Annotated in this window: 40 protein-coding genes (1 of these 40 cut by a window edge); 27 read left to right on the top strand and 13 right to left on the bottom strand. The window is 56.9% G+C overall.

All coding sequences use genetic code 11. The annotated features are described in order from the left end of the window. The 8 genes from ACW14G_RS06340 to phnP form a co-directional block, all read left to right on the top strand. Positions 1–947 (top strand): carbon-phosphorus lyase complex subunit PhnI (locus ACW14G_RS06340; RefSeq protein ID WP_455648544.1); only part of this gene is annotated, 947 nt, incomplete at its 5' end. Then, complete coding sequence (gene phnJ, locus ACW14G_RS06335; protein WP_249022448.1) at positions 940–1,785, top strand: alpha-D-ribose 1-methylphosphonate 5-phosphate C-P-lyase PhnJ; 846 nt, start codon at positions 940–942, stop codon at positions 1,783–1,785. The genes ACW14G_RS06340 and phnJ, both read left to right, overlap by 8 nt. Further along, on the top strand, positions 1,782–2,540 hold the full coding sequence (gene phnK, locus ACW14G_RS06330) for a phosphonate C-P lyase system protein PhnK (RefSeq protein WP_167577093.1): 759 nt from the start codon (positions 1,782–1,784) through the stop codon (positions 2,538–2,540). Before phnJ ends, phnK begins: the two co-directional genes overlap by 4 nt. A 143-nt stretch (positions 2,541–2,683) precedes the next feature. Further along, positions 2,684–3,370, top strand: coding sequence for a phosphonate C-P lyase system protein PhnL (phnL, locus tag ACW14G_RS06325; protein ID WP_249022449.1), 687 nt, complete (start codon positions 2,684–2,686; stop codon positions 3,368–3,370). After that, entirely contained in the window at positions 3,367–4,503 is a 1,137-nt protein-coding gene (gene phnM / locus ACW14G_RS06320; protein WP_419057374.1) for an alpha-D-ribose 1-methylphosphonate 5-triphosphate diphosphatase, read from the top strand. Before phnL ends, phnM begins: the two co-directional genes overlap by 4 nt. Continuing rightward, positions 4,503–5,060: a ribose 1,5-bisphosphokinase gene (gene phnN / locus ACW14G_RS06315; RefSeq protein ID WP_249022451.1), complete on the top strand. Its 558-nt coding sequence runs from the start codon at positions 4,503–4,505 to the stop codon at positions 5,058–5,060. The genes phnM and phnN overlap by 1 nt, the downstream gene beginning before the upstream one ends. Beyond that, a complete protein-coding gene (gene phnO, locus ACW14G_RS06310; RefSeq protein ID WP_249022452.1) occupies positions 5,047–5,481 on the top strand; it encodes an aminoalkylphosphonate N-acetyltransferase in 435 nt (144 codons plus the stop codon). The genes phnN and phnO overlap by 14 nt, the downstream gene beginning before the upstream one ends. A gap of 9 nt (positions 5,482–5,490) precedes the next feature. Then, positions 5,491–6,249 carry a phosphonate metabolism protein PhnP gene (gene phnP, locus ACW14G_RS06305; protein WP_249022453.1) on the top strand — a complete coding sequence of 253 codons (759 nt, stop codon included), beginning with the start codon at positions 5,491–5,493 and terminating at the stop codon, positions 6,247–6,249. On the opposite strand, the gene yjdP is transcribed toward phnP, so the two are convergent. Continuing rightward, positions 6,246–6,581, bottom strand: coding sequence for a DDRRRQL repeat protein YjdP (gene yjdP / locus ACW14G_RS06300; RefSeq protein ID WP_249022454.1), 336 nt, complete (start codon positions 6,579–6,581; stop codon positions 6,246–6,248). The two genes, phnP and yjdP, sit on opposite strands and share 4 nt — an antisense overlap. A gap of 297 nt (positions 6,582–6,878) precedes the next feature. Here yjdP and ACW14G_RS06295 point away from each other — a divergent pair, with 297 nt between their 5' ends. From ACW14G_RS06295 to ACW14G_RS06265, 7 genes are all read left to right on the top strand, one after another. After that, positions 6,879–8,864 (top strand): alkyl/aryl-sulfatase, encoded by a 1,986-nt coding sequence (locus ACW14G_RS06295; RefSeq protein WP_167577099.1) that lies wholly within the window; start codon positions 6,879–6,881, stop codon positions 8,862–8,864. A 212-nt stretch (positions 8,865–9,076) separates the two neighbouring features. Continuing rightward, positions 9,077–9,355, top strand: coding sequence for a YtcA family lipoprotein (locus ACW14G_RS06290; protein WP_163447516.1), 279 nt, complete (start codon positions 9,077–9,079; stop codon positions 9,353–9,355). A 19-nt stretch (positions 9,356–9,374) separates the two neighbouring features. Then, on the top strand, positions 9,375–10,406 hold the full coding sequence (gene mdtN, locus ACW14G_RS06285) for a multidrug transporter subunit MdtN (RefSeq protein ID WP_163447517.1): 1,032 nt from the start codon (positions 9,375–9,377) through the stop codon (positions 10,404–10,406). After that, a complete protein-coding gene (mdtO, locus tag ACW14G_RS06280; protein WP_249022456.1) occupies positions 10,406–12,391 on the top strand; it encodes a multidrug efflux transporter permease subunit MdtO in 1,986 nt (661 codons plus the stop codon). The genes mdtN and mdtO overlap by 1 nt, the downstream gene beginning before the upstream one ends. Continuing rightward, positions 12,388–13,848, top strand: a complete 1,461-nt coding sequence (locus tag ACW14G_RS06275) for an MdtP family multidrug efflux transporter outer membrane subunit (protein WP_163447519.1) — start codon at positions 12,388–12,390, stop codon at positions 13,846–13,848. Before mdtO ends, ACW14G_RS06275 begins: the two co-directional genes overlap by 4 nt. A gap of 210 nt (positions 13,849–14,058) precedes the next feature. Beyond that, positions 14,059–16,206 (top strand): formate dehydrogenase subunit alpha, encoded by a 2,148-nt coding sequence (gene fdhF, locus ACW14G_RS06270; RefSeq protein WP_163447520.1) that lies wholly within the window; start codon positions 14,059–14,061, stop codon positions 16,204–16,206. A gap of 92 nt (positions 16,207–16,298) precedes the next feature. Then, entirely contained in the window at positions 16,299–16,982 is a 684-nt protein-coding gene (locus ACW14G_RS06265; RefSeq protein ID WP_065356585.1) for a tetratricopeptide repeat protein, read from the top strand. Positions 16,983–17,181: 199 nt separating this feature from the next. Here ACW14G_RS06265 and gltP read toward each other — a convergent pair whose 3' ends face one another. Next, positions 17,182–18,495: a glutamate/aspartate:proton symporter GltP gene (gltP, locus tag ACW14G_RS06260; RefSeq protein ID WP_064546709.1), complete on the bottom strand. Its 1,314-nt coding sequence runs from the start codon at positions 18,493–18,495 to the stop codon at positions 17,182–17,184. A 414-nt stretch (positions 18,496–18,909) separates the two neighbouring features. Here gltP and acs point away from each other — a divergent pair, with 414 nt between their 5' ends. From acs to ACW14G_RS06240, 4 genes are all read left to right on the top strand, one after another. Continuing rightward, positions 18,910–20,868, top strand: a complete 1,959-nt coding sequence (gene acs / locus ACW14G_RS06255) for an acetate--CoA ligase (protein ID WP_167577102.1) — start codon at positions 18,910–18,912, stop codon at positions 20,866–20,868. Positions 20,869–21,033: 165 nt separating this feature from the next. Next, entirely contained in the window at positions 21,034–21,348 is a 315-nt protein-coding gene (locus ACW14G_RS06250; protein WP_064546705.1) for a DUF485 domain-containing protein, read from the top strand. Continuing rightward, a complete protein-coding gene (gene actP, locus ACW14G_RS06245; RefSeq protein WP_163447523.1) occupies positions 21,345–22,994 on the top strand; it encodes a cation/acetate symporter ActP in 1,650 nt (549 codons plus the stop codon). The genes ACW14G_RS06250 and actP overlap by 4 nt, the downstream gene beginning before the upstream one ends. A 287-nt stretch (positions 22,995–23,281) precedes the next feature. Then, positions 23,282–24,577 carry an ABC transporter substrate-binding protein gene (locus ACW14G_RS06240; RefSeq protein WP_249022457.1) on the top strand — a complete coding sequence of 432 codons (1,296 nt, stop codon included), beginning with the start codon at positions 23,282–23,284 and terminating at the stop codon, positions 24,575–24,577. A 109-nt stretch (positions 24,578–24,686) separates the two neighbouring features. Here ACW14G_RS06240 and ACW14G_RS06235 read toward each other — a convergent pair whose 3' ends face one another. Further along, a complete protein-coding gene (locus tag ACW14G_RS06235) occupies positions 24,687–27,647 on the bottom strand; it encodes an alpha-mannosidase (RefSeq protein ID WP_249022458.1) in 2,961 nt (986 codons plus the stop codon). A 378-nt stretch (positions 27,648–28,025) separates the two neighbouring features. On the opposite strand from ACW14G_RS06235, the gene ACW14G_RS06230 reads away from it, so the two are divergent. Further along, the gene (locus tag ACW14G_RS06230; protein ID WP_419057146.1) at positions 28,026–29,315 is read left to right on the top strand and encodes an ABC transporter substrate-binding protein; all 1,290 of its coding nucleotides are present in this window, start codon (positions 28,026–28,028) and stop codon (positions 29,313–29,315) included. Between the two features lie 170 nt (positions 29,316–29,485). Here ACW14G_RS06230 and ACW14G_RS06225 read toward each other — a convergent pair whose 3' ends face one another. Then, positions 29,486–31,081, bottom strand: a complete 1,596-nt coding sequence (locus ACW14G_RS06225; RefSeq protein ID WP_249022460.1) for a hypothetical protein — start codon at positions 31,079–31,081, stop codon at positions 29,486–29,488. 47 nt (positions 31,082–31,128) lie between these two features. Between ACW14G_RS06225 and ACW14G_RS06220 the strand changes: the two genes are divergently transcribed. Both ACW14G_RS06220 and ACW14G_RS06215 read left to right on the top strand, forming a co-directional pair. After that, positions 31,129–32,424 (top strand): Gfo/Idh/MocA family protein, encoded by a 1,296-nt coding sequence (locus ACW14G_RS06220; RefSeq protein ID WP_167577107.1) that lies wholly within the window; start codon positions 31,129–31,131, stop codon positions 32,422–32,424. 103 nt (positions 32,425–32,527) lie between these two features. Then, complete coding sequence (locus ACW14G_RS06215) at positions 32,528–33,811, top strand: ABC transporter substrate-binding protein (protein ID WP_419057147.1); 1,284 nt, start codon at positions 32,528–32,530, stop codon at positions 33,809–33,811. Positions 33,812–33,814: 3 nt separating this feature from the next. Here the strand turns inward: ACW14G_RS06215 and ACW14G_RS06210 are convergent, their stop codons facing one another. Both ACW14G_RS06210 and ACW14G_RS06205 read right to left on the bottom strand, forming a co-directional pair. Continuing rightward, positions 33,815–34,504, bottom strand: coding sequence for an LrgB family protein (locus tag ACW14G_RS06210; protein ID WP_065356578.1), 690 nt, complete (start codon positions 34,502–34,504; stop codon positions 33,815–33,817). After that, positions 34,497–34,907 (bottom strand): CidA/LrgA family protein, encoded by a 411-nt coding sequence (locus ACW14G_RS06205; protein ID WP_163447530.1) that lies wholly within the window; start codon positions 34,905–34,907, stop codon positions 34,497–34,499. Before ACW14G_RS06205 ends, ACW14G_RS06210 begins: the two co-directional genes overlap by 8 nt. Positions 34,908–35,009: 102 nt before the next feature. On the opposite strand from ACW14G_RS06205, the gene ACW14G_RS06200 reads away from it, so the two are divergent. Continuing rightward, the gene (locus ACW14G_RS06200) at positions 35,010–35,894 is read left to right on the top strand and encodes a LysR family transcriptional regulator (RefSeq protein ID WP_064546692.1); all 885 of its coding nucleotides are present in this window, start codon (positions 35,010–35,012) and stop codon (positions 35,892–35,894) included. Positions 35,895–35,966: 72 nt separating this feature from the next. On the opposite strand, the gene ACW14G_RS06195 is transcribed toward ACW14G_RS06200, so the two are convergent. The 3 genes from ACW14G_RS06195 to soxR all read right to left on the bottom strand — a co-directional run bounded on the left by ACW14G_RS06195 (position 35,967) and on the right by soxR (position 40,025). Then, positions 35,967–37,613: a Na+/H+ antiporter gene (locus tag ACW14G_RS06195; RefSeq protein ID WP_064546690.1), complete on the bottom strand. Its 1,647-nt coding sequence runs from the start codon at positions 37,611–37,613 to the stop codon at positions 35,967–35,969. Positions 37,614–37,809: 196 nt separating this feature from the next. Then, the gene (locus tag ACW14G_RS06190) at positions 37,810–39,159 is read right to left on the bottom strand and encodes an NCS2 family permease (RefSeq protein ID WP_065357798.1); all 1,350 of its coding nucleotides are present in this window, start codon (positions 39,157–39,159) and stop codon (positions 37,810–37,812) included. A gap of 407 nt (positions 39,160–39,566) precedes the next feature. After that, positions 39,567–40,025 carry a redox-sensitive transcriptional activator SoxR gene (gene soxR / locus ACW14G_RS06185; protein WP_064546686.1) on the bottom strand — a complete coding sequence of 153 codons (459 nt, stop codon included), beginning with the start codon at positions 40,023–40,025 and terminating at the stop codon, positions 39,567–39,569. A gap of 87 nt (positions 40,026–40,112) precedes the next feature. Here soxR and soxS point away from each other — a divergent pair, with 87 nt between their 5' ends. The 3 genes from soxS to ACW14G_RS06170 all read left to right on the top strand — a co-directional run bounded on the left by soxS (position 40,113) and on the right by ACW14G_RS06170 (position 42,600). After that, positions 40,113–40,442 (top strand): superoxide response transcriptional regulator SoxS, encoded by a 330-nt coding sequence (gene soxS / locus ACW14G_RS06180; protein ID WP_064546684.1) that lies wholly within the window; start codon positions 40,113–40,115, stop codon positions 40,440–40,442. A gap of 223 nt (positions 40,443–40,665) precedes the next feature. Continuing rightward, positions 40,666–40,947 (top strand): YjcB family protein, encoded by a 282-nt coding sequence (locus ACW14G_RS06175; RefSeq protein ID WP_064546682.1) that lies wholly within the window; start codon positions 40,666–40,668, stop codon positions 40,945–40,947. A gap of 141 nt (positions 40,948–41,088) precedes the next feature. Further along, the gene (locus tag ACW14G_RS06170) at positions 41,089–42,600 is read left to right on the top strand and encodes a transglycosylase SLT domain-containing protein (protein WP_455648543.1); all 1,512 of its coding nucleotides are present in this window, start codon (positions 41,089–41,091) and stop codon (positions 42,598–42,600) included. A 6-nt stretch (positions 42,601–42,606) separates the two neighbouring features. Here the strand turns inward: ACW14G_RS06170 and ACW14G_RS06165 are convergent, their stop codons facing one another. The 4 genes from ACW14G_RS06165 to ssb1 all read right to left on the bottom strand — a co-directional run bounded on the left by ACW14G_RS06165 (position 42,607) and on the right by ssb1 (position 47,060). Next, positions 42,607–43,311: a GntR family transcriptional regulator gene (locus ACW14G_RS06165; RefSeq protein WP_249022463.1), complete on the bottom strand. Its 705-nt coding sequence runs from the start codon at positions 43,309–43,311 to the stop codon at positions 42,607–42,609. A gap of 14 nt (positions 43,312–43,325) precedes the next feature. Continuing rightward, positions 43,326–44,645 (bottom strand): oxalate/formate MFS antiporter, encoded by a 1,320-nt coding sequence (oxlT, locus tag ACW14G_RS06160; RefSeq protein WP_419057145.1) that lies wholly within the window; start codon positions 44,643–44,645, stop codon positions 43,326–43,328. Between the two features lie 31 nt (positions 44,646–44,676). Further along, positions 44,677–46,284, bottom strand: a complete 1,608-nt coding sequence (locus ACW14G_RS06155) for a gamma-glutamyltransferase family protein (protein ID WP_249022465.1) — start codon at positions 46,282–46,284, stop codon at positions 44,677–44,679. A 239-nt stretch (positions 46,285–46,523) separates the two neighbouring features. After that, on the bottom strand, positions 46,524–47,060 hold the full coding sequence (ssb1, locus tag ACW14G_RS06150) for a single-stranded DNA-binding protein SSB1 (protein WP_064546676.1): 537 nt from the start codon (positions 47,058–47,060) through the stop codon (positions 46,524–46,526). Between the two features lie 252 nt (positions 47,061–47,312). On the opposite strand from ssb1, the gene uvrA reads away from it, so the two are divergent. Continuing rightward, positions 47,313–49,643, top strand: the 5' portion of a protein-coding gene (gene uvrA, locus ACW14G_RS06145; protein WP_163447534.1) for an excinuclease ABC subunit UvrA. The gene runs 495 nt beyond the window's last position; only the first 2,331 of its 2,826 coding nucleotides appear in the window; it begins with the start codon at positions 47,313–47,315; the stop codon falls past the right edge of the window.

Here is a 49,643-nt window from a genome sequence, read left to right as displayed (position 1 = left end):
AGCTTAACCTGGCGGTAGACCGGGTGATGACCGAAGGCGGCATCGCCGACCGCGAGCTGGCGGCGCTGGCGCTGAAGCAGGCCAGCGGCGACAACGTTGAAGCCATTTTTTTACTGCGCGCCTATCGCACCACGCTGGCGAAACTGGCGGTGAGCGAGCCGCTGGAGACGGGCAATATGCTCCTGGAACGCCGTATTTCCGCCGTCTATAAAGACGTGCCGGGCGGCCAGCTGCTCGGTCCGACTTACGACTACACCCACCGTCTGCTGGACTTTACCCTGCTGGCAAACGGCGAAGCCCCGCCCCTGCAAACCGATGATGGCGAGCCGACGCCCGCCCCGCATGTCTTCAGCCTGCTGGCAAGCCAGGGACTGGCAAAGACGGAAGAGGACAGCGGCGCAACGCCCGACGATATCACCCGCACGCCGCCGGTCTACCCGTGCTCGCGCTCCTCACGTCTCCAGCAGCTCATGCGCGGCGACGAAGGCTACCTGCTGGCGCTGGCCTACTCCACCCAACGCGGCTACGGGCGCAACCACCCGTTTGCTGGCGAGATCCGCAGCGGCTATATCGACGTTTCAATCGTGCCCGAAGAGTTGGGTTTTGCGGTGAACGTCGGCGAACTGTTGATGACGGAATGCGAAATGGTCAACGGCTTCGTCGACCCGGCTGACGAACCGCCGCACTTCACCCGCGGCTATGGCCTGGTGTTTGGCATGAGCGAGCGCAAAGCGATGGCGATGGCGCTGGTCGACCGCGCATTGCAGGCTCCGGAGTATGACGAGCACGCCGTCGGCCCGGCGCAGGATGAAGAGTTTGTCCTCGCCCACGCCGATAACGTTGAAGCCGCCGGTTTCGTCTCGCACCTCAAACTCCCCCACTACGTCGATTTCCAGGCCGAACTGGAACTGTTGAAACGCCTGCAACGGGAGCAGAAAAATGGCTAATCTCAGCGGCTATAACTTTGCCTACCTTGATGAACAGACCAAGCGCATGATCCGCCGCGCTATCCTCAAAGCGGTGGCGATCCCCGGCTATCAGGTGCCGTTCGGCGGCCGCGAAATGCCGATGCCATACGGCTGGGGCACCGGCGGCATTCAGATCACCGCCAGCGTGATTGGTGAAGCGGATGTGCTGAAAGTGATTGACCAGGGCGCGGATGACACCACCAACGCCGTCTCCATCCGCCAGTTTTTCCAGCGTGTGACCGGGGTGAACACCACCGAGCGCACCGAAGACGCCACCTTGATCCAGACGCGCCACCGGATCCCGGAAACGCCGCTGGCGGAGGATCAGATCCTGATCTTCCAGGTGCCGATCCCCGAACCGCTACGCTTTATCGAACCGCGCGAAACCGAGACCCGCACCATGCACGCGCTGGAAGAGTACGGCGTGATGCAGGTGAAGCTGTATGAAGATATCGCCCGCTTCGGCCATATCGCGACCACCTATGCCTACCCGGTGAAGGTCAATGGCCGCTACGTCATGGACCCATCGCCAATCCCCAAATTCGATAACCCGAAGATGGACATGATGCCTGCGCTACAGCTGTTTGGCGCCGGGCGCGAGAAGCGTATCTACGCCGTGCCGCCGTTTACCCGCGTTGAAAGCCTCGATTTTGACGACCATCCGTTCACCATCCAGCGCTGGGACGAGCCGTGCGCCATCTGCGGTTCGCAGCACAGCTATCTCGATGAAGTGGTGCTCGACGACAGCGGCAAGCGCATGTTTGTCTGCTCCGACACCGACTACTGCCGCCAACAGAGCGAGGCGAAAAACGCATGACGCAACCATTACTCTCCGTTGACCGCCTGACCCATCTCTACGCGCCGGGCAAGGGCTTCAGCAACGTCTCCTTTGATCTGTGGCCGGGCGAAGTGCTGGGCATCGTCGGCGAATCCGGCTCCGGTAAAACCACGCTGCTGAAATCCATTTCGGCGCGTCTGACGCCGCAGGAAGGGGAAATTCGCTACCGGGACCGTTCGCTGTACGCGATGACCGAGGCCGACCGCCGCCGTCTGCTGCGCACCGAATGGGGCGTGGTGCACCAGCACGCAATGGACGGCCTGCGTCGTCAGGTGTCGGCGGGCGGCAATATCGGCGAACGGCTGATGGCCACCGGCGCGCGCCATTACGGCGATATCCGCGCCACCGCCCAGCGCTGGCTGGAGGAAGTGGAGATCCCGGCGTCGCGCATCGACGACCTGCCCACCACGTTTTCCGGCGGGATGCAGCAGCGTTTGCAGATTGCCCGCAACCTCGTCACCCACCCAAAGCTGGTGTTTATGGATGAACCCACCGGTGGGCTGGACGTGTCGGTGCAGGCGCGCCTGCTCGACCTGCTGCGCGGCCTGGTGGTAGAGCTGAACCTGGCGGTGGTGATTGTCACCCATGATTTGGGCGTCGCGAGGCTGCTCGCCGACCGTTTGCTGGTGATGAAGCAGGGCCAGGTAGTGGAAAGTGGGCTTACCGACCGGGTGCTCGACGATCCGCATCATCCGTACACCCAGCTGTTGGTGTCGTCGGTGTTGCAGAATTAACCATCGCGCGGCGGATTTTCTCCCTCTCCCCAAAGGGGCGAGGGGACTGTCCGTGCTCTTTTTTAAGTTTGTCAGCATCCTAAAACGGTTGTAGGCCTGATCCATCAGGCAATCGAACGTACAAATGCTTAAAGAGGCTAAAAATGAACGCGATTCGCGTCGAAAACGTCAGTAAAACCTTTGTTCTGCACCAGCAAAACGGTGTCCAGCTTCCGGTGCTGTGCAACGCCTCGCTCACCGTCAACGCCGGCGAGTGCGTGGTGCTACACGGCCACTCCGGCAGCGGCAAATCCACCCTACTGCGCTCGCTGTATGCCAACTATCTGCCGGATGAAGGCCATATTCATATTAAACACGGCGACGAATGGGTCGACCTGGTGAGCGCTCCGGCGCGCAAGGTGGTGGAAGTGCGCAAAACCACTGTCGGCTGGGTCAGCCAGTTTCTGCGGGTGATCCCGCGAATTTCCACGCTGGAAGTAGTGATGCAACCGCTGCTCAATACTGGCGTGCCGCGCGAAACCTGTGCCGCCAAAGCCGCCCAGTTGCTAAGCCGCCTGAACGTACCAGAGCGTCTGTGGCATCTCGCGCCGTCGACCTTCTCCGGCGGCGAGCAGCAGCGCGTCAACATCGCCCGCGGTTTTATCGTCGACTACCCGATTCTGCTGCTCGACGAACCTACTGCCTCGCTGGACGCCAAAAATAGCGCCGCGGTGGTGAGCCTTATCGAAGAAGCCAAATCGCGCGGTGCGGCCATCGTCGGTATTTTCCATGACGAAACCGTCCGCAATCAGGTCGCTGACCGCCTCCACCCAATGGGTACACCTGCATGATTATCAATAACGTAAAACTGGTGCTTGAGAATGATGTGGTCCACGGTTCGCTGGAGGTACATGACGGGGAAATCCGCGCCTTCGCCGAAACCCAGAGCCGTCTACCGGAAGCCTTCGACGGTGAAAGCGGCTGGCTGCTGCCGGGGCTGATCGAGCTGCATACCGATAATCTGGATAAATTCTTCACCCCACGCCCGAAGGTGGACTGGCCCGCCCATTCCGCCATGAGCAGCCACGACGCGCTGATGGTCGCCAGCGGCATCACCACCGTGCTGGACGCGGTAGCCATTGGCGATGTGCGCGACGGCGGTGATCGTCTGGAGAACCTCGAGAAGATGATTAACGCGGTGGAAGAGACGCAGAAACGCGGTCTCAACCGTGCCGAGCATCGTCTGCATTTGCGCTGCGAACTGCCGCACCACACCACGCTGCCGCTGTTTGAAAAACTGGTCGGTCGCGAGCCGGTGACGCTGGTGTCGTTAATGGACCACTCTCCCGGCCAGCGCCAGTTCGCCAATCGTGAGAAGTACCGGGAATACTATCAAGGTAAGTACTCACTGACTGACCAGCAGATGCGTCAGTACGAAGAAGAACAGCTGCAGCTTGCCGCACGTTGGTCGCAGCCTAACCGTGCCGCCATTGCCGGCATGTGCCGTGACCGCAACATCGCGCTGGCCAGCCATGACGATGCGACTCATGAACACGTGGTGGAATCGCATCAGCTAGGCAGCGTTATCGCCGAATTCCCCACCACCTTTGAAGCCGCCGAGTCATCACGCCGCCACGGCCTGAACGTGCTGATGGGCGCGCCAAATATCGTGCGCGGCGGTTCGCACTCCGGCAATGTCGCGGCCAGCCAACTCGCGCAACGGGGCCTGCTGGATATTCTCTCCTCCGATTACTATCCGGCGAGCCTGCTGGACGCTGCCTTCCGCGTTGCCGATGACCAACAAAACGCCTTTACCCTGTCGCAGGCCATCAATCTGGTGACGCAAAACCCGGCGCGCGCGCTGAACCTGCACGACCGCGGTGTGATTGGCGAAGGTAAACGCGCCGATCTGGTGTTGGCGCATCGCAAAGGCGAGCACATCCATATCGACCACGTCTGGCGTCAGGGTAAAAGGGTATTCTGATGAAAGGAAAACTGATCTGGTTAATGGGGCCCTCCGGCTCCGGCAAAGATAGCCTGCTGGAAGTGCTTCGTCAGCAGGAACATGCGCAGCTATTGGTTGCCCATCGCTACATAACCCGTCCGGCCAACGCCGGCTGCGAAAACCACATCGCATTGAGTGAGCAGGAATTTTTTACCCGTGCCGGACACAACCTGCTGGCCCTAAGCTGGCACGCTAACGGCCTGTATTACGGCGTGGGCGTGGAGATCGATCTGTGGCTGCACGCCGGGTTCGATGTCATCGTCAACGGCTCGCGCGCGCATCTGGCGCAGGCCAAAGCGCGCTACGGCAACGCACTGCTGCCAGTGTGCTTGCAGGTTTCGCCGCCGATTCTGCGCGAACGTCTTCAGGCCCGTGGGCGCGAGAACGGTATGGAGATTGCCGCCCGGCTGGAGCGTGCCGCCCGCTATGCGCCAGAAAACTGCCATACGCTCAATAACGACGGAAGTTTGCTACAGTCAGTGGATATTTTACTGACCCTGATGGGACGCAAGGAGAAATACCATGCCTGTCTGTGAGCTGCGCCATACCACGTTCGAGGATATTGATGACGTTTACGCGCTGATGTGCGAACTAAAGCAAGCCGAATTCGACAAAGACGCCTTTTACACCGGTTTCGCCGCCAATCTTCAGGATCCGCATCTGCACTATCAGTTGGCTCTGCTGTGCGGCGAGGTTGTCGGCATCATCAGCCTGCATTTGCAGTTTCATCTGCATCATGCCAACTGGATAGGCGAGATTCAGGAGCTGGTCGTCATGCCATGCGCGCGCGGTTCAGGCGTCGGCAGCCAACTGCTGAGCTGGGCTGAGGAGACTGCACGTGAGGCCGGCGCGGAGATGACCGAGTTGTCCACCAGTACCAGGCGACTCGACGCCCATCGTTTTTATCAGCGTGAGGGTTATGCCCCCAGCCACATTCGATTCACCAAAGCGCTATGAGGATGTTGTATGAGTTTAACCCTCACCCTCAGCGGTACCGGCGGCGCGCAGGGTGTGCCCGCCTGGGGCTGCCATTGTCCGGCCTGCGTGCGCGCCCATCGCGCGCCGCAGTATCGCCGTAAAGCCTGCAGCGGCGTTGTCCGCTTCAACGATGCGGTCACGTTAATTGATGCCGGCCTGCCCGACCTCGCCGAACGTTGGCCCGCCGGCTCTTTCCAGCAGTTTTTACTCACCCACTATCATATGGATCACGTTCAGGGGTTGTTTCCGCTGCGCTGGGGCGTAGGCGAGACGGTGCCGGTGTACGGCCCGCCGGATGAGCTGGGCTGTGACGATCTGTTCAAACATCCCGGCCTGCTGGATTTCAGCCATACCGTGGAGCCCTTCGTGGTGTTTGACTTGCAGGGATTGCAAATTACGCCAGTACCGCTGGAACACTCGAAGCTGACCTTCGGCTATCTGCTGGAGACGCCACACAGCCGTGTCGCCTGGCTTTCAGATAGCGCCGGGCTGCCCGATAAGACGCTCACTTTCTTAAGCAATAACCAGCCGCAGGTGATGGTCATTGATTGCAGCCATGCGCCCCGCGAGCAGACGCCGCGTAACCACAGCGATTTAGCGACGATCGTGGCGTTAAATGAATCGATCCGCTGCCCGCGCGTGGTACTCACCCATATCAGCCACCAGTTTGATGAATGGATGATGACGCACCTGCTGCCGCCCGGCATTGAAGCAGGCTACGACGGCATGGAAATTCGCCTCGCCTAGCGATCGTAATCGTCATCAAGACGCCGCTCATCGTCTGACAGCTGACGACGCTCCTGATCGAGCTGTCGCTGACGGTCATCTAACTGACGCCGACGATCGTCCAGCTGGCGGCGACGATCGTTATATTGCTGGCTGCTTTGGGAACGACTGCCGCGATCGTCATAAGATCGGTCATCGTCGTCATCACGGCTTGAGCGATCGCTGCTGGGGTTGTACGCATCGTTGATCGCCTGCTGAATATTGCCAATGGCATCGTCGATAATATCCGCGCGCGCCAGCTGGCTGGCCAGCGAGAGCGAACAAAGCATCACTGCGGTTAGATAACGTTTCATAGGGACGGTCTCATCGGGGGAGCTGCCTGTAGAGTAGGCAAGCCGCGGCTGGCGGAGTAGCGGAGGAATCTCAATTCTACAGCGTGCGTAACGATAACAATTAAATATTAAATTCCATAAAATATATGGGTATTTTATTCATTCAGTTTTAAGCACAAATACCTTATAAAAATAACGATCATCCTCACAAACAAACCTCTCAAATTATCAAAATAGCCACTAGTATAGATCGCCATATCTCAGGCGCTGGTTGTTTGCCGAATAATTCATAACATTAATAATGAAAGGGAGTTTTATATGAATAACTCTAGGTTATTCCGTTTCAGCAACGTGTTTATTGCCGTTGGTGTCGCCAGTGGCCTATTGATAAATAACGCCTTCGCAGCCGAAATGCCGAAAGAAGCCACGCAATATACCCATGAAATTAATCAGCAGTATGCTAAATCCTTACCCTTTAGCAATCGTCAGGATTTTGAAGATGCCCAGCGCGGGTTTATCGCGCCGCTGTTGAATGAAGGGGTGCTAAAAAACGACGAGGGTAAAACCTACTACCGCGCCTATGATTATAAATTCGATATCAATGCGCCAGCGCCGGATACCATTAACCCGAGCCTGTGGCGTCAAACGCAAATAAACGGTATTTCCGGGCTGTTTAAAGTGACCGACCGCATGTACCAGGTGCGCAGTCAGGACATCTCGAATATCACCTTTATCGAAGGTGATACGGGGATTATTGTTATCGACCCGCTGGTCTCCGCGCCAGCCGCTAAAGCCAGCCTCGACCTCTACTTCCAACACCGTCCGCACAAGCCGATTGTCGCCATCATTTATACCCATAGCCACGTTGACCATTATGGCGGCGTAAAAGGGCTCGTCTCGGAAGATGACGTGAAATCCGGTAAGGTGCAGATCATCGCCCCCGCGGGCTTTATGGAGGAAGCGATCAGCGAGAACGTGATGGCAGGCAACATCATGGGTCGACGCGCCACATACTCCTACGGCCTGCTGCTGCCTAAGAACGCCAGCGGTAATATTGGCAATGGTCTCGGTGTTGCCGTAACGGGCGGCTATCCAACGATTATCGCGCCGACAAAAAGCATCACCAAAACGGGCGAAAAGCTGACCATCGACGGTCTGGAGTTTGATTTCCTGATGGCGCCAGGCAGCGAAGCCCCGGCGGAGATGCACTTCTATATTCCGGCGCTGAAAGCGCTGTGCACGGCGGAAAACACCACCCACACGCTGCACAACTTCTATACCCTGCGTGGCGCGAAAACTCGCGATACCGCGAAGTGGTCCGAGTATTTAAATCAGACGCTGGATATGTGGGGCAGTCAGGCCGACGTACTGTTTATGCCGCACACCTGGCCGGTGTGGGGAAATAAACAGATTAACGACTATATTGGCAAATATCGCGACACCATTAAGTATATTCACGACCAGACGCTGCACCTGGCAAATCAGGGCTATACGATGAATGAGATCGGCAACATGATTAAGTTGCCGAAAAACCTGGAAGATAACTGGGCCAGCCGCGGCTATTACGGCTCGGTTAGCCATAACGCTCGTGCGGTCTATAACTACTATCTCGGCTACTTCGACGGTAACCCCGCCAACCTGAACCCTTACGGCCAGGTTGAGATGGGCAAACGCTATGTGAAAGCGCTGGGCGGCGAGGAGCACGCGATTCAGCTGGCGCGTGAAGCCTTCGACCAGGGCGACTATCGCTGGACCTCAGAGCTGTTAAAACAGGTCATCGCCGCCGATCCAACCAATAAAACCGCCAGAAACCTGCAGGCTGACGCCTTCGAACAGCTGGGCTATCAGGCGGAATCCGCCACCTGGCGCGGCTTCTATCTGACCGGTGCAAAAGAGTTGCGCGACGGCGTCGCTAAACTGCCGGTGGGCGCTACCGCGTCGCCGGATACCCTGAAGGGGATGACCGTCGAAATGCTGATGGACTATCTTGCTGTTAGCCTCGACAGCCACAAAGCCGACGGGAAAAACATTAATATCAACTTTAACCTCGACAACAACGATAATCTGAACCTCGCATTAAACGATAGCGTACTTAACTATCGTAAAACGCTGCGCAGCAATGCCGATGCGTCGTTCTATATGAGCCGGAACGATCTGCATGCCGTGCTGCTGGGTCAGGTGAAAATGAGTGATTTAATCAAACAGAAAAAAGTCAACGTGATTGGCAACGCCAAAAAGCTCGACGAGATTCTGTCCTGTATGGACAAATTTGATTTCTGGGTCAATATCGTGACGCCGAATTAATCGAGGAATAGTCCAGGGGCCTTGCCCCCTGGACATGTTGGATTCACAAAATAAATATATATAAAGCTCATCTTTAATTTGTGAATAAGTTATTAATGCGGTTCAGTGACAAATCACTGCCGTCTTAATAAACAAATCGCCATACTAAGATTTATTTATTCATAAACATTCACTCAAAATATTATTCGATATACACAGGATCGTATTTCATTATGCAAACAGCAAAGTCCCGCGTCGTGACGAGGCTAAAAGGAATAAGTGGTCTCGGTTCAGCTCTCTTATTAACAGGGTGTTCATTGTCACCATCCATTCCCGTTATTGGCGCTTATTACCCTGACTGGCTGTTCTGTATTTTAGCCGGCGTTATTCTCACGCTAATCACCCGGCGAGTTATCGTCAGCAAAACAGGTTCAACGCTGGCATTTCCTGCGGTTATCTACACCGCCCTTTTTGTCCTCTACTCCATGCTGTTCTGGCTGGTTTTTTTCTAATTTACGTTGAGATGCGCTCATGGAAAGCTCGCTGAAAAAAGCTCCACGCAATAAACTTCCGGCCCTGCTGTTAGCCCTGCTTGCACTGGTCGTCCTGATTTTCGTCATCTGGCGGGTCGATAGCAAACCGGCTACCGACGATGCCTACGTTTCCGCCGACACGATCGACGTAGTTCCGGAAGTCAGCGGACGTATTGTGGAACTGGCGGTGGTTGATAACCAACAGGTGAAACAGGGCGACCTGCTGTTCCGCATCGACCCTCGCCCTTATGAAGCCAGCCTGGCCAAAGCGGAAGCCTCGCTAGCGGCGCTGGATAAACAGATCATGCTGACTCAACGCAGCGTGGATGCGCAGAAATTTGCCGCCAGCTCCGTCGAGGCGACGGTGAGTAAAGCCCGCGCTGCCGCCAAACAGGCCAGTGATACACTTAAGCGCACCGAACCGCTGTTAGCGCAGGGTTTTGTCTCCGCCGAAGATGTTGACCGCGCCAGAACGGCGCAGCGTGCCAGCGAAGCTGACCTCAATGCGGTGTTGCTACAGGCACAGCAAGCCGCCAGCGCGGTCAGCGGCGTGGATGCGCTGGTCGCCCAGCGCGTTGCCGTCCAGGCCGATATTGCGTTAACCAAACTGCATCTTGAAATGGCGACGGTACGCGCGCCGTTTGATGGCCGCGTGGTGTCGCTGAAAACGTCCATCGGCCAGTTCGCCTCCGCAATGAAGCCCATTTTCACCCTGATCGACACGCGCCACTGGTACGTAATCGCTAACTTCCGCGAAACCGAGCTGAAAAACATTCACGCCGGTACGCCAGCAACGCTACGCCTGATGAGCGACAGCGGTAAAACCTTCAGCGGCAAAGTCGACTCCATTGGCTTCGGCGTGCTGCCGGACGACGGCGGCATCGTGCTGGGCGGGCTGCCTCGCGTCTCCCGTTCAATCAACTGGGTGCGCGTAGCCCAGCGTTTTCCGGTCAAAATCATGGTCGATAAACCGGATGCGGAGCTGTTTCGCATCGGCGCATCGGCGGTTGCCAGCCTTGAGCCGCAATAATGAATATATTCCATTATCTGCCTCTGCCGCTGGTCAGGCTGCTGGCATTTTTCCATGAAGAGCTCAGCGAGCGGCGGCCAGGGCGGTTGCCGCAAACGATCCAGCTGTGGACAGGCTGCCTGCTGGTCGTGCTGATCTCAATGACCTTCCAGATCCCATTTCTGGCGATCTCACTGGCGGTGCTGTTTTACGGCGTGCAGTCCAACGCGTTTTACACCAAATTTGTGGCGATCCTGTTCGTCGTGGCTACCGTCATGGAAATCGCCAGCCTATTTTTGATCTACAAATGGGCCTACAGCTACCCGTTGATCCGCATGATCGTCGCCAGTCTGGTGGTGCTGGGCAGCATGTTTATGATGCGCACCCACAAGTTGGGGCTGCTATTTTTCGCCGTCGCCATTATCGCGGTATATGGCCAGACTTTCCCCGGCATGCTTGACTATCCTGAGATCGTCGTGCGGCTGACGCTATGGTGCATTGTGGTCGGTCTCTATCCCACGTTGCTGATGGTTCTGCTGGGAGTCCTCTGGTTTCCGAGCCGCGCCGGAAACCAGATGCGCGAAGCGCTGCATGCCAGGCTTGCCGATGCGCTCCGTCATCTGACGGCGGGCGCAGCGCCGCTGGCAGAAAAGTACGTTGAGCGAGAAGCGCTGGCGCTGCAAAAGCTCAACGTGTTCTGTATGGCCGATGACGCTGAATGGCGAAAACGTAGCGCCTGGTGGCAAAGCTGCGTCGCGACTGTGACCTATCTGTACAGCACGCTCAACCGCTTTCACGGTGATGCGGCGGAACAGCATCCAGCGCTAATGCAAAAACTGAGCGGCGAAATCACTGCGCTGCAGCAGGCCATCTCGCAGGGTGAAGTCTGGCAAAGTCGCTGGGTATTAAGCGCAGAAGAACGCAAAGCCGCGCGCGAGTGTGGGCTGGAAAACGTTTGTCACCAGCTTCTTGAACTGGGTCGTCTGGATCCTGACACGCCAGCGACCCCCTCGGCTAAAGAGCCGTCAATGGCGGCTGACGCATTCAGCAACCCCGCCTACATTCGCTATGCGCTGAAAACGTTATTGGCCTGTATGATTTGCTATGTCTTCTATTCCGGCGTCGATTGGGAAGGCATCCATACCTGCATGCTCACCTGCATTATTGTCGCCAACCCCAGCATCGGTTCGTCATATCAGAAAATGGCGCTGCGCTTTGGCGGGGCGCTGTGCGGCGCGGTGCTGGCACTGCTGGTGACGATATTCATCATGCCGTGGCTGGACAATATCGTAGAACTGCTGTGCCTGTTGGCGCCAATACTGCTGATTGCCTCGTGGATTGCCACCGGCTCCGAACGGTCGTCCTACATCGGCACCCAGATAATCGTCACCTTCGCCTTAGCCACCCTCGAGAACGTTTTTGGCCCGGTTTACGATCTGGTCGAGATCCGCGATCGCGCGGTCGGTATTCTGGTCGGCACCGCCGTTTCGGCGGTGATCTACACCTTTATCTGGCCGGAAAGCGAAGCTGGCGCGCTACCCAAAAAACTGTCGACGGCATTAGGTATGCTCAGCAAAATGCTGCGCGTCCCACAGCAGGATCCCACCACTCAGCGCAGTTGGCTACAGTTGCGCATTGGCTGCCATGCGGCTCTCAATAGCTGTGAGGAAATGTGCGATCGCGTGGCGCTGGAACGTCAATTGCCCGACGAAACGCGTCTGCAGTTGCTAAACCATAGCCGAAGCGTTATTCGCCAGGGACGTAAAATTCTCTATGCCTGGGACAACGCGCCGGCTCCAGACCCGCGTCTGGCGGACGCGCTGGAGCACTATGCGGCGAGCCTGGCTACGGGCACCAGTACGCCACCGTCTTCCGACATCGATACATCATCTACCTCATCCGAACAGGCGCAACGCGTGATGCAGCAGATAGCCCGTTTACCCGACTGGACTCGTCCGGCACCAACGCTCGCCGGGAAACAGGCGCAAGGAGCCCTATCACAATGACCCGTCACTTTTCTCGTTTATTGCTATGCGGCCTGCTTACCGGCGCCACGGCGCTCTCCGGCTGCGCTTTAATCCGTAAAGATTCCGCCCCGCATGCGCAGCTTCAGCCAGAGCAAATCAAGCTGGCCGATGATATCCATCTGGCGAGCCAGGGCTGGCCACAGGCGCAGTGGTGGCGGCAGTTTAACGATCCGCAGCTCACAGCGCTGATTGATAAGACGCTCGCCGGTTCGCATACGCTGGCCGAGGCAAAGCTGCGTGAAGACAAAGCGCAAGCGCAGGCCGACCTGCTGGAAGCCGGTTCACAGCTGCAAATGGCAGCCTTAGGCATGATTAACCGCCAGCGCGCCTCCGCCAATGGCTTCCTTGGCCCCTACGCGCTGGACGCCCCGCGGCTGGGGATGGATGGTCCGTACTACACGGAAGCCACCGTCGGCTTAGTTGCCGGGTTTGATCCCGACCTGTGGGGCGCGCACCGCTCCGCCGTTTCAGCGGCCATTGGCGCGCAGAACGCCAGCCTCGCAGAAACCGCGGCGGTAGAACTGTCGCTCTCCGTCGCCGTCGCGCAGCTGTATTACAGCATTCAGGCCAGCTATCAGATGCTCGACCTGCTGGAGCAAACCCGCAGCGTCATTGACTACGCGGTGCAGGCGCATCAGAGCAAAGTCGCGCAGGGCCTGGAAGCCAAAGTGCCGTACCACGGCGCACGGGCGCAGATCCTGGCGGTAGAGAAACAAATTGCGGCCACCAAAGGGCAAATCAAAGAAACTCGCGAATCGCTGCGCGCGTTGATGGGCGCGGGTGCCGACGGGTTACCGGAGATTAAGCCCGTAGCACTGCCGCAGGTGCAAGCGGGCGTTCCCGCTACGCTCTCCTACGATCTGCTCGCCCGTCGCCCGGACCTTCAGGCCATGCGCTGGTACGTGCAGGCCTCGCTCGACCAGGTCGACGCGGCGCGAGCGCTGTTCTATCCGAGCTTCGATATCAAAATGTTCTTTGGCCTCGACGCCATTCATATTGACGATCTGTTCAAGGGGACCAGTCGGCAAATTAACTTCATCCCCGGCCTGCGCCTGCCGCTGTTCGACGGCGGTCGCCTGAACGCCAACCTGCAAAACACGCGCGCCAGCAGCAACATGCTGATTGAGCGCTACAACCAGTCGGTGCTCAACGCGGTGCGCGACGTAGCGATCGGCGGTACGCGCCTGCAAACGCTGAGCGATGAACGGCAGATGCAAGCAGAGCGCGTCGAGGCGATGCGCTATGGTCAAAGCGCCGCCGAAGCCGCCTTTAACCGCGGTCTTGGCAGTCGGTTACAGGCTACCGAAGCGCGCCTGCCGGTACTCGCCGAGCAAATGTCGCTGCTGATGCTCGACACCCAGCGGGTGATTCAGAGCCTCCAGCTGATTAAATCCCTCGGCGGCGGCTATCAAAGCAGCCCGGCCAAGCCGCAGTAGCGTCGACGCCACGCCAGCTCGCCGCGTGATGAACGTCACGCGGCTTTTTCTTTCGACACGTCAAATATGACGACAGCCTGTTTTTCGTCAGGGTTTTGACCAAAAATCACCCGTAATATCAGGGAATGCCCACAATAAAAAAGTGGCATAAAAGATGCATACTGAGGGCGACAGCGCGTATGCGCGATTTGATTAACTGGAGCGAGACCGATGAAAAAAGTCGTCACGGTTTGCCCGTATTGCGCATCAGGTTGCAAAATCAACCTGGTGGTCGATAACGGAAAAATCGTCCGGGCGGAGGCGGCTCAGGGGAAAACCAACCAGGGTACCCTGTGTCTGAAAGGCTATTACGGCTGGGATTTTATTAACGATACCCAGATCCTGACGCCACGTCTGAAAACCCCAATGATTCGTCGCCAGCGTGGCGGCAAGCTGGAATCCGTCTCCTGGGACGAAGCGCTGAATTACGTGGCCGATCGCCTGAGCGCGATCAAAGCGAAATACGGCCCGGATGCCATTCAGACTACCGGTTCCTCACGCGGGACGGGTAACGAAACTAACTACGTCATGCAAAAATTCGCGCGCGCCGTTATTGGTACCAATAACGTCGACTGCTGCGCTCGCGTCTGACACGGCCCTTCGGTTGCAGGTCTGCACCAATCGGTCGGTAACGGCGCAATGAGTAACGGCATCAACGAAATTGATGACACTGACTTAGTCTTTATCTTCGGGTACAACCCGGCAGATTCCCACCCTATCGTGGCGAATCACGTGATTAACGCCAAACGTAAAGGGGCGAAAATCATCGTTTGCGATCCGCGCAAAATTGAAACCGCGCGCATTGCTGACATGCATATCGCGTTGAAAAACGGCTCGAATATCGCGCTGCTCAACGCTATGGGCCATGTCATTATTGAAGAAAACCTGTACGACCAGGCGTTTGTCGCCAGCCGTACTGAAGGTTTTGAAGAGTACCGTAAGATTGTTGAAGGCTACACGCCAGAGTCTGTCGAAGACATCACCGGCGTCAGCGCGCAGGAAATTCGTCAGTGCGCGCGCATGTATGCCACTGCGAAAAGCGCGGCCATCCTGTGGGGTATGGGTGTGACCCAGTTCTATCAGGGCGTGGAAACCGTACGTTCACTGACCAGCCTCGCGATGCTAACCGGCAACCTCGGTAAGCCTAGCGTGGGCGTTAACCCGGTTCGCGGCCAGAACAACGTTCAGGGTGCCTGCGACATGGGCGCGCTGCCGGATACCTATCCGGGCTATCAGTACGTGAAAGATCCGGCTAACCGTGAGAAATTCGCCAAGGCCTGGGGCGTGGACAGCCTGCCTGCGCACACCGGCTATCGCATCAGCGAGCTGCCGCACCGTGCGGCGCATGGCGAAGTGCGCGCGGCGTACATCATGGGTGAAGACCCGTTACAGACCGATGCTGAACTCTCTGCGGTGCGCAAAGGGTTCGAAGATCTGGAACTGGTTATCGTCCAGGATATCTTTATGACCAAAACCGCGGCGGCGGCGGATGTGATTTTACCGTCTACGTCATGGGGCGAGCATGAAGGCGTCTTTACCGCGGCGGACCGTGGCTTCCAGCGCTTCTTTAAAGCCGTTGAGCCGAAGTGGGATCTGAAAACGGACTGGCAGATTATCAGTGAAATCGCCACCCGTATGGGCTATCCGATGCACTACAACAACACCCAGGAAATCTGGGACGAGTTGCGTCATCTGTGCCCGGACTTCTACGGTGCCACCTACGAGAAAATGGGCGAACTGGGCTTTATCCAGTGGCCTTGCCGCGATACCTCCGATGCCGACCAGGGCACGACCTATCTCTTCAAAGAGAAGTTCGACACCCCGAACGGCCTGGCGCAGTTCTTTACCTGCGACTGGGTAGCGCCAATCGACAAACTCACCGACGAGTATCCGATGGTGCTCTCTACGGTGCGTGAAGTCGGCCACTACTCTTGCCGTTCGATGACCGGCAACTGTGCGGCGCTGGCGGCGCTGGCGGATGAACCGGGCTATGCCCAGATCAACACCGCCGATGCGGCGCGTTTAGGTATCGAAGATGAAGCGCTGGTGTGGGTTAACTCCCGCAAAGGCCGCATCATCACCCGCGCGGCGGTCAGCGATCGTCCGAACAAGGGCGCGATTTACATGACCTACCAGTGGTGGATTGGGGCCTGTAATGAGCTGGTAACCGAGAACTTAAGCCCGATTACCAAAACGCCTGAGTATAAGTACTGCGCCGTTAACGTTGAGCCGATTGCCGACCAGCGTGCCGCCGAGCAGTATGTGATTGATGAGTACAATAAGCTGAAGGCTCGCCTGCGCGAAAGCGCAATGGGCTAAGCGGACTCGTTTCAACGCCCCCATTCGGGGGCGTTTTTTTATCCTGCCAATCTCTTTATACTGCCCACTTCCTCGACTACCTACATAATAAGATGAAACGACTTTTAGCATTGTTGTGGCTAGCCGCGCTGGCGGTCCACGCGGAAGAGCCGGGCAGCCAGTATCAGCAGGCCGCGGAGGCCGGAGATGCGCGTGCGCAGTACTATCTGGCCGATACCTGGTTTAGCTCTGGCGACCTGAGTAAAGCCGAATTCTGGGCGCAAAAAGCCGCTGACGGCGGCGATGCCGATGCCAGCGCCCTGCTGGCGCAGATCAAAATTACTAATCCCGTGAGCCTCGACTATCCCGAAGCCAAAGCGCTGGCGGAGAAAGCCGTCAAAGCGGGCAGCCGTGCCGGTGACGTTATCCTGGCGCGTATTCTTATCAACAGCCAGGCAGGGCAAACCGACTATCCACGGGCGATTACCCTGCTCCAGCAGGCGTCGATGAACGCCGAGAGCGATTTCGCCGTTGACGCACAAATGCTGTTGGGGCTGATTTACGCCAACGGTGTCGGCGTGAAAGAAGATGATGAGAAGGCCACGGACTACTTCAAAAACAGCTCGTCGCTCTCGCGCACTGGCTACTCAGAATACTGGGCCGGAATGATGTTCCTCAGCGGTGAGAAAGGCTTCATTACGCCGAACAAGCAGAAGGCGCTACAGTGGCTGAATTTGAGCTGTACGGAAGGGTTTGATACCGGGTGTGAAGAGTTTGATAAGCTGAGTGCGGAGTAACGACATTGCATCGACCGGTCCCCTCGCCCCTTTGGGGAGAGGGTTAGGGTGAGGGGCATGTCGATTCGGCGTTAAACCCTCACCCCAGCCCTCTCCCTTAAAAAGGGAGAGGGGGCACATCGTGCCCACCAAAACGTTCATCAACTTCCATCCCAAAAACAATAACGCCGGGCAAGCCCGGCGTTATCTTTTTCTCTATTTACTGGTCAGCGGTTTTATCAAACTTGCCCAACATCTCGCGCTCATACGCCAGCGCTTTCTTGCGGTCAAATTTGTGTTCCCACTTGGCAATCACCAGCACCGCCAGTGCGTTACCCACCACGTTCAGCGCGGTACGCGCCATATCGAGGATACGGTCCACACCGGCAATAAACGCCAGGCCTTCCAGCGGAATCCCAACGCTGCCCAGCGTCGCCAGTAGCACCACGAAGGAGACGCCCGGTACGCCTGCGATCCCTTTCGAGGTCACCATCAGCGTCAGCACCAGCACGATTTCCTGCCAGATAGACAGGTCGATACCGTATAGCTGGGCAATAAAGATAGCCGCGATGCTCTGGTACAGCGTGGAACCGTCGAGGTTAAAGGAGTAGCCGGTCGGCACCACGAAACTGGTGATCGACGCCGGTGCGCCGTAGGCTTCCATCTTCTCGATAATACGCGGCAGAACGCTCTCAGAGCTGGCGGTGGAGTACGCCAGAATCAGCTCGTCCTTCAGGATGCGAATCAGGATCCAGATGCTCAGCCCGCAAATGCGCGCCACGATGCCCAGCACCACCAGCGCGAAGAACAGAATCGCGAAGTGTACCAGCAGCACCAGTTTGGCCAGCGGCCACAGCGAGGCGAAACCAAAGTTAGCCACCGTCACGGCGATCAGCGCGAAAACACCGACAGGGGCATAGCGCATCACCATGTGGGTGACTTTAAACATGGTTTCCGAGATAGAGCGGAATACCGTCACCAGCGGCTCACGATGCGTCGCCGGCAGCGAGGAGAGACCCAGGCCGAACAGCACCGAGAAGAAGATGATTGGCAGCATGTCGCCTTTCGCCATCGAGGCGATGATGTTGGTCGGCACCAGCGACAGGATGGTTCCCATCAGGCCATGCGCGTGGCTCTGCACCTCTGCGGTGGTACTTTGGTATTTCGAAATATCCACCGTTGCCAGTTGCGACATATCGATACCGGCACCCGGCTGGAACACGTTCGCCATGGTGATACCGATAATGATCGCAATCGTGGTGATCACTTCGAAATAGATGATGGTTTTGGCGCCAATTCTCCCCAACTGTTTTGCATCGCCAACACCGGCTATTCCGACAATCAGCGTCGAAATAACAATCGGCACAACAATCATTTTAATCAGATGGATGAAAATATCGCCAGCAGGGGACAGCAGATTCATAACCAGCCAGTCGCGGCTATCGCTATGATAATGCAGATAACTACCCAGAATAATACCCAGAATCAGGGCAATAAGAATTTGCCAGGCTAAGCTGACACGTGCTTTCTTCATAACGGCAAACTTCCTCAATGAAAAATACCATGCCATACGGGAATGGTATCCACTTGAAAGGGGGTGATTTGTGTTGCGTTTACTTTTAGAGGTTTTTAACGCGCAATATCAGTATCATCTGCATGGCGTCTCATGCAACCCTTTCAGTTCAGAGCTTTTCACCAGCCAAATCTATATTACCGCTAATTTCTACCAATAATTATTTATAAGTTTTTGTTATAAAAATAAAAAAATTCGCGGCTTTTCTATAAATCCCCTTCCGTAATTATTTTTGTTCAAAGAATCAAATGAACGTTATTTGAACAATTCCATTATTGCGTGATCTGCCGCGCAAATAGTAAACAAAGCGCCATATACCTCTGTTATTAACTTTTATGAGACATATTATTAACATCTTACAAGGAGAAAAAAAGCATGAGCCAAATTCACAAACACCCTATTCCTGCAAATATTGCAGACCGCTGCCTGATTAACCCGGAGCAATACCAGACCAAATACCACCAGTCAGTCACGAACCCGGATGCGTTCTGGGGTGAAGAGGGCAAAATCCTCGACTGGATGCGCCCTTACACTAAAGTCAAAAACACCTCCTTTGCGCCTGGTAACGTCTCTATCAAGTGGTATGAAGACGGCACGCTGAACCTGGCGGCGAACTGCCTTGACCGCCATCTGGCGACACGTGGCGACCAGACCGCCATCATCTGGGAAGGCGACGACGCCACTCAGAGCAAACACATTACTTATCGCGAGCTGCATCGCGACGTCTGCCGCTTCGCCAACACCCTGCTCTCTCTGGGCGTGAAAAAAGGCGACGTGGTGGCTATCTATATGCCGATGGTGCCGGAAGCCGCGGTGGCGATGCTGGCCTGCGCCCGTATTGGCGCGATCCACTCGGTGATTTTCGGCGGCTTCTCGCCGGAGGCCGTCGCCGGTCGTATCATCGACTCCAGCGCTTGCCTGGTGATCACTTCCGATGAAGGCGTTCGCGCCGGGCGCAACGTACCGCTGAAAAAGAACGTCGACGACGCGCTGAAAAACCCGAACGTCAAAACCATCAGAAATGTCGTGGTGCTGAAGCGCACCGGCGGCAATATCGACTGGCATGAAGGCCGCGACCTGTGGTGGCACGACCTGCAGGAGAAAGCCAGCGACCAGCACCAGCCTGAAGAGATGAATGCGGAAGATCCGCTGTTTATCCTCTATACCTCCGGCTCCACCGGCAAGCCAAAGGGCGTTCTGCACACCACCGGTGGCTATCTGGTGTACGCCGCAACCACCTTTAAATATGTCTTCGACTACCATCAGGGCGACATCTACTGGTGTACTGCCGACGTGGGCTGGGTCACCGGTCACAGCTACCTGCTGTACGGGCCACTGGCCTGCGGTGCAACCACGCTGATGTTCGAGGGCGTGCCAAACTGGCCAACGCCGGCACGTATGTGCCAGGTGGTGGATAAGCACAAGGTTAATATTCTCTATACCGCACCGACGGCGATTCGTGCGCTGATGGCGGAAGGCGACAAAGCCACCGCGGGCACCGACCGCTCTTCCCTGCGCATTCTGGGCTCCGTCGGCGAGCCGATTAACCCGGAAGCCTGGGAGTGGTACTGGAAGCAGATCGGCAACGAGAAATGCCCGGTGATGGACACCTGGTGGCAGACCGAAACCGGCGGCTTCATGATTACCCCGCTGCCGGGCGCAACCGAGCTGAAGGCCGGTTCCGCCAGCCGTCCGTTCTTTGGCGTACAGCCAGCGCTGGTGGATAACGAAGGCCATCCACAAGAAGGCGCCACCGAGGGCAACCTGGTGATCACCGACTCCTGGCCGGGCCAGGCGCGTACTCTGTTCGGTGACCACGAACGCTTTGAACAGACCTACTTCTCCACCTTCAAAAACATGTACTTCAGCGGCGACGGCGCGCGTCGTGATGAAGACGGTTACTACTGGATCACCGGTCGCGTCGACGACGTACTGAACGTCTCCGGCCACCGTCTGGGTACCGCGGAAATCGAATCGGCGCTGGTGTCACATCCGAAAATTGCCGAAGCGGCGGTGGTGGGTATTCCACACAGCATTAAAGGCCAGGCCATTTATGCCTACGTCACGCTGAACCACGGCGAAGAGCCAACGCCAGCGCTGTACACCGAAGTGCGTAACTGGGTGCGTAAAGAAATTGGCCCGCTGGCGACGCCGGACGTCCTGCACTGGACCGACTCGCTGCCGAAAACCCGTTCAGGCAAGATCATGCGCCGCATTCTGCGCAAGATCGCCGCTGGCGACACCAGCAACCTGGGCGATACCTCAACGCTCGCCGATCCGGGCGTGGTGGAAAAACTGCTGGAAGAGAAGCAGGCCATCACGATGCCGTCATAAGAGCAGGCTTTCCCCTCTCCTGTCACCGGGAGAGGGCCGGGGTGAGGGTGTCATCGCCGTACACCGCCCCTCACCCTTTCCTTCTTCCTGCGGAAGAAGGAACAGTACGGTGTTCTGATTTGCACAACAAAAAACACGACTCAAAAAACCTCTGGAGACTCTGTGATGAATGATCAAATTTGTCAGCAGATAGAAGGTAGTGCGCATTTCAGGGAGCTCGTCGAAAAACGGCAACGGTTTGCCACCTTCTTATCGCTGATTATGTTAGTGGTGTACGTCGGTTTTATTTTACTCATCGCCTTCGCGCCAGGCTGGCTTGGCACGCCGCTACACGCGGGTACCAGCGTCACCCGCGGCATTCCGATTGGTATCGGCATTATTGTGATTTCTTTTGTTCTGACCGGCATATACGTCTGGCGGGCTAACAATGAATTCGATCGCCTGAACAAGGCCGTCCTGCGCGAGGTAAAAGCATCATGAAGAAAGTCCTGACGGCGCTAGCCGCCACACTTCCTTTTGCGGCCAGCGCGGCGGATGCCCTGAGCGGCCCGGTCGAACGCCAGCCGACCAACTGGCAGGCGATTATCATGTTCCTGATTTTCGTCGTCCTGACGCTGTATATCACCTGGTGGGCGTCGAAGCGCGTACGTTCGCGTAACGATTACTACACCGCCGGCGGCAACATTACCGGCTTCCAGAACGGGCTGGCGATTGCCGGTGACTTTATGTCGGCGGCGTCGTTCCTCGGCATCTCCGCGCTGGTCTACACCTCCGGCTACGACGGGCTGATCTACTCGCTCGGCTTCCTCGTCGGCTGGCCGATCATCCTGTTCCTGATTGCCGAACGCCTGCGTAACCTCGGCCGCTATACCTTTGCCGATGTGGCCTCCTACCGACTGAAGCAGGGGCCAATCCGCATGCTCTCCGCCTGCGGCTCGCTGGTGGTCGTCGCGCTGTACCTGATTGCTCAGATGGTGGGCGCGGGTAAGCTTATCGAACTGCTGTTCGGCCTCAACTACCACGTCGCCGTGGTGCTGGTCGGCGTGTTGATGGTGATGTACGTGCTGTTTGGCGGCATGCTCGCCACCACGTGGGTGCAGATCATTAAAGCCGTCCTGCTGCTATTCGGCGCCAGCTTTATGGCCTTTATGGTGATGAAGCACGTCGGCTTCAGCTTCAATAATCTGTTCACCGAAGCGATGGCGGTGCACCCGAAAGGCGCTGCGATCATGAGCCCTGGCGGGCTGGTGAAAGACCCGATATCGGCGCTGTCGTTGGGCCTCGGACTGATGTTTGGTACCGCCGGTCTGCCGCACATCCTGATGCGTTTCTTCACCGTGAGCGATGCGGGCGAAGCGCGTAAGAGCGTGTTCTACGCCACCGGCTTTATGGGCTACTTCTACATCCTGACCTTTATCATCGGCTTCGGCGCGATCATGCTGGTGGGGGCAAACCCGGCGTTTAAAGACGCGGCGGGCGCGCTGATTGGCGGTAACAACATGGCGGCGGTTCATCTGGCCGATGCCGTTGGCGGTAACCTGTTCCTGGGCTTTATCTCTGCGGTCGCTTTCGCCACTATTCTGGCAGTGGTTGCGGGTCTGACGCTGGCCGGTGCTTCAGCGGTCTCTCACGACCTGTACGCCAACGTCTTCAAGAAAGGCGCGACCGAGCGTGAAGAGCTGAAGGTCTCGAAAATCACCGTACTGGTGCTGGGCGTGGTGGCGATTCTGCTGGGCATCCTGTTCGAGAATCAGAACATCGCGTTTATGGTGGGTCTGGCGTTCTCCATCGCGGCAAGCTGCAACTTCCCGATCATTCTGCTCTCCATGTACTGGTCAAGACTGACCACTCGTGGCGCCATGATCGGCGGCTGGCTGGGCCTGCTGACAGCGGTGGTGCTGATGATCCTCGGCCCAACTATTTGGGTGACGATCCTTGGCCACGAGAAGGCGATCTTCCCGTATGAGTACCCGGCGCTGTTCTCCATTGCCATCGCCTTTATCGGTATCTGGTTCTTCTCCGCCACCGATAACTCCGAAGAAGGTAATCGTGAACGCGAGCAGTTCCGCGCGCAGTTCATCCGTTCGCAGACCGGTCTGGGCATCGACCAGGGCCGTGCGCATTAATGTCATCCTCCCCGGCCTTATGGCCGGGGATCACAGTTTATCGCCCCTGAGGTGAGATCTATCACAGCGACCTGCGCGAAATAAGCCACCAGCTTCACATTAAATATTTCCAGGTTGTGAAGAACATTCCATCCCCGTCTATTTCCCGCTTCCCCGCCAGAATTCGCATTTATTGTTCCCTGCCGCTCGGCTAAATATTTCTATGCTCCCGTGGCTAATATTATTAGTGAATAACAAAAACAAACACTTATTAATTCATTTCGCCTATCCTACAGGAGCAATAATTCATGAAACGTCTAATCTGTGCCAGCGTAATAGGAATGAGTAGTCTGCTGGCGACCAGCGTCGCCTTCGCCCAGCAGGACGTCACGCTAAGAATGTCATGGTGGGGCGGAAAATCACGGCACGAGGTGATGCTTAACGCGCTACAGGCATTTGAAGCACGCAACCCTGGCATTAAAGTGAACGCCGAATATATGGGCTGGGACGGCTATCTGGAGCGGATGACCACGCAAATATCCGGTGGTATTGCCCCGGACGTGATGCAGATTAACTGGCCCTGGTTCCCGATATTTTCCCGCACCGGCGACGGTTTTTACGATATCAACACGCTCAGCGACACCTTTGATTTGAGCCAATACCCGGCCAAAGAGTTAAAGTCGACCACCATTAACGGCAAGCTGAACGCCATTCCGATCTCACTCAACGTGCCGGGTTTTTATTACAACACCGAAACCTGGAAAAAAGCCGGGCTGGCCTTCCCGAAAAACTGGGATGACCTTTTTGCCGCAGGGAAAGTGTTTAAAGAAAAGCTCGGCGATGAGTATTACCCGCTTATCTTTGGCGATCAGGATACGTTCCTGATGGTGAACTGCTATATGTCACAGAAATACAATACGCCCATGTTTACCCCCGACGGCAATCACTTTGCCTGGAATCAAGAGCAGTGGCGTGAAGCCTTCCGCTTTATTCAGCGGCTGGTAAGCGATCACGTTATCCCCGGCCCAAAATACCTGGCCTCATTCGGCAAATTTGACTTTATCGACACCAAATACTGGCAGGACGGCAAATGGGCAGGTACCTACACCTGGAACGTGGTGATCCAGTACTACGCGCCAAAGCTGACGCCACCGGCGAAGCTGGTGCTGGGCGATTATGTGATGTACCCCGGCGCCACCAACGCCAGCGCCTACTTCAAAGTGTCGCTGACCTATGCCATCAGCAAAGACACAAAGCATCCAAAAGAGGCGGCGAAACTGATGAATTTCCTGCTTAACGATCCGCAGGCGATTGCCGCCATCAAGCTGGAAAACGGCATTCCGCTGAGCAAAATAGCGGTGAAAACGCTGACCGACGATGGCACCCTGACCGAGGAAAATCCCTCCGTCGCCGGGTTTAATGCAGCGCAAAAGCTCAAATCGGAATCAACGGCAACCTCGTGGATGGAAGATCAAAAAATGCAGTCCTTCTTCCAGGAGGCGCGGCAGAATATGGACTACGGCAGGATGACGCCGGATCAGGCGGCGGATGACTTTGTCACCAAGGCTGAGCGATTGATGAAGCGGTCTGCTGCGCGGAGTTAGCGACGTTGGTGTCACCTCAAAGGGAAACGGGGGCGTTTGGAGTACGTGCGTTTTGCGCCCCCCTTTTAAGGGGGAAGGCGAATACTCCTCCCCCCATTTTTAAACGCGCTTACGACCGCATCAGTAGCAGCGTTTTAATCTCAAACGGCGTAAACGTCAGCGTCACACAGCCCTCCGCCACGGCAATCTCCTCTTCTACCACCTCCATCAGGTTGGCAATAAAGCAGCGCGAAATACCGTCCGGCAGTTGGACCGTCGTCGTCGCCTGTACGCCGTCAAACTCGTAGACGCGCAGCGCCAGCGCGTCCGCGTTCTCCGCGCGCTTCACCGTCTCCAGGCAGATATGCGGCGAGTCACAGGCGATAAACGACGCGCCGCTCGCTTCAGGCTGCCCCTTCTCGCCAGTGCATACTCGCAGCGGATTGTTGAACAGATACGCTTCCCGGTTAACCAGTCCCACCACTTCATCACCGCAGTGCGGGAACAGCGCGTAGGAAAAACGGTGCTCGCCGGCGTCAGCGTTCTCCCCCGGGTAACGCTGCGAGCGCAGCAGGTTCAGATCCAGCACGCCGTCTTTGGCATAATGCCCATACTTGCTGTCGTTGAGCAGCGCCACGCCGTAGTCCGGTTGCGAATAGTCAATCCATTTATGCGCGCAGATTTCAAACTGCGCCGCATCGTAGATGTTGTTAACGCGGGCGCTACGCTGGATTTTGCCAAACTGAATATCGCAGCTGACGCGTTCGCTCAACACGTTAACGGCGAAAGCGGTACGCAACATTTTATCGCTTTCATGCCAGTCGACACGGGTCTCAAAGGTCAGCCGCTTGCTGCCCGGCAACAGGCTGATTTTCTGCGTTAAGGTGGAGTGGCCGTAGCGATAGTGCTGTTCAACCACCGCCGCCGCGCCTTCCTGATAGGCCGTCGTGTCCACCAGTGCAAAGCAGTCCGGTTCACGTTGGCGATAGGTGATATCGATATCCCAGCAGTTGCCGCAGATATCGTCATACACTGCCAGCCGATTGCCGACCGTGTCAGGCTGCAGCAACGAACGCCCGGCCTGTTTATCCACCAGCGCCACAATGTGCCCCTGCGTGTTAAAGTCGACTCGCAGCAGGTCGTTCTCCAGACGCTGCGGCTGCGCAATAATATCCGGCAACACCGCAGCTACGGCTTCATCAATGACCCGATAGCCAAATGCCGGAACGGCCACCCGCATCGGCGTATCCGCCAGCATCAGCCACTCCTCGCGATCGAAACCGCTCAGATTATGAATGACAAACGCGCTGCGCTGCGTCAGGTTGGCGCGAATCAGCTGTTCGACCTCTGCCAGCAGCGTTTGATAGCGGTCAACGGATTCGTCATACACCCGCGTAATGGATGAGCCAGGGAGAATATCGTGGAACTGATACAGCAGCATTTCGCGCCAGATCGCGTCAAGCCGTGCAGCAGGATAGTCCCCTTCACCGTGAAACCATCGGCGACTGGCTACCAGCTCAAGCTCACGTAGCGCGTTCTCCAGCTTACGATTGAACCACTTATTTCGCGCCTGAGTCGTCAACGTCCCCTGATGTTTTTCCAGATACAACTCGCCGTGATAGTGAGGATAACGCTCACGGCCCTGCGCGATATGGTGGAAAAAGTCGATGGCATAACCCTGTGTGACCGGCGCAATACCGCTGAGATTTTTCATTCGCCGCAGCCGCTCCAGATGCTCTTCGCCGGGGCCGCCGCCGCCGTCGCCAATACCAAATAACATCAGCGCCTTATCGCATACCCCCGCTTCATGGTAGGACGTTTCAATACGCCGGATGCTGCGTGGCGCCGCTGGGCCATTGTAGGTCTCTTCCGGGAGCATATGCGCCAGCACGCCGCTGCCGTCAATGCCGTGCCAGATAAAGGTATGGTGGGGAAAGGCGTTATGCTCGTTCCACGACAGCTTCTGCGTCATAAAGTAGTCAATACCAGACTTCTGCATAATCTGTGGCAGGTTGGCGTTGTAACCGAAGACGTCCGGCAGCCACAGCATCTGCGTAGCGCGGCCAAATTCGCGCAGAAAGAATTGCCGTCCGTAAAGGAATTGCCGCACCAGTGATTCGCCGGAGGGGACGTTGGTATCGGCCTCAACCCACATATCCCCTTGAATTTCAAAGCGCCCTTCCCGCACCTGACGCTGCACCCGCGCATAGAGCTGTGGGTAATCCTCTTTAACCCACTGGAACAGCTGCGGCTGGCTGGCGCCAAAGTGATAGTCCGGGTAGCGCGCTAACAGATCCAGCGCAGTGGCGAAGGTCCGCCCACCTTTGCGCCTGGTTTCGCGAATCGGCCACAGCCAGGCGAGGTCGATATGCGCATGACCGATGCCGACGACGCTGAGCGTCGGGTCGCCGCCTTGCTTCAGCAGTTCGACCGCCAGCGCCTGCCGACAGGCCGCCACCGCATCGGCGGTGTAGCAAGTCAGCCCGTTGAGCGCTTCGCTCAGGCACACCAGCACTCGCTTAAAACGGGCGGAGGATCGTTCCAGGCACTTCAGCAGATCGGCCAGTACCCAGGCGTCGTAATACAGATCGCGCAGCGGCACGTTGCAGGTTGCGATATGCGCCTGCGCCAGCACGCCGCTACGCAGCGATCCAAAAAGATCGTTGCAGGCCAGTTCCAGCCACAGATCGATCTCGCGCGCGCCATCCAGTTGCAGCACCACTTTCCCCGCCTGTCCAAGGCTGGGTTCAAAGGTGGAATCCACGTTGGTCAACCCCCTGCGCGGCGTGCCGTCGGCTTCGACAACCAGCGCCTCGCCGCCACAGTCGAACAACAGCACCACCTCGTCTTCCGATATCCTTTCCGATACCACGCCTCGTACGTTCACCCACGCGCAGTCCCACAGTTTGCCCCAGCGCTCACCGAGGCGAAACACGTGCGGCTCTCCCTGATGGCGCTGGGTAAAAGGCACCGGTTCTGGCGTGATAAAGCCCTCGACCGTTAATGTGCTTTGCGGCGTGTAGATATTCTCGTTTATTTTTTGCAGCTGATAGTCAATATCACGCAGCAATTTCTCATCAAAGCTGAGCATGCGATAGTCCTTTATATAAGAAGGGAGAGAATCGAATGCAGTAGATAAGTTTGAAATAGTAAAATCTGTGAGCCACGACAGAAATAACGTGATTATTGTCAAAGGTCGTTAACGGTCACATTTCATTTTCGATATAACGACCAATATCACAACTTTCTCTTGCCTCACGCTGAGCGCCATCACAATAAATATTTTAATTTCGTGACCATAAATCCATAAGTAAAACACCCACCGGCTCAGAACATAACTATTTCGTCGCCAACCATTTAATTTTCAACTGACAATTTATGCTAAACGAAAATCTGCAAAATTTATTTTTTCAACAAATACATGAAATCCAATTTAATTACTTTATCAATTTAAATGGAACCCAACAGAATGAAAACAGGACTCTTATATATATGTCTTATATTCGCCGGGCTGGGCACCGTTTTCCCTGTCCATTGCGCAGATAACGTTGTACTGCGCATGTCATGGTGGGGCGGTAAAGCCCGGCAGCAGCAAACCAACGCCGCGCTGGAGGCGTTTGAGAAACGCTACCCGTCAATCACGGTAAAAGCGGAAAATACCGGCTGGGACGGGCACCTGGCGCGAATGTCAGCGCAAATGTCGGGGGGCACTGAACCGGACGTCATGCAGACCAACTGGCCGTGGCTGTCGCTCTTTTCCCGCGACGGGAACGGTTATTACGACCTCAACGCGCTGAAAGAGATTATCGATCTCAGCCAGTTTTCGGCGCAGGATTTACAGTCCACCACCATTAACGGCAAACTCAACGGCCTGCCCATCTCGCTTAATGCCCCCGTGTTCTATTACAACACCGAAACCTGGCGCAAGGTGGGCCTTCCCTATCCGAAAACCTGGGACGACCTTTTCGCCGCCGGAAAAATCTTCCAGCAGCGGCTCGGTGACCGCTACTACCCGCTGGTGTTGGTCGACCAGGACGTCATGCTAATGATCAACAGCTACATGACACAGAAGTACAATACGCCGATGTTCACCGACGATGGCTACCATTTTGCCTGGAATCAGCAACGTTGGCGCGAAGCTTTTCGATTTATTCAGCGGCTGGTCGACGAGCACGTGATTCCGGGGCCGAAATATGTCGCCTCATTTGGCAAAGGCACCTTTCATGAAATGAAACCGTGGATTGCCGGAGAATGGGCCGGCGCCTACACCTGGAATATTGTGATTCGCGCTTACGTCAGTAACCTGACGCCACCCGCGACGCTGGCGCTCGGCCCGCATCTGATGCTGCCGGGGGCAAAGGAGGCGGGTATCTACTTCAAAGTGTCGCAAATGTTCACCATCAGCCGTCACACCAGGCACCCGAAAGAGGCGGCGATGCTGCTCAACTACCTGCTTAATGACCCACAGGCCGTTACCACGTTAGCGCTGGAGCGCGGCATTCCACTGAGCAAAATCGCCGTGAAAACGCTGACGGATAACGGCACCATCAATACGCAGGACCCGATTGTCGCCGGGCTAAATCAGGCTGTCGCGCTTGGTAGCCACCAGCGCACCACGCCAATGATGGAGGATTTTCAGATCCTCGCGCTGTTTGTCGCCGCCCGCGAAAACATGGATTACGGCAGGCAGACACCGGAGCAAGCGGCAGATGAATTTGTCCGCCGGGCCGAACGCATTCTCAGGAAATCGGCGCGCTGATCAAAGTCACGAAAATATCGGAGTCAGGTGACCGCTATCACGATTAACAAAGGGGAAAAGATGATGTTGATCACCTTAAATTTTTATCTATCGTGACCAACACCTCATTTTTACCGCCCGTTATCGCGAATCGCCGTTGCGTACCCCGCCGATGCGCGACATTTCAGTCCTCACTTTTTATGCTGAGTGTATTCGGACTCGGTCAGGCTGCGCGCAAAGCGGGCCAGACGTTGAGGGCTTAATAACAGCGGCAGAAACAGCGGGCTCCCGGCAGGCGGTGACGTCAGCCAGCGTTCCAGCGTATCGACATAGCGCAGAAGCTGGCTCTGATGTTGAATCAGCACATCAGCAGGCAGCGCATCATCGCCGTAACGATCGCGCCATAGCAGATCGACCATTGCGCTGGTCACCCGTGAGAACATCTGGCTGTAGACTTCCGCGTTGCGCCAGGCGGCGAACAAAAGTTCCAGCGAATCGTCAGGGCAGGTAATACGCGGCATGATTTCGCGCAGCGTTTGTACCGCGTTGGCAGCAAGGAAACAGGCGGCCTCTTTTTCCAGACGGATGAGCTGCCGTTGCTCCTGACCTTGCGCGGGATCGTCCGCCGGTATCAGCGGTTGCCAGGCCTGGAGCCAGTTGGCACTGCGGGTATCCATATGCAGTACCTGCTGCGCCTGAGAGACACTGTCCGGCACCTGGCTCTGATAATGCAGACGTCGGCCCAGCAGGTTAGGCGTTTTACACAGCCAGTCGTAGCTGGAGTAAAACAGCGACGCGAGCCGTTGCCGGTCCTGGATAGCGCGAAAGCGCAGCTGCCGCTGCTCGGCCCAGCGATCGAAGACCGACAGCGTAGCGCCATCGGTGGTCTGGTTAGCCGCCATCAGGCCCAGCAGATTGATGCTATTCGCTGAATCCATCACCCGGCTGTCTGGCATCCATTGCCAGCTAACGCGGGAAGTAATCGCCTCCACTTCGTTGCCGGTGGCGCTGATGGCCCAGCTCAGGCGGCCGCTGATTTCGTCCGCCAGATAGCAGGGCAGCGCCGTCCAGCCGTAGCCCGTGCCGACAAGGTCGTATTCGATCCACTTTTTATGGCCTGGCAGCGCGACGATGTGAGGATGGTTGGCAAAGCCGGGATGATAGTCGATTTCGGTCGCTTTAACGGCGGCGCGGACATCATCAGGCAAAGATGAGAGTACCGTCGCCAGCTGCTGGCGCGGCCAGCTGTCATCAATGAAATCGCGCAGCACCAGCTTTTTGCCAAAGCTGCGCAGCTGGCTCCATACGCTATACAGCCCCTGCTGCCAGCCTGCCGTTTGAAAGGCGGGCGTCGTTAAGCCAAGCACTACGCCGCTTAAATGCGGCAGTGCGGGAAGCAGCGGCGAAAATATCGCGGCATAGAAATGTTGCCAGAAATCCGGCGCGCTTTTTTCATCAAAAGCCAGCTCGGGAAATTTGCGCTTAATAATGTCGTCAGAGGGAGCCGCTTCTCCCTGTAGCCAGAACGAAAGGTTATTTTCTGCCAGATAACGATCGACGCGTTTTAAATACTGCAACGCGTAATTTTGCTGATGAATAAGGTTCTCGACGTTCAGTTTCAGACTTAACGGCGAGGGCGTTGCCAGAATAGAAAGCAGTTCCTGTTGGTGCAGGATGATGCCAGTGAAACCGTGCTGTTTCGCACTTTTCACTCCCTGAATAAACCAGGGCCAGTGCCAGATAAAGGTGCTATTCAGCTCCATCAATTGATGTGGAATACGTTTCATCGTCTCACCCTGCAAATAAATATGTGCTTATCATAATCGAGGATGTCATGAAAAAATATGCGCTGGTCGGTACTGGTGGTCGTGCCGGTTTATATATTTCCGCTATTGGCGGGCAATGGCGCGAGAATGCGAAGATGGTCGCCTTTTGCGACACTAACCAAACTCGTATGAACTACGCCAATACGCTGCTGCAAAAAGAAGGAGCCGAACCGGTCTCCACCTGGAAAGCGGCGCAGTTTGAAGAGATGATCCGCGAGACTCGCCCGGATATCGTCATCGTCACCACCATGGACCGCACCCACGATGATTACATCGTCCGCGCGCTGCACGCGGGTTGCGATGTGATCACCGAAAAACCGATGACCATCGACGAGAAGCGTGCGCTGCGCATTCTGGACGCCATCGAGGAGAGCGGGCACACGGTGCGCGTGGCCTTTAACTACCGCTACGCGCCGCACCACAGTAAGGTGCGCGAACTGCTGATGCAGGGCACGATCGGCAACGTGACCTCCGTTCACTTCGAGTGGCTGCTCAACACCGAGCACGGTGCGGACTACTTCCGTCGCTGGCACCGTGAAAAACGCAACAGCGGCGGCCTGCTGGTGCACAAATCGACTCACCATTTCGACCTGATGAACTTCTGGCTGGCCAGCTACCCTGAGCGCGTTTACGCCGAGGGCAGTCTGCAGTTCTACGGCAAGGAGAACGCGGAAAAACGCGGCGTGACTCAATTCTACCCCCGCGCCCACGGCTATGCCGAAGCGAAGGACGACCCGTTCGCGCTGAATATGGCGGACAACGCCCAACTGAAGGCGCTGTATCTCGACGCCGAGCATGAAGATAACTACTTCCGTGACCAGAGCGTGTTCAGCGATGGTATTACCATCGAAGACACCATGTCGGTGCTGGTGAAGTATCAGAACCAGGTGCAGCTCACCTACTCGCTGAACGCCTACCTGCCGTGGGAAGGGCTGAACGTGGTGTTTAACGGCACCGAAGGCCGCCTGGAGATGAAAATCGTCGAGAAATCCTACGTTAACGCTGGCGGCAAGCGCGAAAACGAAGGCAGCCTGGAGCAGTGCGATATCACCGTCTTCCCGATGTTCGCCGAACCCTGGAAAGCGGAGTTCAGCCTGGGCGAAGGCGGTCACGGCGGCGGCGACAACGCCATGCTGGCGGACCTGTTCGGCGAACCGGGCAACGACCCGCTACAGCGCGCGGCAGACCATCGCGCCGGGGCGATGTCCATTCTCACCGGTATCGCGGGCAATATCTCCATGCAGCAACAGCGCCCGGTGAACTTTAAGGAGTTCGAACTGGTTTCCCGTCTGGCGAAACGCTAAAGCGCATTCCGGCGCGGCAGAAAGCCGCGCCGAAGCGACTGGTCAGTATTTTGCAGTTACTCACCTGTTTCATAACACGATTTCTGCCTCTGTCCCGGAGACAATAATGAATAAAATCGCATCAGGTGTTATCGCGTCACTGTTATTTTCCTGTACCTCTGCCTGGGCACAACAGCCCGTCGAATTGCGCATGTCGTGGTGGGGAGGCAATAGCCGCCACCAGGCGACCCTCAAGGCGCTGGAAGCCTTCGAGAAAAAATATCCCGATATCAAAGTGAAAGCCGAATATACCGGCTGGGACGGGCACCTTTCGCGCCTGACCACCCAGATGGCAAGCGGCACCGAGCCGGACGTGATGCAGACCAACTGGCCGTGGCTGATCATCTTCTCCAAAAACGGTGAAGGCTATTACGACCTCAATAAGCTTAAAGACGAGCTCGATTTCAGCCAGTATCAGGCCAAAGATCTGCAGTCCACCACCGTCAAAGGCAAGCTCAACGGCCTGCCGATTTCTGTCAATGCGCCGGTGTTTTACTATAACGACGTGACCTGGAAAAAGGCCGGGCTGGCGTATCCAAAAACCTGGGATGAGTTTTTTGCCGCCGGAAAGGTGTTCCAGCAGAAGCTCGGCGACAACTACTATCCCTACACCATGGTCGATCAGGATGTGATTCTCCTGCTCAACGCTTACATGATGCAGAAGCATCAGAAACCGATGTTTAACAGCGACGGCAAATTTACCTGGAACGATGCGGAGTGGAGTGAGGCATTCAGCTTCGTCAAGCGCCTGAGCGACGACCACGTGCTGCCTGCGCCAAAAAGACTCTCCTCCTACGGCAAAGGCAATCTGTATGAGATGAAGCCGTGGATAAACGGCGAATGGGGAGGTCTGTTCACGTGGAATATCACCATTCGCATGTTTGCCAACAACATGACGCCGCCGGCGAAGCTGGTGCTGGGCGACTATGTGATGCAGCCAGGGACGGAAGAGTCGGGCGTCTACTTCAAAACGTCGCAGATGTTCTCAGTAGCGAAATCGACGAAGCATCCGAAAGAGGCGGCGATACTGCTGAATTTCCTGGTCAGCGATCCGCAGTCGGTGGAAGCGCTCGGGCTGGAGCGCGGCATTCCGCTGAATAAAGCGGCGGAAACGCTATTAACCGAGAAAGGCGTGATTGACTCGAACGATCCGGTCGTCGCCGGGCTACGCCAGGCGCAGTCGCTCCATACCACCGTCGTCGCTACGCCGTTTATTGAGGATTTGCAGGTGATCGACCAGTTCACGTCAGCGCGTGAAAAACTCGACATGGGCAAGCAAACGCCGGCGCAGGTCGCCGCCGACTTCCGCCAGCAGGTGGAACGGATTGTGCGGCGCGTGACCCGTTAAGCCTTAAAACATAATCCAGCCAACCAACGGGGCCACCAGCACCATCACCACCCCGGAGAGCATCATCACCAGGCTGGCCACCACGCCTTCCTGCGGGCCCAGCTCGTAGGAACGCGCGGTCCCCGCGCCGTGCGACGCTGCGCCAAAGCCCGCCCCCTTCGCCATCCCTTCACGAATGGAAAGCCGTAAAAACAGCACGTCGCCAATCGCCATACCGAACACGCCGGTGACCACCACAAACAACGCCACCAGCTCCGGCTGACCGCCAAGCGATTTCGCTGCCGCCAGTGCAAACGGCGTGGTGATGGAACGCACCGCCAGGCTGCGCTGGATTTCATCCGACAGGGTAAACAGCCGCGCCAGCCACACCGAACTGGTCACCGCCACGACCGTCGCCGTGATCACCCCAGCAGAGAGCGACATCCAGTGGCGTTTGATAATGGCCAGATTGTCATACACCGGCACAGCAAAGGCGATAGTCGCCGGCCCCAGCAGCCACAGCAGCCAGTGGGCTTCCCCCATATAGTTCTGGTAGGAGATATGGCCAAACACCAGCATTAACACCAGCAGCACCGGGGTAAGCACCAGCGGCATCAGCGGCAGCTTACGAAAGCGGCGGTACAGGCGCTTATTGGCAAAATAGAGTACCAGGGTAATCACCAGGCACAGGACGCTCAGCTGAAAATTATTCATTACGCATCCGCTTCAGTTCGTAGCGATACACTTTGTCGACCACCCACGCCGTTGCTCCCAGCACCATCATGGTACTCAGCGCGATAACGAGGAAAATTCTCCAGCCGTCGACCATCAGCAGTTGAGCATAATTCACCACCGCGACCACCGCCGGGACAAAGAACAGCAACATCTCGGCCAGCAGCCAGCGTGAGCCCGCGCGAACCCATTTGAGCGGCACCACGTGGCAAACAATCAGCGCCAGCAGCAGCACCATACCGACCAGATTGGCAGGCAGCGGCAAATGCCACCAGCTCACCAGATATTCAGCGAAAACAAACAGCCCGGCGTACAGTACAACCTGCACCGGCACCTGCAGACGATTTAACACGGAGGGCACAACGCGCCCTAAGGCCTCAGCCATGGAGGAATGTCCAGAAAAAATCACAGGCGCACAGTATAGTGAGGCCGCGATGATGACAGAAATGAATTAAACTCATCGGTAGCATAGTTTAGAGGCATAATCATGGACATAAGAACGCTGCGCTACTTTGTTGAAGTCGTTCGCCAGCAGAGCTTTACTCGAGCTGCGGAGAAACTCTACGTTACGCAACCAACAATCAGTAAGATGCTCAAAAACCTGGAAGATGAGCTGAACTGTACCCTCCTGATTCGCGACGGCCGCAAGCTGTTGATGACCGATACCGGACAAGTGGTATTTGAGCGCGGGCTGGCCATTCTTGATGAATTCCGCCAGCTGGAGGCCGAGCTGAGCGATATTAACCACCTCAACAAGGGCGTGCTGCGCCTTGGTATTCCCCCCATGGTCGGCATGCTCATGGCCGGGCCGATCGGTCTGTTCCGCCAGCGCTATCCGGGCGTCGAACTGAAAATCTCCGAATTTGGCGGCCTGACGGTGCAGCAGGCGGTGATGAACGGCGAGCTGGATCTGGCAATGACCGCGCTGCCGGTTGAAGAAGAAAGCGCGCTTACGACCCTGCCGCTGTTCAGCCACCCGCTGTGCGTGCTGGTGCCCCGCTCCGGCGAATGGCTGGAACAAACGTCAGTATCGCCGACGCAGTTAGCCGCACATCCGTTGCTGATTTATAACGAAGATTTCGCCCTCAGCCGCCAGCTGATGCAGCTGTTTGCTCGCCATGACGTTAAGCCGCGTATTGCAGTACGCAGCGGACAGTGGGACTTTCTGGCGGCGATGGTGCAGGCGGGCGTCGGCGTGGCGATTCTGCCGGAGCCGATTTGCCGCAAACTGGATGAAAAAACGCTGCGCTGGCTGCCGCTGGAAAGCGAGCTGCGCTGGCAGTTGGGGATGATTTGGCGGGAAGGGGTCTATTTGTCTCACAGCGCCCAGGCATGGCTGAAGTGCTGTGAGGGGTTTAAGCTGCCGGAGTAGAAGTTCAGGCACGGTGCGTCCCCTCTCCCTTTTTAAGGGAGAGGGGACTGGTCGGCACACGCTTTATCCGTATTACGCGTCTTCGATCAACAGCGCTTCCAGCAGGTCGAGATCGTGCAGCAGCTTCTGCAAGGTCTCATTACTGATCTGCCGGGTCGCGCGCAGATGGTACAACTCCCCGCGCTCGGAGCGCAGCGCCGCCAGGCGGAAACGCCGTTCAAGCTGCTCTTCCAGCATCGACGTTTCCACATCGTTACGCCCGTCGACACGACGGCGCAGGTTACCAATGACGCGCGAACTGACCTCGGTCAGCAGCTGGTTATCGATATTCTCGTTGCTATCCGCCGCCAGACGCTCTTCCATTTTCTGGATGGCGACAATCGCCACATCCGCCGTCGCCGCGCGTGCCAGCCGCTCTTCATTACGCTGCTGCACGTGGTCGGTGGATTCGATATGACGCAGTAAAATCGGCAACGCCACCACGCCCACAAATAGCGAGAACAGAATCACCCCTGCGGCGAGGAACACCAGCTCATAACGCGCCGGGAAGGCTTCGCCCGTCGGCAGCAGCAGCGGAATAGACAGCACACCGGCGAGCGTTATCGCACCGCGCACCCCCGCCACCGAGGAAATCAAGAGCTCGCGGGTCGTCCAGGAGCCAAATTCCATTGGTTTCTTTTTCAGGAAGCGCTGGCTGAGCTTGCGCATCGTCCATAGCCAGCCGAAGCGTACCAGCATCAGCGCCGCGTAAATCAGGATGATATCGGTAAACAGCATCCAGGTTTCGACGTTCGGGTCGGCCTCCGCCGCCACCAACGACGTCTCAAGAATCGCGGGCAATTGCAGGCCCAACAGCAAGAAGACCATGCCGTTGAACACAAACTCGAGCATCGCCCAGGTGCTATTGGCGCGCAGGCGCATGGCCAACGGCGCGGTGCGCATCACGCCGGAACGCGTAATGGTCATCCCCGCCGCCACCGCCGCCAGGATACCGGAAACGCCGATATGTTCAGCAATCAGGTAAGAGGCAAACGGCAGCAGGAACAGCAGGACGATCTGCGTAGCCGGTTCATCGCCGCCCCAGCGGCTGAGGAAACGCATTGAGCGACCGTACAGCCAGCTCACCACGAAGCCCGCAAGGATGCCGCCAATTGCCACCTTCAGGAACTCTACCGTCGCACCGCCAACGGTAAACACCATTGTGCCCATCGCGACAGCCACGGCAAACTTCAACGACACCAGGCCGGAGGCGTCGTTCATCAGCGCCTCGCCCTGCAAAATGCCCATGATTTTTTTCGGGATGCGCCCTTCCCCCACAATGCCTGAAAGCGCCACGGCATCGGTTGGCGACAATACCGCCGCCAGCGCAAAAGCGGGGATCAGCGGAATGCCGGGAACAATCCAGTAGATCAGGAAGCCAATCCCGACCACCGTCACCAGCACTAACGCCAGCGCCAGGCCAAGGATCTCCCTGCCGTGCTCGATAAACTCGCGAGTCGGCGTCTTCCAGCCGTCGGCAAACAGCAGCGGCGGGATGAACAGCACGAGGAAGAGTTCAGGGTCAAATTCAACGTGCAAACCGAAGGTAGGCCAGGCCAGCAGCGCACCGATGGCGATTTGCATTAAAGGTAGTGGAACCTGGAAGGGCAGTACGCGTGTAACCACCCCGGACAGCGAAACCACGAGGGTCATGATGAGTATGGTAAAGAATATTTCCATGCGTTCCCTGTTTACAGCGTTGTCTTATTATTCAAAACATGAAGCGTCGTGCTTCTTATCATACGCGTACCAGAGTAACGCAAAAGGAAACGAGACGTGGCTGAAAATGGAAAAAAAGTCCGAACCCGTCGCACTGCAGGGCAATAAACAGAAAACCCGCCATCTGGCGGGTTTTCTTATCGGCAAAACGTCAGGCTTAGATAGCCCAGCCGCCCGCATAGAAGACCACCAGCGCAACCGCGATAATGACGGTGCCGATGTTCAGCTTGCGCCATTCGCCCGAAACCACACGGCCCACAACCAGCGTCGCGAAGCCGATCATAATGCCGGTAACGATGTTACAGGTCAGCACGATCATCACGGCGGTAATCAGGCCGGACATCGCGTCAACGAAATCGTTGAAGTCGATACGCGCCACGTTGCTCAGCATCAGCAGACCCACGTACATCAGCGCCGGTGCGGTAGCATAGCCAGGCACCAGGTAAGAAAGCGGAGACAGGAACAGGATCAGCAGGAACAGCACGCCAACGGTGATCGCCGTTAAACCGGTTTTACCGCCTGCCGCCGTACCCGCTGCGGACTCGATGTACACCGCTGCCGGCGCGGCGCCCACTACGGCAGAGAACACGCTGCTCAGGGAGTCAGTCGTCAGCGCTTTACCGCCGTTAATGATCTGCCCATCTTTATCCAGCAGGTTCGCCTGACCCGCAACCGCGCGGATAGTACCGGTCGCATCGAAGACGGCGGTCATCACCAGCGCCAGCACGCTCGGCAGAACAATTGGGTTCAGTGCGCCCATGATATCCAGGCTGCCGATCAGCGAGTTGCCATTGTCATCGCTCAGCGACGGCATGGCGAATACGCCAGAGAAGTGCACGTTCGGGTCGAAAATTAGGCCGACGATAGACACGCCAATGATGGTCAGCAGAATACCGCCCGGGACCTTCAGTTTTTCAAGGCCGATGATCATCGCCAGACCCACCAGCGTCATCACCACCGGGAAGCTGTCGAACTGACCCAGCGCGACCGGCAGACCGTCCAGCGGGTTTTTCACCACCATGCCGACGCCGTTGGCGGCAATCAGCAGCAGGAACAGACCGATACCGATGCCGGTGCCGTGCGCAATACCCTGCGGCAAATTGCGCAAGATCCAGCTACGAATACCGGAAGCGGAGATGATGGTGAAGAGCACGCCCATCAGGAACACCGCGCCCAGAGCAACCGGCACGCTGATGTGCTGGCCCAGCACCAGGCTGAAGGCGGTAAAAGCAGTCAGCGAGATGGCGCAGCCAATGGCTAAAGGCAGGTTCGCCCACAACCCCATCACGATAGAACCCACACCGGCCACCAGACAGGTCGCCACGAACACGGCGGCCGGCGGGAAACCGGCTTTACCCAGCATGCCCGGTACCACGATCACCGAGTACACCATCGCCAGGAAGGTGGTCAAACCGGCGACAATCTCCTGACGAACGGAGCTACCACGAGCAGAAATTTTAAACCAGGCGTCCAATGAACCGCCGGTACGCGCTGAAGGCGTAGACATAGAAAACATCCCCTGAGAGTTTTTATCATTCGTTCGTCTGCGTGGTGGAACATCCACTGCCAGCTAAGCGTCATCTCCATGTGCTACATTGCGGCAAAGGGGAGCCACAAAAAAGCAAACGATTAACTCCGCGCAGACAAAACGAGAATCGGAATACCTCATCTGCGCGGGTGCGTGATGAGGTTGGTCTGCGGATTTTCAGCATAGGAAGCGTCCGAAAATCCGAGGCAAACGATTATCTGGCTTTTATGTCCCCTTTTTCAACAGAAGTTTGCCCTGGTTTATGAAAATTAACGATTACCGATGAAGAATTCACCAACCCATGCGCAAACGTTATCGTTTATGCGCAATCCAGCAACAATTCTATGGCAAAAATGTCGCAATCCCGGGGAGAGGATCGCGGAGGATTATTCGTCTTCCAGCAGACGCGCGCCGGTGCCCTCTTCACCCAGCTTATCGCCCGGGTTACGCAGCGGACAGTCGCGCAACGACATGCAGCCGCAGCCAATACAGCCGTCGAGCTGGTCGCGCAGCGCCTCCATGGCGTGAATGCGCTTATCCAGCTCTTCCCGCCATTGAGTCGTGAGGTGCTTCCAGTCGCGCGGCCCCAGCGTGTGGTTTTCCGGCAGCACGCTAAAGGAATCGCCGATCGTCGCCAGCGGAATACCAAGACGCTGGGCAATTTTAATGATCGCCACGTAACGCAGCACATCACGCTTATAGCGCCGCTGGTTACCGCTGTTGCGCGTGCTGTGAATCAGCCCTTTACTCTCATAAAAATGCAGCGCAGAGACCGCAACCCCCGTTCGTTTCGCTACCTCACCGGGCGTTAGCAGCGATTTTATGCGGGTCGATTTTTTTTCCATAATACGCTTTACCTCAAGTTAACTTGAGGAATTATACTCGCCGCCAGACAAGAAATCGACGCGAAAATAGACAACGGGGAGAGCCTTATGTCCCATCGGGAAATTATTCATACTCTTACTGAATGGATAGATGAACATATCGATCAACCGCTTAATATCGACATCGTGGCCAGAAAATCCGGCTACTCGAAGTGGTATCTGCAAAGAATGTTCCGCACCGTGATGCACCAGACGCTGGGCGAGTATATTCGCCAGCGGCGCCTGTTACTGGCGGCGGAAGCGCTGCGCACCACCCAGCGTCCCATCTTCGATATCGCGATGGATCTGGGTTATGTCTCTCAGCAGACCTTCTCTCGCGTGTTCCGCCGCGAGTTTGACCGCACGCCGACGGACTATCGCCATCAGATCTCCGCGTAACATTGCTTCGCCGCGGCCTGTACTGAGCCGCGGCGTTGACAAAAATCCTGCGCTTACCTCTGGTGAATAAAACAACAAACGTGATATAGTTCACACATCGAGATGAAACAAAAACACTGTTTCATTCAATTTGTGAATGCCTTCAGATAGCCTGAGCGCCTCGCGCCTCAATCAATAAGTGCTGTCAGGGCAACTTGTTGTTTATCTCTGAGGATGAAATCTCATGGTTTCCATTACCGCAGGCGTCGCACTGTTACGCTGGCCGTTAACCAGCGCGGTACTGATGTTTCTCGCCAGTACCCTGAAAATTCAATTTCGTAAATCCGACTACGCCGGTCTCGCGGTCATCAGCGGTATGCTGGGTGTCGCAGCGGCGTGCTGGTTTGCGACCGGGTTACTGGGCATCACGATGGTGGACATCGCCACCATTTTCAACAACATCAAAGATGTGATGGTTGAAGTGATGAGCCAGGCGCCGCCGGAATGGCCGGTTGCCATGTACTGATTGAGAAAAACCCCGACGCGTCGGGGTTTTTTATTGCCTGAATATCGCGGCGGCTGAGCGCATGAAAAAGCCCTGCTCCTGCAGGGTGTTTTAGCGTCGCTCGACTAAAATAAAGGGATGCGCCCTGCGGAGTGCCGCACCATGAACGCCATCCCTTTTCGCCGTTTTCTCACCGCCTGCCTGGGCGCCTTGCTGTTGACCGGCCCCGCTTTTGCCGCCGTACAACCAGAGGACTCACCCGACGCGCTTGAGGTCAATATCGAGAGCATCATGCAGCCCTGGAAGGGCGACCTGCCTGGCATGCTCGACCGCCGGGTCATTCGCGTATTGACCACCTACAGCAAAACCTTCTTTTTTATCGATAAAGGCCAGCAGCGCGGGGCCACCCACGATATCTTCGCCGAATTTGAACGCAGCCTGAATGCCCAGCTCGCCAAAGAGAAAAAGCTCAAGCAACGCCACCTCAAGGTGCGAATTATCTTCGTTCCGGTAACCCGCGATAATCTCTTTACTGCCCTGAACGAAGGTAAAGGCGATATTGCCGCTGCCAATCTTACGATCACCGCAACGCGCCAGCAGCAGGTGGCTTTCACTGACCCGATTTACAGCGATATTCAGGAACTGCTGATCTCCGGCCCCGCGTCACCGCAGGTGATAAACGTGGACGATATCGCCGGTAAGACGGTCTTTGTCCGTCGTTCATCCAGCTACTATGAGAGCCTTGAAGCCCTCAATGCGCGCTTTGCCAAAGCCTCTCTCCCGCACATCATCATCAAGCCCGCCCCCGAAGCGCTGGAAGACGAGGATCTGCTGGAAATGCTCAACGCCGGGCTGATTCCGCTGATCGTGGTCGATCGCCACAAGGCGCTGTTCTGGAAACAGGTGTTCCCGAAGATCCAGGTTCATGAAGATATTGTGCTACGCGATAACGGCAACATCGCCTGGGCGGTGCGCAAAGATAACCCGCAGTTGCTGGCGAAGCTCAACGGTTTTATTAAAGACAACCGCCAGGGCAGCACCCTGGGCAATACCCTGTTGCTGCGCTATCTGAAGAGCGCGAAATACGTCAAAAACGCCGCAGCGGAGAAAGAACGGCGCAAGTTTTTGAAGATGGTCGAGATTTTTCGCAAATACGGCGACCGTTATGACGTCGACTGGCTGCTGATGGCGGCACAGGGTTATCAGGAGTCGCGACTGAACCAGTCAGTGCGCAGTCACGTTGGCGCAATTGGCGTCATGCAGGTGATGCCGAGCACCGGCAAAGAATTGAAGGTGGGCGATATTAAGCAACTGGATCCGAATATCCACGCCGGGGTGAAGTATATGCGCTGGATGATCGACCGCTACTACGGTGACGAACCGATGACGCAGCTGGATAAGGCACTGTTTTCTTTCGCCTCTTATAATGCTGGCCCGGCACGGATTGCGCGTCTGCGTACGGAAACGAAAAAGCGCGGTTTTGACCCCAACATCTGGTTTGGTAACGTGGAAAACCTCGCCGCCGAGAAGATTGGAGCCGAAACGGTCACCTACGTGAGCAACATCTATAAGTATTACATCGCCTATCGGCTGATTCTCGATGAGATGAACCGGAAGCGGGCAGCGACGGGGAAACCGCCAATTTTGCCCGCCACCGATAAAAACAACGGCTAGCCCCGGTTACGGTATTTGTCTGACCCGTACCCCCTGCAGACGTCGCAGGGTAATAGTGCTGGCCCCCTGATAAGCGTCCTGAATATGCGCCGTGATCAGCGCGACCGCGCGCGCTTCATCACGCTGTTCAATGGCTTCCAGCAGCTCCGCGTGCTCTTTGTAGGTCTGGTTAACACGGGTTTCATATTCAAAATCGAGCCGCCGCATAATGCGAATGCGGTTGGTGATATTGGTCAGAATCGCCGTCAACTCCCGATTACCCGCCGCCTCGGTTAGCGCAAGGTGAAACTGTTCGTCCAGCGCGGCAATATCATCGCAAGCCAGCCTCTCCTGCGGCGCAACCCGCCAGACAGCGTTCAGCCCAGTCAGTACCTCCCGGTTCACCTTCGCTGACGTCGAACTGCACAGACTGCGCACCGAATTCACTTCAATCAGCGAGCGCGTCTCGTACAGGTCTTCATAGACATCGAAATCAATGGGAAAAACTTCCCACCCGTTACGCAGGCAGCGTCTGACCAGCCCCTCGTTTTGCAGCAATAGCAGCGCTTCGCGAACCGGCGTGCGGGAGCACCCAAGGCGGCGGGCAATGTCCACCTCCGTGAAACGATCGCCTGGCAGCAGGACGAACTGATAAATCTCCTGCCGCAGCTGCAGAAATACCCGTTCCGAATGCGCAAGAAGCGGCGTGGGTTCCGATGTCGTGAACGTCATAAAGAGCTCCGCGATTAACTGTGCTGACGAATAAAGCGCGCACGCCAGGGTTTCAGCACCCACAGTGCCAGCCCCGCCGTGATGAAATCAAGGGTAATCGCGCAACCAAAGACCACGTGCCACCCTTGAGTGTGCTGATACAGCAGCGCTGCCAGCGGCCCGCCGAAAATCGAGCCAATCCCCTGCGAGATATACAGCCAGCCGTAGTTCGAGGCGGCATGCTCGCTGCCGAACGTGTCGGTCAGCGTGGAGGGGAACAGCGAGAAAATTTCGCCCCAGCCGAAGAACACCACCCCGGAGAGCAGCACAAACAGCAGCGGATCTTCCCGGCAGGCCAGCCATAGCGTCATCGCCACCCCTTCGAGGGCAAAGGCGATAAACATGGTCTTTTCACGACCATAGCGGTCGGAAATAAAACCGAACAGCGGGCGGGTCAGACCGTTGGTAAAGCGGTCGATGGTTAATGCCAGCGGCAGCGCGGCCATACCGAATACCACCGCTTTACTGATGCCGAAATCCTCAGCAAAGATAGCCATTTGCGAGGTCACCATGAGCCCGGAAGTGGACATCATCGCCATCATGGCGAACATCAGCCAGAACAGCGGCTGGCGCAGCATTTCACGCGAGGTAAATTGACGCGTCCCCTGAACGATGTTTCGGCTGATGGGCTGCGCGGTAGAGTTGGGCGGCAGGCTCAGCCCCTGACTGGCCAGCAGACCGACAATCGCGAAAACGATGCCGAACACGGTCATGGTCTGCTCCAGGCCATAGTTGCCCAGCGAAATCGAGATCGGGAAGGTGGTCAAAATCGCCCCCATGCCGTAGCCTGCCGCCACCGCGCCGGCGGCAAAGCCCCGGTTTTGCGGGAACCACTTCACCATCAGCCCCACCACACCGATATACACAATCCCGGTGCCCAAACCACCGATACAGCCGTAGACCAGATACAGCGCCATCAGGCCGTTAATGTGCGCGGAGAGCACCCAGCTCATCCCGGCCATTACCGTGCCAATCGAGATCAGCAATCGGGGGCCAAACCGTTCAACCAGACGTCCCTGGAAAGGAGAAAAGAAGGTTTGCAGAATAATCAGCAGCGAAAAGGTCACCTGCAGTTCCGGCAGGCCAACGCCCAGCTTTTCGGTCAGCGGTTTAGTCAGCAGCGTCCACACATACTGCGGGCTGGAGATAGAGGCCATACAGATAAGCCCCAACACCAGCTGCGCCCATTTGCCAAATTTTGGTGCCACCAAAGGTTCTCTGAGAACGGTCATTTTACGCTCCAATAGACGAAAAAATGTCGCCAGAAAGCGGGCGCGTTTTACGCGCCGCGTCATTCCAGGAATGTTTCAGTTGGAAAATGCTGGGTTACCAGCGGGCGACGCCACCGTCGCTACGCGGGTCGCTTCCGCCTTCCAGCATGCCGTTGCCATGCCGGAGGATTGCCCCGGCATGGCCCATGAGGTCGTCGTAAGGGGGGTAAATCTCGACGTCATGGCCGTACTGTTTGAGGGTGTCGGTAGTCGCCGCTCTCAGGCGGCTTTCAATCTTCAGCGTGTCGCTGCTCTCGCCCCAGGTGCGCCCTAAGAGCCAGCGCGGAGCGGCGATAGCCGCCTGAGGCGTCATGTTCTGATGGAGAATGCGGTCAAAAACGGTCGCCAGGGTTTGCGGCTGGCCGTCGCCGCCCATGCTGCCGTACACCAGCGCATCGCCGTTGGCCAGCCTCGCTAAACCAGGGTTGAGGGTATGGAACGGCAGGCGCCCCGGTTGAAGCGGGTTGGTGGCACTCGGGTCCAGCGAAAAACTGCTGCCGCGGTTTTGCCAGATGATGCCGCTATCGGCGAGGATCACCGCGCTGCCGAACTCGTGATAGATGCTCTGAATAAAGCTGACCGCGGTGCCGGAGCCGTCGATAACGCCCATCCAGATGGTATCCGCCGGCCCGCGCCCTTTGCCCCAGACTTGAGCCCGGTCGGGCACAATCTGCGCGCTAAGCTGAGCAATATTGTCTGCCGTCAGCAGCGACTGTGGGTCAAGCGTCATGTGGGCCGGGTCAGTGATATGGCGATCGCGCAGAGTGAACGCCAGCTTGGTTGCTTCGACACAGTGGTGAACAAAATCGGTTTCGTCGGCAATTGCGCCTTTTTTACGCTGCTGCTCAATCATGCCGGTAATCAGCAACGAAACCAGCCCCTGCGACGGCGGCGGGAGGTTGTAAACCGTTCCAATCTCCGTTTCCAGCGCCAGCGGCTTCACCCGCGCCGCGCGATAAGCATCAAGATCGCTAAACCGCAGCAAGCTCCCGGCGGCTTCCAGTTCGCTGGCGATCAGGCGGGCGGTCTCACCATGATAAAAATCCCCAAGCCCATGGGTTGCCAGGCGTTCCAGCGTATTGGCAAGCGCGGGCTGAAACAGTAAATCGTCAGGGGTGAGCGCCTGGCCTTCCGGCGCAAACAAGCCGCAAAATCCGGGATACTGGCCGAGCTGCGGCAATCGCGCGGTAATTTGTTTATGCAGCCCGGAGGTGACCGGCACGCCCTCGCGCGCATAGTGAATAGCATCGTGCAGCAGGCGCGTTAACGGCAGCGGCGCATTATCCGTACGCTCTCCCGCCCACTCCAGCGCGCGCTCCCAGCCTCCAACCGTGCCCGCGACGGTATTGGCCGCCAGCGGGCCGCGCACCGGAACCTGCGTGTAGCCCGCCTGGCGATAAAAATCGATATTTGCTTTTTCCGCCGCAAAGCCACAGGCCTGAATCGCCACCGGCTCCTCGCCGGGCCGGGAAATTAACCAGAATCCATCGCCGCCGATGCCGTTCATATGTGGGTAAACCACCGCGATGGTCGCCGCCGCAGCCACCATCGCCTCAACCGCATTGCCGCCGTCGCGCAAAACGGCCACCGCGCTCTCCGCGGCCAGCGAATGCGGCGCAACGGCCATGCCCTGCATACATTTAGCTGATTGGATTTGAGTCATCGTCTGCACCTTGCCTACATGTGTGTATACACGGATGTAGGCACAAAGCGTGCCAATTGTTATTTTTGTTAATTATCTTATTGTTATGTGAATAACCCTCAAAAAACGGCGATTAACGCGGGGCAATTCGCGCACCGAAGCGGTGCTGATGTAGGCTGTTGGTGCGCATTAAAAAAGCAAAAACCCCGCCGAGGCAGGGTTTTGAGAGTGCTGATGAGCGCCGTCGAAACGGCGGCAAATCAGAACGGGATATCGTCGTCGAAATCCATCGGCGGTTCGTTAGAGGGTGCCGGAGCGGACTGCTGCTGCGGGCGAGACTGCGCGCCGCCGCTGAACTGGTTGCCACCCTGCGGCTGCTGAGGTTGACCCCAACCGCCCTGCTGCTGGCCGCCGCCCATGTTGCCACCTGCCGGTGCGCCGCCGCCCTGACGGCCACCCAGCATCTGCATGGTGCCGCCCACGTTCACAACCACTTCCGTGGTGTATTTTTCAACGCCGGACTGATCGGTCCATTTACGGGTACGCAGCTGACCTTCGATATAAACCTGAGAGCCTTTACGCAGGTATTCACCCGCCACTTCCGCCAGTTTGCCAAACAGCACAACGCGGTGCCATTCGGTCTGCTCTTTCATTTCACCGGTCGCTTTATCACGCCAGGATTCGGAAGTAGCCAGCGTAATGTTGGCAACTGCGCCACCATTCGGCATGTAGCGCACTTCCGGGTCCTGGCCCAGATTACCGACGAGAATCACCTTGTTGACGCCTCTGCTGGCCATGATTGTCTCTCCTGAATACGATTCTTGATTAAGTGTAAACGCGCGAGTGTACCATTTCCAGACGGTATTTTGGTAGCTGCGAGGCGTATTCCAGTAAACATCTTACCGCTATGCAAATTTTCATCGGCATCCTGAATCGGCGTCCCTATACTGTATATTCATTCAGGTTAAGTTGTGTCATAATTAGCCGTTTCTGCCGTTTGTCCTTCAAACAAACCAGGCAAGCCGTGTATCTTCTACCGGGAAAGGTGAATGGATAAGATCGAAGTTCGGGGCGCCCGCACCCATAATCTCAAAAACATCAACCTCGTCATCCCTCGCGACAAACTGATCGTCGTGACCGGGCTGTCCGGGTCTGGCAAATCCTCACTGGCATTCGACACCCTCTACGCCGAGGGACAGCGCCGCTACGTAGAATCACTTTCTGCCTACGCGCGCCAGTTCCTGTCGTTGATGGAAAAGCCGGACGTCGATCATATTGAAGGGCTGTCGCCGGCGATTTCTATTGAGCAGAAGTCGACCTCGCACAACCCGCGTTCAACGGTAGGCACCATCACCGAAATTCACGACTACCTGCGCCTGCTGTATGCGCGCGTCGGCGAGCCGCGCTGCCCGGATCACGATGTGCCGCTGGCGGCGCAAACCGTCAGCCAGATGGTGGATAACGTGCTGTCGCAGCCGGAAGGCAAACGCCTGATGCTGCTGGCCCCGATCATTAAAGAGCGTAAGGGCGAGCACACCAAAACCCTGGAGAACCTGGCAAGCCAGGGCTATATCCGCGCGCGTATCGACGGCGAGGTTTGCGACCTCTCCGATCCACCGAAGCTCGAGCTGCAAAAGAAACACACCATTGAAGTGGTGATTGACCGCTTCAAGGTACGCGACGATCTCGCCCAGCGCCTGGCGGAGTCTTTTGAAACCGCGCTGGAGCTTTCCGGCGGTACGGCGGTGGTCGCCGATATGGACGACCCGAAAGCGGAAGAGCTGCTGTTCTCCGCCAACTTCGCCTGCCCGATTTGCGGCTACAGCATGCGCGAGCTGGAACCACGCCTGTTCTCCTTCAACAACCCGGCGGGCGCCTGCCCGACCTGTGACGGTCTGGGCGTACAACAGTACTTCGACCCGGACCGCGTCATCCAGAACCCGGAGCTGTCGCTGGCCGGCGGCGCGATTCGCGGCTGGGATCGTCGTAACTTCTACTACTTCCAGATGCTGAAATCGCTGGCCGACCACTACGAATTCGACGTGGAAGCGCCGTGGCAAAGTCTGAGCGCCACCGCGCAGAAAGCCATTCTCTACGGTTCCGGCAAAGAGTCGATTGAGTTCAAATACATCAACGATCGCGGCGATACTTCCGTGCGCCGCCATCCTTTCGAAGGCGTGCTGCACAACATGGAGCGCCGCTATAAAGAGACGGAATCCAGCGCGGTGCGCGAAGAGCTGGCAAAATTCATCAGCAACCGTCCGTGCGCCAGCTGTAATGGTACCCGTCTGCGTCGCGAAGCGCGCCACGTCTACGTAGAAAACACGCCGCTGCCGACCATCTCCGACATGAGCATCGGCCATGCGATGGACTTCTTCAATAACCTGAAGCTCTCCGGCCAGCGGGCAAAAATCGCTGAAAAAGTGCTGAAAGAGATTGGCGATCGCCTGAAGTTCCTCGTGAACGTTGGCCTAAACTACCTGACGCTCTCCCGTTCCGCAGAGACCCTCTCCGGCGGTGAAGCCCAGCGAATCCGTCTGGCGAGCCAGATTGGCGCGGGGCTGGTCGGCGTGATGTACGTGCTTGATGAGCCGTCCATCGGCCTGCATCAGCGCGATAACGAACGCCTGCTTGGCACCCTGATTCACCTACGTAACCTCGGTAACACGGTGATCGTGGTCGAACACGATGAAGACGCGATTCGCGCCGCCGACCACGTCATCGACATTGGCCCAGGCGCCGGTGTCCACGGTGGTCAGGTGGTGGCCGAAGGCACGCTCGACGACATTATGGCGGTGCCAGAGTCGTTGACCGGCCAGTTCATGAGCGGCAAACGCAAAATCGAAGTGCCGAAGCAACGCGTTCCGGCTAATCCGGAAAAAGTGCTGAAGCTGACGGGGGCATCAGGCAACAACCTGAAAGACGTGACCCTGACGCTGCCGGTGGGTCTGTTTACCTGCATCACCGGCGTCTCCGGTTCCGGTAAATCAACGCTGATTAACGATACGCTGTTCCCGATTGCCCAGACGCAGCTAAATGGCGCAACCATCGCTGAACCGGCGCCGTACCGCGACGTCCAGGGGCTTGAGCATTTCGATAAGGTCATCGACATCGACCAGAGCCCGATTGGCCGCACGCCGCGTTCCAACCCGGCCACCTACACCGGCGTGTTTACCCCGGTGCGTGAACTGTTTGCCGGCGTGCCGGAATCCCGTTCGCGCGGCTATACGCCTGGCCGTTTCAGCTTTAACGTCCGTGGCGGGCGCTGCGAAGCCTGTCAGGGCGATGGCGTAATCAAAGTGGAAATGCACTTCCTGCCGGATATCTACGTGCCGTGCGACCAGTGCAAAGGCAAACGCTATAACCGCGAAACGCTGGAG

This window comes from Kluyvera sp., from assembly GCF_965301105.1.
Note: the sequence above shows the minus strand (reverse complement) of the source record. Positions and strands in the feature narration are given on the sequence as shown.

Coding starts and splice junctions, on each gene's coding strand:
- ACW14G_RS06275 (WP_163447519.1), top strand. CDS start 12,388: ATGACCCGTCACTTTTCTCGTTTATTGCTATGCGGCCTGCTTACCGGC.
- soxS (WP_064546684.1), top strand. CDS start 40,113: ATGTCCCATCGGGAAATTATTCATACTCTTACTGAATGGATAGATGAA.
- mdtO (WP_249022456.1), top strand. CDS start 10,406: ATGAATATATTCCATTATCTGCCTCTGCCGCTGGTCAGGCTGCTGGCA.
- ACW14G_RS06165 (WP_249022463.1), bottom strand. CDS start 43,311: ATGACGTTCACGACATCGGAACCCACGCCGCTTCTTGCGCATTCGGAA.
- mdtN (WP_163447517.1), top strand. CDS start 9,375: ATGGAAAGCTCGCTGAAAAAAGCTCCACGCAATAAACTTCCGGCCCTG.
- actP (WP_163447523.1), top strand. CDS start 21,345: ATGAAGAAAGTCCTGACGGCGCTAGCCGCCACACTTCCTTTTGCGGCC.
- soxR (WP_064546686.1), bottom strand. CDS start 40,025: ATGGAAAAAAAATCGACCCGCATAAAATCGCTGCTAACGCCCGGTGAG.
- ACW14G_RS06210 (WP_065356578.1), bottom strand. CDS start 34,504: ATGAATAATTTTCAGCTGAGCGTCCTGTGCCTGGTGATTACCCTGGTA.
- ACW14G_RS06235 (WP_249022458.1), bottom strand. CDS start 27,647: ATGCTCAGCTTTGATGAGAAATTGCTGCGTGATATTGACTATCAGCTG.
- ACW14G_RS06230 (WP_419057146.1), top strand. CDS start 28,026: ATGAAAACAGGACTCTTATATATATGTCTTATATTCGCCGGGCTGGGC.
- ACW14G_RS06250 (WP_064546705.1), top strand. CDS start 21,034: ATGAATGATCAAATTTGTCAGCAGATAGAAGGTAGTGCGCATTTCAGG.
- ACW14G_RS06265 (WP_065356585.1), top strand. CDS start 16,299: ATGAAACGACTTTTAGCATTGTTGTGGCTAGCCGCGCTGGCGGTCCAC.
- oxlT (WP_419057145.1), bottom strand. CDS start 44,645: ATGACGCGGCGCGTAAAACGCGCCCGCTTTCTGGCGACATTTTTTCGT.
- ACW14G_RS06225 (WP_249022460.1), bottom strand. CDS start 31,081: ATGAAACGTATTCCACATCAATTGATGGAGCTGAATAGCACCTTTATC.
- phnJ (WP_249022448.1), top strand. CDS start 940: ATGGCTAATCTCAGCGGCTATAACTTTGCCTACCTTGATGAACAGACC.
- phnM (WP_419057374.1), top strand. CDS start 3,367: ATGATTATCAATAACGTAAAACTGGTGCTTGAGAATGATGTGGTCCAC.
- phnL (WP_249022449.1), top strand. CDS start 2,684: ATGAACGCGATTCGCGTCGAAAACGTCAGTAAAACCTTTGTTCTGCAC.
- ACW14G_RS06240 (WP_249022457.1), top strand. CDS start 23,282: ATGAAACGTCTAATCTGTGCCAGCGTAATAGGAATGAGTAGTCTGCTG.
- ACW14G_RS06195 (WP_064546690.1), bottom strand. CDS start 37,613: ATGGAAATATTCTTTACCATACTCATCATGACCCTCGTGGTTTCGCTG.
- phnN (WP_249022451.1), top strand. CDS start 4,503: ATGAAAGGAAAACTGATCTGGTTAATGGGGCCCTCCGGCTCCGGCAAA.
- ssb1 (WP_064546676.1), bottom strand. CDS start 47,060: ATGGCCAGCAGAGGCGTCAACAAGGTGATTCTCGTCGGTAATCTGGGC.
- acs (WP_167577102.1), top strand. CDS start 18,910: ATGAGCCAAATTCACAAACACCCTATTCCTGCAAATATTGCAGACCGC.
- ACW14G_RS06190 (WP_065357798.1), bottom strand. CDS start 39,159: ATGTCTACGCCTTCAGCGCGTACCGGCGGTTCATTGGACGCCTGGTTT.
- ACW14G_RS06170 (WP_455648543.1), top strand. CDS start 41,089: ATGAACGCCATCCCTTTTCGCCGTTTTCTCACCGCCTGCCTGGGCGCC.
- ACW14G_RS06205 (WP_163447530.1), bottom strand. CDS start 34,907: ATGGCTGAGGCCTTAGGGCGCGTTGTGCCCTCCGTGTTAAATCGTCTG.
- ACW14G_RS06175 (WP_064546682.1), top strand. CDS start 40,666: ATGGTTTCCATTACCGCAGGCGTCGCACTGTTACGCTGGCCGTTAACC.
- phnK (WP_167577093.1), top strand. CDS start 1,782: ATGACGCAACCATTACTCTCCGTTGACCGCCTGACCCATCTCTACGCG.
- phnO (WP_249022452.1), top strand. CDS start 5,047: ATGCCTGTCTGTGAGCTGCGCCATACCACGTTCGAGGATATTGATGAC.
- ACW14G_RS06220 (WP_167577107.1), top strand. CDS start 31,129: ATGAAAAAATATGCGCTGGTCGGTACTGGTGGTCGTGCCGGTTTATAT.
- ACW14G_RS06200 (WP_064546692.1), top strand. CDS start 35,010: ATGGACATAAGAACGCTGCGCTACTTTGTTGAAGTCGTTCGCCAGCAG.
- ACW14G_RS06290 (WP_163447516.1), top strand. CDS start 9,077: ATGCAAACAGCAAAGTCCCGCGTCGTGACGAGGCTAAAAGGAATAAGT.
- gltP (WP_064546709.1), bottom strand. CDS start 18,495: ATGAAGAAAGCACGTGTCAGCTTAGCCTGGCAAATTCTTATTGCCCTG.
- ACW14G_RS06295 (WP_167577099.1), top strand. CDS start 6,879: ATGAATAACTCTAGGTTATTCCGTTTCAGCAACGTGTTTATTGCCGTT.
- phnP (WP_249022453.1), top strand. CDS start 5,491: ATGAGTTTAACCCTCACCCTCAGCGGTACCGGCGGCGCGCAGGGTGTG.
- yjdP (WP_249022454.1), bottom strand. CDS start 6,581: ATGAAACGTTATCTAACCGCAGTGATGCTTTGTTCGCTCTCGCTGGCC.
- ACW14G_RS06155 (WP_249022465.1), bottom strand. CDS start 46,284: ATGACTCAAATCCAATCAGCTAAATGTATGCAGGGCATGGCCGTTGCG.